Origin of the sequence: Aminobacter sp. NyZ550 (assembly GCF_025628925.2) — a bacterium.
Classification (GTDB): Bacteria; Pseudomonadota; Alphaproteobacteria; order Rhizobiales; family Rhizobiaceae; genus Aminobacter; species Aminobacter ciceronei.
Map to the genome: position 1 here is coordinate 905,356 of NZ_CP114190.1, position 53,909 is coordinate 959,264.

58 protein-coding genes and 1 pseudogene (2 of these 59 only partly in view) are annotated in these 53,909 nt (G+C 64.1%); 39 read left to right on the plus strand and 20 right to left on the minus strand.

The genetic code is table 11. The annotated features are described in order from the left end of the window. The 3 genes from N7E70_RS04420 to N7E70_RS04430 all read left to right on the plus strand — a co-directional run. Window positions 1-464: the final stretch of an ABC transporter permease gene (locus N7E70_RS04420; protein WP_263005637.1), read on the plus strand. Its footprint begins 2,080 nt before the window's first position; only the last 464 of its 2,544 coding nucleotides appear in the window; its start codon lies off the left edge, out of view; its stop codon occupies window positions 462-464. Between the two features lie 195 nt (window positions 465-659). After that, window positions 660-1,439, plus strand: a complete 780-nt coding sequence (locus N7E70_RS04425; RefSeq protein WP_154386301.1) for a Bax inhibitor-1/YccA family protein — start codon at window positions 660-662, stop codon at window positions 1,437-1,439. A 101-nt stretch (window positions 1,440-1,540) separates the two neighbouring features. Continuing rightward, window positions 1,541-2,116, plus strand: a complete 576-nt coding sequence (locus tag N7E70_RS04430) for a GNAT family N-acetyltransferase (RefSeq protein ID WP_263005638.1) — start codon at window positions 1,541-1,543, stop codon at window positions 2,114-2,116. A gap of 4 nt (window positions 2,117-2,120) precedes the next feature. On the opposite strand, the gene N7E70_RS04435 is transcribed toward N7E70_RS04430, so the two are convergent. Beyond that, window positions 2,121-2,759: a protein-L-isoaspartate(D-aspartate) O-methyltransferase gene (locus N7E70_RS04435; RefSeq protein ID WP_263005639.1), complete on the minus strand. Its 639-nt coding sequence runs from the start codon at window positions 2,757-2,759 to the stop codon at window positions 2,121-2,123. Between the two features lie 559 nt (window positions 2,760-3,318). On the opposite strand from N7E70_RS04435, the gene amaB reads away from it, so the two are divergent. After that, complete coding sequence (gene amaB / locus N7E70_RS04440; RefSeq protein ID WP_263005640.1) at window positions 3,319-4,833, plus strand: L-piperidine-6-carboxylate dehydrogenase; 1,515 nt, start codon at window positions 3,319-3,321, stop codon at window positions 4,831-4,833. Between the two features lie 100 nt (window positions 4,834-4,933). Here amaB and N7E70_RS04445 read toward each other — a convergent pair whose 3' ends face one another. Next, the gene (locus N7E70_RS04445) at window positions 4,934-5,878 is read right to left on the minus strand and encodes a thioesterase family protein (RefSeq protein ID WP_067956018.1); all 945 of its coding nucleotides are present in this window, start codon (window positions 5,876-5,878) and stop codon (window positions 4,934-4,936) included. Window positions 5,879-6,064: 186 nt separating this feature from the next. On the opposite strand from N7E70_RS04445, the gene N7E70_RS04450 reads away from it, so the two are divergent. The 7 genes from N7E70_RS04450 (at window position 6,065) to N7E70_RS04480 (ending at window position 11,069) form a co-directional block, all read left to right on the plus strand. Further along, window positions 6,065-6,445, plus strand: coding sequence for a hypothetical protein (locus N7E70_RS04450; RefSeq protein WP_154386766.1), 381 nt, complete (start codon window positions 6,065-6,067; stop codon window positions 6,443-6,445). A 93-nt stretch (window positions 6,446-6,538) separates the two neighbouring features. After that, window positions 6,539-7,069 (plus strand): copper chaperone PCu(A)C, encoded by a 531-nt coding sequence (locus tag N7E70_RS04455; RefSeq protein WP_263005641.1) that lies wholly within the window; start codon window positions 6,539-6,541, stop codon window positions 7,067-7,069. A gap of 4 nt (window positions 7,070-7,073) precedes the next feature. Beyond that, entirely contained in the window at window positions 7,074-7,859 is a 786-nt protein-coding gene (locus tag N7E70_RS04460; protein ID WP_263005642.1) for a copper resistance CopC family protein, read from the plus strand. 36 nt (window positions 7,860-7,895) lie between these two features. Beyond that, window positions 7,896-8,720, plus strand: coding sequence for a copper resistance D family protein (locus tag N7E70_RS04465; RefSeq protein ID WP_263005643.1), 825 nt, complete (start codon window positions 7,896-7,898; stop codon window positions 8,718-8,720). Between the two features lie 77 nt (window positions 8,721-8,797). After that, window positions 8,798-9,703 carry an NAD-dependent epimerase/dehydratase family protein gene (locus tag N7E70_RS04470; protein WP_263005644.1) on the plus strand — a complete coding sequence of 302 codons (906 nt, stop codon included), beginning with the start codon at window positions 8,798-8,800 and terminating at the stop codon, window positions 9,701-9,703. Window positions 9,704-9,724: 21 nt separating this feature from the next. Beyond that, window positions 9,725-10,168: a nuclear transport factor 2 family protein gene (locus N7E70_RS04475; RefSeq protein ID WP_192313092.1), complete on the plus strand. Its 444-nt coding sequence runs from the start codon at window positions 9,725-9,727 to the stop codon at window positions 10,166-10,168. 37 nt (window positions 10,169-10,205) lie between these two features. Further along, a complete protein-coding gene (locus tag N7E70_RS04480; protein ID WP_263005645.1) occupies window positions 10,206-11,069 on the plus strand; it encodes an SDR family NAD(P)-dependent oxidoreductase in 864 nt (287 codons plus the stop codon). Window positions 11,070-11,082: 13 nt separating this feature from the next. Here N7E70_RS04480 and N7E70_RS04485 read toward each other — a convergent pair whose 3' ends face one another. Then, window positions 11,083-13,149 carry a putative bifunctional diguanylate cyclase/phosphodiesterase gene (locus tag N7E70_RS04485; protein ID WP_154386763.1) on the minus strand — a complete coding sequence of 689 codons (2,067 nt, stop codon included), beginning with the start codon at window positions 13,147-13,149 and terminating at the stop codon, window positions 11,083-11,085. Window positions 13,150-13,386: 237 nt separating this feature from the next. On the opposite strand from N7E70_RS04485, the gene N7E70_RS04490 reads away from it, so the two are divergent. Continuing rightward, window positions 13,387-13,938 carry a DUF308 domain-containing protein gene (locus N7E70_RS04490; RefSeq protein WP_067965929.1) on the plus strand — a complete coding sequence of 184 codons (552 nt, stop codon included), beginning with the start codon at window positions 13,387-13,389 and terminating at the stop codon, window positions 13,936-13,938. On the opposite strand, the gene N7E70_RS04495 is transcribed toward N7E70_RS04490, so the two are convergent. From N7E70_RS04495 to N7E70_RS04510, 4 genes are all read right to left on the minus strand, one after another. Further along, entirely contained in the window at window positions 13,939-14,964 is a 1,026-nt protein-coding gene (locus N7E70_RS04495; protein ID WP_263005646.1) for a histone deacetylase family protein, read from the minus strand. Then, entirely contained in the window at window positions 14,961-15,479 is a 519-nt protein-coding gene (locus N7E70_RS04500; RefSeq protein WP_263005647.1) for a GNAT family N-acetyltransferase, read from the minus strand. The genes N7E70_RS04495 and N7E70_RS04500 overlap by 4 nt, the downstream gene beginning before the upstream one ends. 140 nt (window positions 15,480-15,619) lie before the next feature. Continuing rightward, window positions 15,620-16,006, minus strand: coding sequence for a DUF2794 domain-containing protein (locus N7E70_RS04505; protein WP_067956035.1), 387 nt, complete (start codon window positions 16,004-16,006; stop codon window positions 15,620-15,622). Window positions 16,007-16,379: 373 nt separating this feature from the next. Continuing rightward, on the minus strand, window positions 16,380-17,156 hold the full coding sequence (locus N7E70_RS04510; RefSeq protein WP_067956037.1) for a DUF1223 domain-containing protein: 777 nt from the start codon (window positions 17,154-17,156) through the stop codon (window positions 16,380-16,382). A gap of 201 nt (window positions 17,157-17,357) precedes the next feature. On the opposite strand from N7E70_RS04510, the gene N7E70_RS04515 reads away from it, so the two are divergent. Beyond that, window positions 17,358-18,083, plus strand: a complete 726-nt coding sequence (locus N7E70_RS04515; RefSeq protein WP_263005648.1) for a ceramidase — start codon at window positions 17,358-17,360, stop codon at window positions 18,081-18,083. On the opposite strand, the gene zapE is transcribed toward N7E70_RS04515, so the two are convergent. Further along, the gene (gene zapE / locus N7E70_RS04520; protein ID WP_263005649.1) at window positions 18,069-19,256 is read right to left on the minus strand and encodes a cell division protein ZapE; all 1,188 of its coding nucleotides are present in this window, start codon (window positions 19,254-19,256) and stop codon (window positions 18,069-18,071) included. The genes N7E70_RS04515 and zapE overlap by 15 nt on opposite strands. Before the next feature lie 23 nt (window positions 19,257-19,279). Then, the gene (locus tag N7E70_RS04525) at window positions 19,280-19,825 is read right to left on the minus strand and encodes a protease inhibitor Inh/omp19 family protein (protein WP_067956044.1); all 546 of its coding nucleotides are present in this window, start codon (window positions 19,823-19,825) and stop codon (window positions 19,280-19,282) included. Window positions 19,826-20,045: 220 nt separating this feature from the next. Here N7E70_RS04525 and dapF point away from each other — a divergent pair, with 220 nt between their 5' ends. The 7 genes from dapF (at window position 20,046) to N7E70_RS04560 (ending at window position 26,115) form a co-directional block, all read left to right on the plus strand. Then, on the plus strand, window positions 20,046-20,930 hold the full coding sequence (gene dapF / locus N7E70_RS04530) for a diaminopimelate epimerase (protein WP_067956046.1): 885 nt from the start codon (window positions 20,046-20,048) through the stop codon (window positions 20,928-20,930). Beyond that, window positions 20,930-22,213: a tRNA (N(6)-L-threonylcarbamoyladenosine(37)-C(2))-methylthiotransferase MtaB gene (mtaB, locus tag N7E70_RS04535; RefSeq protein ID WP_263005650.1), complete on the plus strand. Its 1,284-nt coding sequence runs from the start codon at window positions 20,930-20,932 to the stop codon at window positions 22,211-22,213. The genes dapF and mtaB overlap by 1 nt, the downstream gene beginning before the upstream one ends. Before the next feature lie 13 nt (window positions 22,214-22,226). Continuing rightward, window positions 22,227-23,966 carry a signal recognition particle-docking protein FtsY gene (ftsY, locus tag N7E70_RS04540; protein WP_263005651.1) on the plus strand — a complete coding sequence of 580 codons (1,740 nt, stop codon included), beginning with the start codon at window positions 22,227-22,229 and terminating at the stop codon, window positions 23,964-23,966. A 3-nt stretch (window positions 23,967-23,969) separates the two neighbouring features. Beyond that, window positions 23,970-24,617: a septation protein A gene (locus tag N7E70_RS04545; RefSeq protein WP_263005652.1), complete on the plus strand. Its 648-nt coding sequence runs from the start codon at window positions 23,970-23,972 to the stop codon at window positions 24,615-24,617. Between the two features lie 9 nt (window positions 24,618-24,626). Continuing rightward, entirely contained in the window at window positions 24,627-25,241 is a 615-nt protein-coding gene (locus tag N7E70_RS04550; protein ID WP_192313109.1) for a pyridoxamine 5'-phosphate oxidase family protein, read from the plus strand. 41 nt (window positions 25,242-25,282) lie between these two features. Next, entirely contained in the window at window positions 25,283-25,816 is a 534-nt protein-coding gene (locus N7E70_RS04555) for an NADPH-dependent FMN reductase (protein ID WP_263005653.1), read from the plus strand. 131 nt (window positions 25,817-25,947) lie between these two features. Beyond that, complete coding sequence (locus N7E70_RS04560; protein WP_154386754.1) at window positions 25,948-26,115, plus strand: hypothetical protein; 168 nt, start codon at window positions 25,948-25,950, stop codon at window positions 26,113-26,115. A 121-nt stretch (window positions 26,116-26,236) separates the two neighbouring features. Here the strand turns inward: N7E70_RS04560 and N7E70_RS04565 are convergent, their stop codons facing one another. The 5 genes from N7E70_RS04565 to ccmA form a co-directional block, all read right to left on the minus strand. Then, the gene (locus N7E70_RS04565; RefSeq protein ID WP_263005654.1) at window positions 26,237-27,127 is read right to left on the minus strand and encodes a bile acid:sodium symporter family protein; all 891 of its coding nucleotides are present in this window, start codon (window positions 27,125-27,127) and stop codon (window positions 26,237-26,239) included. 143 nt (window positions 27,128-27,270) lie between these two features. Next, window positions 27,271-27,849, minus strand: a complete 579-nt coding sequence (locus N7E70_RS04570) for a DsbE family thiol:disulfide interchange protein (RefSeq protein ID WP_263005655.1) — start codon at window positions 27,847-27,849, stop codon at window positions 27,271-27,273. Next, a complete protein-coding gene (gene ccmD / locus N7E70_RS04575; protein ID WP_263005656.1) occupies window positions 27,846-28,010 on the minus strand; it encodes a heme exporter protein CcmD in 165 nt (54 codons plus the stop codon). The genes N7E70_RS04570 and ccmD overlap by 4 nt, the downstream gene beginning before the upstream one ends. Window positions 28,011-28,130: 120 nt before the next feature. Then, window positions 28,131-28,796, minus strand: coding sequence for a heme exporter protein CcmB (ccmB, locus tag N7E70_RS04580; RefSeq protein WP_263005657.1), 666 nt, complete (start codon window positions 28,794-28,796; stop codon window positions 28,131-28,133). A 222-nt stretch (window positions 28,797-29,018) separates the two neighbouring features. Then, entirely contained in the window at window positions 29,019-29,630 is a 612-nt protein-coding gene (gene ccmA / locus N7E70_RS04585; protein ID WP_263005658.1) for a heme ABC exporter ATP-binding protein CcmA, read from the minus strand. 284 nt (window positions 29,631-29,914) lie between these two features. Between ccmA and acnA the strand changes: the two genes are divergently transcribed. After that, window positions 29,915-32,605, plus strand: coding sequence for an aconitate hydratase AcnA (gene acnA, locus N7E70_RS04590; protein ID WP_192313118.1), 2,691 nt, complete (start codon window positions 29,915-29,917; stop codon window positions 32,603-32,605). 562 nt (window positions 32,606-33,167) lie between these two features. Beyond that, window positions 33,168-33,839, plus strand: coding sequence for an outer membrane protein (locus N7E70_RS04595; protein WP_263005659.1), 672 nt, complete (start codon window positions 33,168-33,170; stop codon window positions 33,837-33,839). A gap of 421 nt (window positions 33,840-34,260) precedes the next feature. Here N7E70_RS04595 and N7E70_RS04600 read toward each other — a convergent pair whose 3' ends face one another. Beyond that, the gene (locus tag N7E70_RS04600; RefSeq protein WP_263005660.1) at window positions 34,261-34,707 is read right to left on the minus strand and encodes a GNAT family N-acetyltransferase; all 447 of its coding nucleotides are present in this window, start codon (window positions 34,705-34,707) and stop codon (window positions 34,261-34,263) included. A gap of 229 nt (window positions 34,708-34,936) precedes the next feature. Between N7E70_RS04600 and mdh the strand changes: the two genes are divergently transcribed. The 11 genes from mdh to lpdA all read left to right on the plus strand — a co-directional run bounded on the left by mdh (window position 34,937) and on the right by lpdA (window position 46,776). Then, on the plus strand, window positions 34,937-35,905 hold the full coding sequence (gene mdh, locus N7E70_RS04605) for a malate dehydrogenase (RefSeq protein WP_115730173.1): 969 nt from the start codon (window positions 34,937-34,939) through the stop codon (window positions 35,903-35,905). Between the two features lie 12 nt (window positions 35,906-35,917). Next, complete coding sequence (sucC, locus tag N7E70_RS04610; protein ID WP_263005661.1) at window positions 35,918-37,114, plus strand: ADP-forming succinate--CoA ligase subunit beta; 1,197 nt, start codon at window positions 35,918-35,920, stop codon at window positions 37,112-37,114. A 4-nt stretch (window positions 37,115-37,118) separates the two neighbouring features. Continuing rightward, window positions 37,119-38,015, plus strand: a complete 897-nt coding sequence (sucD, locus tag N7E70_RS04615; protein WP_115730175.1) for a succinate--CoA ligase subunit alpha — start codon at window positions 37,119-37,121, stop codon at window positions 38,013-38,015. A gap of 120 nt (window positions 38,016-38,135) precedes the next feature. After that, a complete protein-coding gene (locus tag N7E70_RS04620; RefSeq protein WP_067956080.1) occupies window positions 38,136-41,126 on the plus strand; it encodes a 2-oxoglutarate dehydrogenase E1 component in 2,991 nt (996 codons plus the stop codon). A gap of 23 nt (window positions 41,127-41,149) precedes the next feature. Continuing rightward, a complete protein-coding gene (odhB, locus tag N7E70_RS04625) occupies window positions 41,150-42,421 on the plus strand; it encodes a 2-oxoglutarate dehydrogenase complex dihydrolipoyllysine-residue succinyltransferase (RefSeq protein ID WP_263005662.1) in 1,272 nt (423 codons plus the stop codon). Between the two features lie 126 nt (window positions 42,422-42,547). Next, window positions 42,548-42,961: an MAPEG family protein gene (locus N7E70_RS04630; RefSeq protein WP_154386746.1), complete on the plus strand. Its 414-nt coding sequence runs from the start codon at window positions 42,548-42,550 to the stop codon at window positions 42,959-42,961. Window positions 42,962-42,997: 36 nt separating this feature from the next. Next, window positions 42,998-43,456 carry a VOC family protein gene (locus tag N7E70_RS04635; RefSeq protein ID WP_067956086.1) on the plus strand — a complete coding sequence of 153 codons (459 nt, stop codon included), beginning with the start codon at window positions 42,998-43,000 and terminating at the stop codon, window positions 43,454-43,456. Beyond that, window positions 43,453-44,097: a LysE family transporter gene (locus tag N7E70_RS04640; RefSeq protein ID WP_067956088.1), complete on the plus strand. Its 645-nt coding sequence runs from the start codon at window positions 43,453-43,455 to the stop codon at window positions 44,095-44,097. Before N7E70_RS04635 ends, N7E70_RS04640 begins: the two co-directional genes overlap by 4 nt. Further along, on the plus strand, window positions 44,097-44,591 hold the full coding sequence (locus tag N7E70_RS04645) for a hypothetical protein (RefSeq protein WP_067956089.1): 495 nt from the start codon (window positions 44,097-44,099) through the stop codon (window positions 44,589-44,591). The genes N7E70_RS04640 and N7E70_RS04645 overlap by 1 nt, the downstream gene beginning before the upstream one ends. After that, window positions 44,588-45,343 carry an SDR family oxidoreductase gene (locus N7E70_RS04650; RefSeq protein WP_154386745.1) on the plus strand — a complete coding sequence of 252 codons (756 nt, stop codon included), beginning with the start codon at window positions 44,588-44,590 and terminating at the stop codon, window positions 45,341-45,343. The genes N7E70_RS04645 and N7E70_RS04650 overlap by 4 nt, the downstream gene beginning before the upstream one ends. A gap of 26 nt (window positions 45,344-45,369) precedes the next feature. Beyond that, entirely contained in the window at window positions 45,370-46,776 is a 1,407-nt protein-coding gene (lpdA, locus tag N7E70_RS04655; protein WP_154386744.1) for a dihydrolipoyl dehydrogenase, read from the plus strand. A 92-nt stretch (window positions 46,777-46,868) separates the two neighbouring features. On the opposite strand, the gene N7E70_RS04660 is transcribed toward lpdA, so the two are convergent. Together N7E70_RS04660 and N7E70_RS04665 are read right to left on the minus strand one after the other, a co-directional pair. Further along, the gene (locus tag N7E70_RS04660; protein WP_083948376.1) at window positions 46,869-47,222 is read right to left on the minus strand and encodes a hypothetical protein; all 354 of its coding nucleotides are present in this window, start codon (window positions 47,220-47,222) and stop codon (window positions 46,869-46,871) included. 11 nt (window positions 47,223-47,233) lie between these two features. Continuing rightward, the gene (locus N7E70_RS04665; RefSeq protein WP_263005739.1) at window positions 47,234-47,542 is read right to left on the minus strand and encodes a hypothetical protein; all 309 of its coding nucleotides are present in this window, start codon (window positions 47,540-47,542) and stop codon (window positions 47,234-47,236) included. On the opposite strand from N7E70_RS04665, the gene N7E70_RS04670 reads away from it, so the two are divergent. Beyond that, the gene (locus N7E70_RS04670) at window positions 47,489-47,884 is read left to right on the plus strand and encodes a DUF2867 domain-containing protein (protein WP_331461933.1); all 396 of its coding nucleotides are present in this window, start codon (window positions 47,489-47,491) and stop codon (window positions 47,882-47,884) included. The genes N7E70_RS04665 and N7E70_RS04670 overlap by 54 nt on opposite strands. Before the next feature lie 9 nt (window positions 47,885-47,893). On the opposite strand, the gene N7E70_RS04675 is transcribed toward N7E70_RS04670, so the two are convergent. Together N7E70_RS04675 and N7E70_RS04680 are read right to left on the minus strand one after the other, a co-directional pair. Next, window positions 47,894-48,964: a TraB/GumN family protein gene (locus N7E70_RS04675; protein ID WP_263005663.1), complete on the minus strand. Its 1,071-nt coding sequence runs from the start codon at window positions 48,962-48,964 to the stop codon at window positions 47,894-47,896. A 122-nt stretch (window positions 48,965-49,086) separates the two neighbouring features. Beyond that, window positions 49,087-50,025 (minus strand): tyrosine recombinase XerC, encoded by a 939-nt coding sequence (locus N7E70_RS04680; protein WP_154386741.1) that lies wholly within the window; start codon window positions 50,023-50,025, stop codon window positions 49,087-49,089. A gap of 69 nt (window positions 50,026-50,094) precedes the next feature. Between N7E70_RS04680 and rimM the strand changes: the two genes are divergently transcribed. From rimM to N7E70_RS04695, 3 genes and pseudogenes are all read left to right on the plus strand, one after another. Continuing rightward, a complete protein-coding gene (rimM, locus tag N7E70_RS04685) occupies window positions 50,095-50,691 on the plus strand; it encodes a ribosome maturation factor RimM (RefSeq protein ID WP_263005664.1) in 597 nt (198 codons plus the stop codon). Continuing rightward, window positions 50,688-51,362, plus strand: a pseudogene (gene trmD, locus N7E70_RS04690) (tRNA (guanosine(37)-N1)-methyltransferase TrmD); the annotation flags it as partial. The gene rimM and the pseudogene trmD, both read left to right, overlap by 4 nt. A 6-nt stretch (window positions 51,363-51,368) precedes the next feature. After that, a complete protein-coding gene (locus tag N7E70_RS04695; protein WP_246670871.1) occupies window positions 51,369-51,797 on the plus strand; it encodes a DUF4279 domain-containing protein in 429 nt (142 codons plus the stop codon). Between the two features lie 10 nt (window positions 51,798-51,807). Here the strand turns inward: N7E70_RS04695 and N7E70_RS04700 are convergent, their stop codons facing one another. Continuing rightward, window positions 51,808-52,563: a sulfite exporter TauE/SafE family protein gene (locus N7E70_RS04700; RefSeq protein WP_185910256.1), complete on the minus strand. Its 756-nt coding sequence runs from the start codon at window positions 52,561-52,563 to the stop codon at window positions 51,808-51,810. A gap of 362 nt (window positions 52,564-52,925) precedes the next feature. Between N7E70_RS04700 and rplS the strand changes: the two genes are divergently transcribed. Together rplS and N7E70_RS04710 are read left to right on the plus strand one after the other, a co-directional pair. After that, window positions 52,926-53,474, plus strand: coding sequence for a 50S ribosomal protein L19 (gene rplS, locus N7E70_RS04705; RefSeq protein WP_067956097.1), 549 nt, complete (start codon window positions 52,926-52,928; stop codon window positions 53,472-53,474). A 64-nt stretch (window positions 53,475-53,538) separates the two neighbouring features. Continuing rightward, window positions 53,539-53,909: the 5' portion of a GNAT family N-acetyltransferase gene (locus N7E70_RS04710; RefSeq protein ID WP_185910257.1), read on the plus strand. 148 nt of this gene lie beyond the right edge of the window; the window shows 371 of its 519 coding nt (coding positions 1-371); the start codon lies at window positions 53,539-53,541; its stop codon lies off the right edge, out of view.

The window sequence follows — 53,909 nt, forward strand, 5'->3', positions numbered from 1 at the left end:
TGACGCGCAGCTATCCGGCAATCACCACCGTGCGGGTGAAGGACGCGCTCGACGTCGTCAACCGGCTGGTCGCCCAGCTCGGTACTGCGATCCGTGCCGCTGCCGGCGTGGCGCTGATCGCCTCGGTGCTGGTGCTGGCCGGCGCACTTGCCGCCGGCAACCGTGCCCGGGTCCATGACGCGGTCATCCTGAAGACGCTCGGTGCGACGCGGCGGACGTTGATATCGGCGTTTTCGCTGGAATACATGCTGATCGGCCTCGCCACCGCCATCTTCGCGCTCGCCGCCGGCGGGGTCGCGGCCTGGTTCGTCGTCGCGCGAATCATGACGCTGCCATCGTCCTTCCTGCCGGAGGTGGCGGTTGCGACGATCGTCTTTGCCCTGGTGCTGACCGTCGGCTTCGGTCTGGTCGGCACCTGGCGGGTGCTCGGCCACAAGGCGGCGCCGGTGCTGCGCAGCGAATGACGAAATGCCGTTGCGCGGGCTGGACTTCAACGACATTTGTATGAGATTGTGCGCTCACAGCCGGTTTCAAGGCGTTACAGGCCTTGTTTAGGTCTGAAAGAAACATCATATTTCGGCGGAGGCATGCTGGAGTCCCGCCAGCGGCGCCTGGGTCTCGGCCTGACACCCGACGGGGCAGAAGCAACAGAGGAAACCATGTCCGACTTTAGAAACTACCAGACGCGCATGGCGACGGCAGGCAGCCGCACCGACGCGTCGATCGACGAAGGCCTGCGCGCCTACATGCTCAAGGTTTACAACCTTATGGCGCTCGGCCTGGTCATCACCGGTCTTGCAGCGCTGGGCACCATGACGCTGGCGACCACCAACGATCCGGCCACCGCCGTCGCCACGATGGGCAACGGCAAGATGCTGACCAGCCTCGGCGTTGCGCTCTATGGTTCGCCGCTGAAGTGGGTCGTCATGCTGGCTCCGCTCGGCATGGTGTTCTTCCTGAGCGCCCGCATCCAGTCGATGAGCGTTTCCGGCGCGCAGACCGCGTTCTGGGTGTTCGCCGGCCTGATGGGCCTGTCGCTGTCGTCGATCTTCCTGGTCTACACCAGCGCCAGCATCGTCCAGACCTTCTTCATCACCGCGACCGCCTTCGGTGCGCTCTCGCTTGTCGGCTACACGACCAAGCGTGACCTGACCGCCATGGGCACGTTCCTGACCATGGGCGTGATCGGCCTGCTGATCGCGATGGTGGTCAACATCTTCCTGCAGTCGCCGGCCCTGCAGTTCGCCATCTCGGCGATCGGCGTGCTGGTGTTCGCTGGCCTGACCGCCTACGACACGCAGAAGATCAAGGAGATGTATTTCGACGGCGACGACGTGCTCGTCTCCGGCCGCAAGGCGATCATGGGCGCGCTCACGCTCTATCTCGACTTCATCAACCTGTTCTCGTTCCTGCTGTCGTTCCTGGGCAACCGCGAATAATCAGCTGGACCATCAGACTTTCGAAGGGCGGCCAATGGCCGCCCTTTTCATTTGTTCGGAGCTTTGCTCTAATGGAGGCAGAAGAATGGACTGCCTAAAAAATGAGCATGAAGATTCGGCACGCGCTGCCTGACGACCTCGACCGGATCACCGAAATCTATGCCGACGCGGTGCTCAACGGCACGGCGAGCTACGAGCTCGATCCGCCCTCGCGCGCCGAGATGGGTGAGCGCTACGACAGCCTGACGGATGCCGGTTATCCCTACCTCGTCGCCGAGCGCGACGCTGTCATCCTTGGTTATGCCTATGCCGGCCCGTTCCGTGCGCGCCCTGCCTATCGCTTCATCGTCGAGGATTCGATCTATGTTGCGCCGGAAGCCAAGGGCGCCGGCATCGGCAAGGCGCTGATGCAGGCGCTGATCGACGAATCAACTGTTCTCGGCTTTCGACAGATCATCGCCGTCATCGGCGATGGCCATGCCGACAGCGCTTCGGTGCGGCTGCATGAAAGGCTCGGTTTCCATCACACCGGCCGCATGGAAGGCTCCGGCTACAAGCATGGCCGCTGGCTCGACACCGTGTTCATGCAACTGGCGCTGAATGGCGGCGCGACGCTTCCGCCGGATCCGGGCTCGATGCCGGAACGGCGCTTCGTCGCCAAAGGCGGCAAGGGCTGAGCCGTCAGCCGGTGCCGCCGAGAAGCGGCACGAAACGCACGGCCACGAGCGTCTTCCGCGCATAGTCGTTCTCGCCGTTGCGCACGATCTTGACCAATTGCTGGTCGCCGAACGGGCCCAAGGGCATGATCAGCCGTCCGCCTATCGCAAGCTGTTCCTTCCACGCCGACGGCACGGTGCGTGAACCCGCTGCCGAGAGAATGGCGTCGAACGGCGCCTCGGCCTCGCAGCCGGCCGAGCCGTCTCCCGTGATGACTTGCACATTCGCATGGCCGAGCTTGTTCAGCCGAGCCCTGGCGCTGTCGGCCAGCGAAGCAATGCGCTCGATGGTGACGACGCGGCCGGCTAGCCTAGCCATGACGGCCGCCGCATAGCCCGAGCCGGTGCCGATCTCCAGAACCTTGTCGGCACGCTCGAGTTCCGCCGCCCAGGCCATCAGCGCGACGATGTAAGGTTGCGATATCGTCTGGTCGTGGGCGATGGGCAGGGCGGTATCGTCGTAGGCGCGGTCGCGCAGGGCCGTGGGTACGAATTTCTCGCGCGGCACCGCGGCCATGGCCTCCAGCACCGCCGGCTCGGTCAATCCACGCCGGGCGATCTGGTACTCCACCATGTTGAGGCGCGCTGCCCGATAGTCGACCATGGCCTTCCTGCCGTCGCCCCTTTAACCGTCGCGGTTGCGCAAGGTTCCCCTATCAGGGCTGCTTACGCAGCGTCCGCAAGATGGTGCAGCGCGGCGCCTCTTGCTGCATTGCACAAAACGCAAAGCTCCTATGCAATATCAACACTTTAAATCGATACGCAGCGGAGCTAGATATCAGTCATCGAATTTGTCGGGCCTACCTCCTCCCAGGTTTCCGACGAATAGGTCAGCGCCTACCTCCTCCCAGACGCTGGCCACAAATACGACACCCGCCGGACCTCCTCCCCCGGCGGGTGTTGTTTTTTTCAGCCTCCCTCACATCGATGTCAGCTTCGCCGCGCGTACCGCGTGGCGGTGGATCATGTCTGGCCAATTCGCCGGACAGCACGCTCACAGCGATCGCCGATGTGGCGCTGAGGTGGTCGATCAGGCTATAGCCATTGCCAAGCGTCTTGCGGCAAAGGCCGTCGAGAAACGAAGCGATAATGCCCCGCCCGACGACGCGAACACACGCGCAAACGGCCCCGGGGCGGGTGAGGAACGAGGAAAGGAATTCAGCATGAACATGACCAGCGAAACCGCCGCTCTTCTGGAGCGGCTTGGCGTTGCGGCAGCTGCCTTCACCGGCGGCGACCTGATCGTGCGCAGCCCGGTGACGGGCGACCAGATCGGCGCGCTCAAGTCGATCTCATCAGCCGAGGCGGAAGCCGTAATTGCCCGCGCCGATGCCGCCTTCAAAGCCTGGCGCAACGTGCCGGCGCCGAAACGCGGCGAGCTTGTCCGCCTGCTCGGCGAGGAGCTGCGCGCTTCAAAGGCCGATCTCGGCCGCCTGGTCTCGATCGAGGTCGGAAAGATCACCTCCGAGGGCCTCGGCGAAGTCCAGGAGATGATCGACATCTGCGACTTCGCCGTCGGCCTGTCGCGCCAGCTTTATGGCCTGACCATTGCCACCGAGCGTCCCGGCCATCGCATGATGGAAACCTGGCATCCGCTCGGCGTCACAGGCGTCATCTCGGCCTTCAACTTCCCCGTTGCGGTGTGGTCGTGGAATGCAGCCCTGGCCTTCGTCTGCGGCAATTCGGTGGTCTGGAAGCCGTCGGAAAAGACGCCGCTGACCGCCCTTGCCTGCCAGGCGATCTTCGAACGTGCGGCAAAGCGTTTTGGCGCTGATGCGCCCGCAGGCCTGTCGCAGCTTTTGATCGGCGACCGCGCCATCGGCGAGGTGCTTGTCGACCACCCCAAGGTGCCGCTGGTCTCGGCCACCGGCTCGACCCGCATGGGCCGCGACGTCGGCCCGCGTCTGGCCAAACGTTTCGCCCGCGCCATCCTCGAGCTCGGCGGCAACAATGCCGGCATCGTCTGCCCCTCGGCCAATCTCGACATGGCGCTGCGCGCCATCGCCTTCGGCGCCATGGGCACCGCCGGCCAGCGCTGCACCACCATGCGCCGCCTGTTCGTCCATGACAGCGTCTATGACCAGCTCGTGCCGCGGCTGAAGAAGGCCTATCAGAGCGTCTCGGTCGGCAGCCCGCTGGAAAGCTCGGCCCTCGTCGGCCCGCTGATCGACAAGGCCGCCTTCGACGGCATGCAGAAGGCGCTGAAGCACGCGGCCGAGGCCGGCGGCGAGATCACCGGCGGTGCGCGCGTCGACCAGGGCCATGACGGCGCCTATTACGTCAAGCCGGCACTGGTCGAGATGCCTGATCAGACAGGTCCGGTGCTGGAAGAGACCTTCGCACCGATCCTTTATGTGATGAAATATTCCGACTTCGATGCTGTGCTCGACCTGCACAATGCGGTCGGCGCCGGCCTGTCGTCGTCGATCTTCACGCTCGACCTGCAGGAAGCCGAGCGCTTCCTGTCGGTCGAGGGTTCGGACTGCGGCATCGCCAATGTCAACATCGGCACCTCGGGTGCGGAGATCGGCGGCGCGTTCGGCGGCGAGAAGGAGACCGGCGGCGGCCGCGAAAGCGGCTCGGACGCCTGGAAGGCCTATATGCGCCGCGCCACCAACACGGTGAACTACTCCAAGGCGCTGCCGCTGGCCCAGGGCGTCAGCTTCGACATCGACTGAGCAAGCCGACACCGGTTGCGGCGCTGGCATCGGCCACGCCACAGCCGCCGCATGACTTCAGGCGCCGTCCGCAGAAGCGGGCGGCGTCTCCGCTTGCGGTTCAGAGTGTGAGGTCGGGGATTGTCCATCCCGCCAACTCCGCTTGTGCTGCCGGCGCGATGGGCAGAAGCTTGCGCGTTTCCAGGTCGAAGCAGATGGCCACAACCTCCATCGAGCCGAACGGCCTTCCGGAGAACGGGTCGAGCATCCAGTTGACGATGTTCATGGTCCGCCCGTCGACGCGGGCGAGGCCGGAGCGCACCTCCCAGCAGTCGCCGCTTGCGGGCAGGCCGTCCACGCCGATCAGGAACTCGAGTGCTGCGGCACCGAAATGTGGTCCAGTCCTGTCGCTGTGGCGGGCGCAGGCCTCGCGCAGCGGCGTGATGATGTTGCGGACGCTGTCGGCCATGGCGCCGACGAAGGCGTAAGGCAGCATCCTGCCCCAGGGGTCACAGGCCTGATGCGGCACAGCGCCTTGGCCGAGCCGATGCAGGCCGAGTTGTTCGGCCCGCACGCCCGATGCGGATATCATCGTGGGAAGATCGCCTGTGCCACGCGGCATTGCCAGCCTCGGCGTCTCGGTGAGCTCGGTCGCAATATGATTGGCGAAGGTCTCAGGCCATGGCCGCCCGCTGCCGTCCGTCGATGCGACATGATGAAGGCGGATGCGAAAGGTCGCGGCGCAATCATTCGAGGCTGTGTCGAACATCATGGCAACGATGTCGGCCGTGCCGTTGCCTATAGCGGCGAACCCCGCCGAGATGTGCATCGAGCTTCCGGCCCGCGCCTCGCGCAGGAAGCGGATATGCATGGTCCTGACGGCCAATGTCGTCTCCGAGCCGACCGCCAACAGGCGGGGCAGGCCAGACCGGCCGAACAGCATGGTGATGGCCTCCATGCAGCGCGCCACGTAGAAGCGCGTGTTCATATGGCCCATTTCGTCGCATTCCCAGGTGGCGACGCCGCCGCGCCAGACGTCGCGCAACCCCGATATGCCAGCCTTCATGCGTATTCTCCCGCGCTCGACTGCAAGTCGTACCGGTGATGGCAATGAAGGCCATCGTCCGATGCGACGATGGCCGACGGGAGAGACGGGCGTTCGCTCGAACAAAGAATTTGTCGCAGCGTGGTCCATTTTCGCTTTCGTGCCATCGATGCTATCAGTGGCCCCGAAAAGAAAAGGTCGCGACGCTTGGTCGGATTTCGCCGCAAGGGATTTGGGTTCGGGGTCGCGCTTGTCGCGGCGCTGATGCTCGTCCTGCAGACGGTGGCGGGTGCCGTGGCGCTCGGCCAGGGCACGCCGCCGCTCGACATTTTCGGCAACCCGCTCTGCATCACCTCGGCAAGCGGCCACACCGCACCGGCCAAGAGCGAACATCCTGCCTTGACCGCGTGTTGCACGCTTGGCTGCAACATGGTCTCGCCGCTCGCGGTGATGCCGCCCGATGGCGCTGGTCTTCTGCTCGGGCGCCAGATCGAGACAAAGACCGTCTTTCTGGCGCTCAGACCCGATGCGGCGACAGCGCCGGAGCACGACCCCGGAAATCCGCGCGCGCCGCCACCACTGGTCTGAGACGGCTGCCGCATAGCTGCAGCCGGACGAATTCGCATATCTCGACAGACCCTGCGCCGCATGTGCCGGCGCCTTAGACATCCGGAGTTTTCCATGACCCGTTCCGCTCGCGCCTTTTCGCGCCCGCTTTTCCGCAGCTTCGAGGAGCGTATCGGCATCGCCGTCTTTGCGCTGCTGCTGCTCTTCGCTTCGACCCAGCAGATGCTCGCCCATGGCTTCAAGGCGGGCGATCTCGAGATCGGCCACCCCTGGTCGCGCGCTACGCCGGCCGGCGCCAAGGTCGCTGCCGGTTATTTGACCATCACGAACAACGGCAGCCAGGCCGACCGCCTGGTTTCGATCCAGTCCGACGTTTCCGAAAAGGCCGAGATTCACGAGATGGCGGTCGACGCCAAAGGCGTGATGAAGATGCGCCAGATTACCGACGGCCTCGAAATCCCGGCCGGCGGCGAGGTCGCGCTCAAGCCGGGCGCCTACCACATCATGTTCATCGGCCTGAAGGCGCCGGTCAAGGAAGGCGACAAGTTCTCCGGCACGTTGATCTTCGAAAAGGCCGGTACGGTGACCGTCGAGTTCCAGGCCGACAAGATCGGCGGCCAGAGCCAGGACCATTCGGGCCACTGACATCATGGGCGCGCGCTTTCCTTGCCTGACCGGGGGCGGCATTGTTGGCGACAGCGCGCGCCTGCTCGTTTTCCTGTGCGGCCTGATCATGGCCGCCAGTGCCTTTCTGGGCACGACGTCGGTCGCACGTGCTCATGCCTCGTTGCTGCGCTCGACGCCTGTCGAAGGTGCGGTGGTGCAGGCAGCCCCCGCCGAGCTCTTGCTCGGTTTCAGCGAGACTGTGGCGCCGCTGGTCACCGAGCTGATTGGCCCCGACGGCACCAAAACGCGCCTGACAGCCAAGGCAAATGGCGCCGACCTGGCGATTGCCTGGCCGGGCTGGAAGGCCGAAGGCACCTACCTTTTGTCCTGGCGCGTCGTCTCTTCCGACGGGCACCCTGTGGCGGGCGTGTTGTCCTTTTCGGTCGGCAATCCGAGTGTCACGCCTCCCGCTGCACCTGAGCTGAACGACACGTCGATGCGACTTGCCATCTGGAGCGCCAAGCTGGTGCTCTATCTCGGCCTGTTCCTTGGCGTCGGTGGCGCATTCGCGCTGGCCTGGCTCATGCCCGGCAAGCACTCCGGTGTCGGTGTCATCGGCGCGCTGCTCGTTGCGGGCCTTGTCGCAGCACCCGTCTCGTTCGGGCTGCAAGGGCTCGATGCGCTCGGCGCGCCGCTCGCATTGTTCGGTCAGGGCATGGGCTGGCGGGCGGCGGCTGCGACCAGCTATGCCGTCACCGCGGCTATCGCCTTCATCGCCCTGTCGCTGGCGCTGCTGGCACTCGCCAGCGATGCCAGCCTGGCCCGTTAGCTGTCGCTTGCCGGCCTCGTCGGCGTCGGCACCGCCTTGGCCGCGAGCGGCCATGCCAGTGCCGCAACCCCGCAATGGCTGACGCGTCCGATGGTGTTTGTCCATGGGACCGGCATCGCCTTCTGGGCCGGGGCGTTGCTGCCGCTGGCCTTTTGCTGGCGCGAAGGTGGAGAAAGCGCCGAGCTGGCGCTGCGACGGTTTTCGGTGGCCATTCCCTATGTGGTTGCGGCGTTGGTCGCCGCCGGTCTCGTGCTGACAGTCATCCAGGTCGAGGCAGTTCCCGCGCTCTGGCATACCGGATACGGGCTGCTGCTGTCGGCGAAGCTGGTGCTGGCTTTCGCCCTGCTTGCGCTCGCCGGTTTCAACCGTTGGCAGCTGACGAAACCGGCCTTGGCCGAGCAGCGTGGGGCACAGCGCCTGCTGGTGCGCAGCATCCTGGTCGAGACGCTGCTGATGGTCGCGATCCTCGGTCTCGTTGCCGGCTTCCGCTTCACGCCGCCACCGCGCGTTCTGGCCATCGAGGCGGCGGAGCCTGCAGCAATTCACATCCATACGCCGGTGGCCATGGCCGACTTTGCCCTCAGCCCCGGCCATGCCGGCGCCGTCAGCGCCTCGATCATGGTGGTGACTGGCGATTTCGGCCCGCTCGATGCGCGCGGCGTCGCGCTGCGGCTGAGCCAGTCCGGCTCGACCGAAATCAAGGCCGACGCCTACAAGCCCGGCGACGGCACCTGGCGAATCGACAGCCTCGACCTGCCGGCGCCGGGCATATGGGCCGTCGCCATCGACATCGACATGGCGGAAGAGCAGGTGGTCACTCTGGACGGCGAGGTCGCCATTCGTCCTGCTACCGGTTGGTAGTCGATACGGACGATGCCGCACCCGTGACGCTGCCTATCGTCCGGGCTTCTTTTTTGCAGATGCCCGGGAGCGCGCGCATGAAAATCCTCATCATTGGCGGAACGGGCATGATCGGCGGCCACACCGCCGCCTACCTCAAGGCTCAAGGCAATGAAGTGGTACTGGCGGCACGCAAGCCGGCACCCGAGACGACCCCGATGGCGGCCTATCCGACCATCTATGGCGACTACACCAAGGGTGATTTCTCGGCTGCCGACCTCGCGCCATTCGACGGCATCCTGTTTGCCGCCGGCAACGACATCCGCCACCTGCCCAAGGGCGTCGACGAGAACGAGTTCTGGACCAAGATGCAGATCGAGGGCGTGCCGACCTTCGTCGAGCTGGCGCGCAAGGCCGGCGTCCGTCGCGTCGTCCACATCGGCAGCTACTATCACCAGGTCATGCCGAACCTGGTGGAGACAAACGCCTATGTGCGTGGGCGCAGCCTTGCCGACGAAGGCGTGCGTGCGCTTGCGACCGCCGACTTCAACGTCTCGACGCTCAACCCGCCGTCGATCGTCGGCTATGTCCAGGGTCTGCCGACCAAGCGCTACGAGACGCTGATGGCTTATGCGCGCGGCGAGACGCAGATGCCGATCTTCGCGCCGCCCGGCGGCACCAACTACATGTCGGTGCAGTCGCTGGCGGAAGCCATCTGGGGAGCTTTCCAGCGCGCCGAGAGCGGCAAGGCCTATCTGGTCGGCGACGAGAACCTGACGTTCCAGCAATATTTCCAGTCGCTGTTCGACGCCGTCGGCAATCCGCACCGGGTCGAGGAGCGCAATGAGGAGCACCCGCTTTTGCCCGACATGTTCATCGTTCCGGGCCGTGGCAACATCCTCGCTTACGAGCCTGAGGCCGAGGAGACCAAGCTGCTCGGCTATCGCCGCAACGACGTGCAGCGGGCGCTGCGCGAGGTCTTCGCGCAGGTCTCGGGCCGGTAGCGCTTCTCCGGGGAGGACGTCATGGCCGACAATCAGGCGGATCTGCTGATGGAAGTGGCGCTGCGGCGGGTGTCGGAGCGCTATGCCTATGCCGTCGACACTGGCGATGGCGACCTGCTCGCCGCGCAGTTCACCGCTGATGGCGCGGTCATCGCGCCGCGTGGGACCTTCGAGGGTCTCGCCCAACTGCGCGGCATTCCAGCGATGGTCGCCGGCCGCTATCTCAAGACTTTCCATGCCGTGCTCAATCAGGCGGTCAGGCCGGTCGAGGGCGGTGCCGAAGGCGAGACATACTGCATCGCACGGCACTATTTCCGCGATCCGGCCGGCCGCTACCTCTGCTACGAGATGACCATCCGCTACCAGGATCGCTTCGTCCGCACCCCTGACGGATGGCGCCTTGCGCGCCGCGAGCTGGTGGTGGTCGGCACCCACACATATGAGGCGCAGGACGCGGCGAGCTGAGCCGCCTGTGCTTGAACCGTCGATTGCGGAGGACAAGATGACCGACGAAATCTCCATCCTTGGCCTCGCCGGCAAAGTCGCGCTGGTAACCGGCGGCGGCGCTGGCATCGGCCGCGCAACGGCCGAACTCTTTGCGCGCGCCGGCATGAAGGTTGCTGTCGCCGAGATCGACCCCGTTCGGGTGACATCGATGCGCGAGACGCTGGGCCACGATCACCTCGTCGTCGAAGCCGACGTACGCAAGGCGGATGACGTGGCGCGCCTTGTCGAAGCGGTGCGCGGCAGCTTCGGCCGGCTCGATGTGGTGGTCAACAATGTCGGCGACTATCTCGGCTTCAAGACGCCGTTCGAGCAGTCGACCGAGGCCGAATGGAACGCGCTCTACCACGTCAACTTGCTGCACATGTTCCATGTCAGCAAGGCGGCGATCCCGCTGATGCGGGCAAGTGGGCAAGGCGGCAGCATCATCAACGTTTCGACCATCGAGGCCTTCCGCGGCATCCCGATGACGGTTGTCTATTCGGCCTTCAAGGCAGCGGTCACCGGCTTCACCCAGAGCCTCGCCGTCGAGCTTGGCCAGCATGGCATCCGCGTCAACGCCATTGCGCCCGAGACCACCAATTCGGCGCAGATCGTGGCGACGCCGCGCGTGCCCAAGGAAAATCTCGAGCACCTCAAGCGCTGGTTCCCCATTGGCCGCTTTGGCGAGGGTTCGGACTCGGCGGGTGCCGCACTGTTCCTGGCGTCGGACACGCTGTCAGGCTGGGTGTCGGGCACGACGATCCTTGTCGATGGCGGCGCGCTTGCCGCCGGTGCCTGGATGCGCATGGCCAACGACGCCTGGACGCACCTGCCTGTCATCCAGTCCGACGGCTACACGCCACGGCCGGGAGCGCGCTGAGGCCTGACAGGCTTCAGGCAGCGCTCGACCGCTGGAGTTCCGAGCGCATGTTGCCGGGAGCTTCGTTGCGACCGACGAGGCTTGCAATCTCAGACAGCGGCAACGGCCGGCCGAACAGGAAGCCCTGCATCTCGGTGCAGCCTTCGGCGCGCAGGAACTCGAAGCTTTCCCGCTTTTCCACGCCTTCGGCCAGAACCGGGATGCGCAGGTCGTTGGCGAGCAGGATCGTTGCCCTCACGATCGCCGCGGCTGCGCTGTCATTGCTGACGTCCTCGACGAAGGAGCGGTCGATCTTGACCCTGTCGAAGGGGAAGATCTGCAGCGTCGACAGCGAGGAATAGCCGACGCCGTAATCATCCATGGCGATGGTCACGCCGAGCGCCTTGAGCTGGCGCACCACGTGCAGGGCGCGGTCGCGGTCCTCGATGATGCTGGCCTCGGTGATCTCGAGCTCCAGCCGCGAGGCCGCAAGGCCGGTCGAAAGCAGCGTCTCATGCACAACCTTGGTCAGGTCGGCCTGCACCAGCTGGGCGGCGGCGATGTTGACGGCGATCTTGTAGGGCTTGCGCCAGCCGGCAACCTCGGCGCAGGCGGTCTTCAGCACCCACTCGCCGATTGGGATGATCAACCCATTCTCCTCGGCGATGGGGATGAATTCTTCCGGCGCAACGATGCCGCGTTCGCGATGATGCCAGCGCAGCAGCGCCTCATAGGCGGTGACCTCGCCAGTCTTCATGTCGAGCTGCGGCTGGTAATAGAGTTCGAACTCGTCGCGCTCCAGTGCGTGCCGCAGTTCCATGGCGAGCGCGCTGCGCTCGCGCCGGCCCTCGTCCATCGAGCGGTCGTAGTAGCAGACCTTGTCTGTTACGGCGCGTTTGGCGCGGTACATGGCAAGGTCGGCCGCGCCGATCAGCTCGTCGGCGTCGCTGGCGTGGTGCGGGAACAGGCTGATGCCGATGCTGGCGCCGACGGACAACGTCTTGGACTTGTTCTGGATCGGGTCGAGCACACCGGAAATCAGCCTGATGACGAAGCGATCGACTTCTTCCTTGCTCGAAATGTCCTGCTTGACGGCGATGAACTCGTCGCCGCCGACGCGCGCCACCAGTTCACCGGGGCCGGTCAGGATCTTCAGCCGGTTGGCCACCGTCTGCAACAGCAGGTCGCCGGCGTGGTGGCCGTGGACGTCGTTGATCTCCTTGAAGCGGTCGAGGTCGACCACGATGACAGCGGCTTCCTTGCCGGCGGCAGCACTGCGCTTGAGCATGCCGGGCAGGTTGTCGGACAGGAAGGCGCGATTGGGCAGGCCGGTCAGCGGGTCGTGCTGGGCGGCATGGCGGAAGCTGTCGACCAGTTCGCGCTGCGACTTGGCGTCCATCACGTAAAGCGTCAGCCCAGCGATGATCGCCATGGTGGCGAGCACCAGAACGGCGAGGAATTCGCTCGACAACACCTTTGTCGGCACCGGAACCGACGGATCGGGCACAATGGTGGCAGCGCCCATGGCAGTGAAATGCATGGCGCAGATGGCAAGCACGAGAGCCAGCACCGAGAGCGGCTTGGCGTAGCGAATGCGCTGCCGCGCCGCCAGATGCATGGCGAGTGCGCCGAAGGCTACGGCAAACAGGATCGAGGCCTCGACGAGACCGGCATCCCACTCGATGCGGCCGGCGATCTCGAAGCCGCGCATGCCGGTGAAATGCATGGCAACCACACCCGCGCCGATCACCGCGCCGCCCGTCTCGACCGGCAGTCCATTGGGCGGGCTCGCTGAAAGATGCAGTCCGGCGGCGGTGAAGGCGATGGCGATGAGCAGCGAGGCGATGGTCAGAAGCGGGTCGAAGGCTGCCTCGAACGGCAGTTGGAAGCCAAGCATGGCAACGAAATGTGTGGTCCAGATCGCGGCACCGCAGGCGATGCCGGAAAGCATGATCCAAGAGGAGCGGGCACTGGCCGAGAGACGAGAGGCACGCTCGAAAAGCCGAATAGTCATGGCCGCGCCGGCAATACAGACGATCGCGGCGACCACGACGAACGAATAGTCATGCTCGTAAGCAAGACAGGAAATGACCTTGAACATTGCCACGCCCCCATGCCCGCCAAGACTGTCTGGTCAGGCCGTGGCTAAGTCTCCTCCCGAAAGATGAAAGAAATTCCTAATCTAAGCAGGCTTTTATTCACGCGGTACGCGCATCTGGTCGCGGTGTACGCGCTGCCCGCGAGCTGTCCGCCGCGGGAAGGCTATCACAGCATCACGGTTGCGAACCGCGCGCATTTCTTCGACAAATGGTTGTCTCAGTCTAAGCAGGAGCAGGGCATGGCCGACGGCAAGACCAAGCGGTTCGACGCGACGCTGACGGCGTTGCGGGGAGTTCTGATCGCGGCGGCGGCATTGGTCGCCTTCTTCTATCCGTCCCAGGCGGTGCAATTGCTGGTGCTGGTCGGCGGCGGGCTGTTGCTCGTCGACGGCATTTTGGGCCTGGTGACGCTCGACCGCTCGCCGCCACGCACGACCGGCCAGACGCTCGGGCTGGTCCGCAACCTGTTGTCGATCGCCGCGGGCGCGATCGTCGTCGCCAGCGGCCTGTTGACCAGCGTGTTCACCTTGTCGGCGCTGACATGGATCGTCGGCCTGCTGGCGCTGCTCGTCGGCCTGATCGAGATGGCGTCGAGCTTTCTCGATAGCGAGCGGCAGACGCGGCTGTGGCCGACACTTGTCGGCGGCGCGGTCTATGCCGCCTTTGGCCTGGCGCTGATGTTCGTGCCGCTTTCAAGCGCTGAAACGCTGCTGCGCATCGCCATGATCCTGATGCTCGCCTATGCGCTGCTGTTGTTCTACCGCGCCTGGAGCATTCGCGCGGCGCGCTAACTAGTTCGCGCCGGAAAAACCGGTGAGGAAGGCGGTCAGGTTGTCGCCGAGCGCGTCACAGAGATAGCCGCCCTCCTGGACGATGACAGTCGGCAACCTTAGCTGGGCAATCGCCTCGGCAATGCGCGCAAAGCCCGATGTCGTCACCGACAGGCCGCCGAACGGGTCGCCTTCGAAGGCATCGAGCCCGAGTGCCACGACAAGCGCGTCGGGCGCAAAGGCCCGGATGCGGCTGACGGCGTGGCTGAGCGCCTCCAGGAACTCGGTATCGCCCGACTTGCGCGCCAAGGGCAGGTTGAGGTTGTAGCCGAGACCGGTAGCCTCGCCGCGCTCGTCGGCATGGCCCCAGAAGAACGGGTAGAAGCGGCTCGGATCGGCGTGCAGCGACACTGTCAGCACGTCCGGTCTCGCGTAAAAGATGCCTTGCGTGCCGTTGCCGTGATGAAGGTCGACATCGAGGATGGCGACGCGCGAGGCGGTCGCCCGCAGCCGCTGCGCGGCGATGGCCGAATTGTTGATCAAGCAGAAGCCGCCGGCGACGTCGGCAAAGGCATGATGGCCGGGCGGGCGGCACAGCGAGTAGGCCGCCGGTTCACCCGACATCACAGCCTCTGTGGCGGCGACGGCACTCCATGCGCTCCAGCAGGCGCTGTCGAAGGTCTCTGCCGAGATCGGGCAGGCGGTGTCGGCCATGTGGTAACCGGCCTGGCCGGCCGCACCCACTGGGTAGCTGCCGTTGCGGGCAAAAGGATGGACGTTGGGAATGACCTCGGCGGAAGCGCCCTCCATGCGCTGCCAGCGCTCGAAGATGTGGGTGAGGAACTCGATGTATTCGGGCGTGTGGACCGCAGCGATCGGGGTGAGGCCGTAGCTGGCCGGGCGATGGATCGTCGAGCCGGCCGCCCGGGAGCCCGCCAGCAGGCGCTCGACGCGTTCGGGCTGTTCCGGATTGGGCTTTTGCATTCCCATCGACAGGAACGCCTTGGGGTCGTGCCGCTTCTGCTCCTCGGCATAGAAGGTTTTCATTCCGGCTCCCCCGTCGTTTGGCTCAGCGCCTGGAATGTCGGTCCGCCGGCAATGTAGGACCTCTGGTCCTTCGTCCAGGCAAGGCCGAGCCTGGTGTAGAAGGGATGCGCCCGCGCATTGTCCTCATCGACCGCGAGCCTGATGTAGACGCCGCCTCTGTCCCGGCAAAGCCGGGCGACATGGCGCAATAGCCGCTCGCCGATGCCGAAGCTGCGGAATTGCTGGTCGACGAACAGGTCCTGCACGAAGACGCCCGGACGACCATACCAGGTCGAGAAGATCGGAAAGAACAGGCACATGCCGGCGAAAGCGCCGTCGATCTCGGCGATGACCGCTTCAAAGGCCGGCTTTTCGCCAAAGCCGAAACGCCGGATGTCGTCTTCCGTGCAGGCGATGCCGTCAGCCTCACCGACATGCGCGGCAAGGCCGATGATCGCCTTCATCAGCAACGGCGAATCGTCAGTGGTTGCCGGCCGGATGAGAATGGCGGCCGGTTCTGTCTTCTTGGCGCCCATTGGCTTGTTCCGCATTCAGTCGCGGAATTGATAGCATCGAGGAAAGGGCTGGGGAGCGGGATTCGGTCTCTGGCGCAAGCATCGCGGCATCATGGCCCGATGCGCTCCAACTCGCGCTTGGCGCACCGGTCGAGACGACTTTAGGCTTCCACCACCTTCAGGCGCTTGTCGAAGACGCCGAGCACACGGGCCAATTCGTGGCCGCGCTTGAGGATCAGGCCGCCGGCGGCGATGACCGAGAAGGCGCCCTGCTTGCGGGCGAGCCTGGGATCCTTGACGATCTGGAATAGCGGCGTTTCGCTGGTGCGGCGAAATACCGAAAAGACGGCGCGGTCGCTGAGATGGTCGATGGCGTAGTCGCGCCACTCATTGGCGGCAACCATGCGCCCATAGAGCCTGAGAATCTGGTCGAGTTCCCGTCTCTCGAATGCCACCGGGAGTTCTTGTCGCTCCCGACGGGCCTCATGGAGCGGGATCAAAACCGCGGATGGCTCGCCATCCTCCGCCCCAGCGCCGCGATCAGTCATCAATCGTTCCCTTGCAGAACATGACCTCGGCTAAAGAATCGCGCATTCGCACCCGAAATGCAACAAGTAACACCTGTATGAAGAGTGTAAGGTAGCTTGCCGCAGCGGTAACGTTTGCGAAACAGACTGTCGGAATTGGTGATGACTCGCCACATTCCTGCCGTTTTTTATCCGCGCTGACGCCCCATTGTCCGACGAATTTACCCGTGTTGCCTGAGACGGTTCGGTCCGGCACCGGCTCGTAAACCCCAAGCCCCCCGCCCACGGGCTAGAGTCGGATCGAACCAACCTCGGCTCCTTTTCAGGACGAGGGCGACGATCCCAAAATCTGAAGCCGACGTCTGGCCACAAGCCTGCGTCGGCTTTTTTGCGTCTACAGCGCCATCTTCGACGGCTTGCGCACGACAGCCGCGCCGAGAATCGGGCCCGGTACGCCATCCTTGCCGACAGCCTGCAACAGCACGGCGCAGCCGCCCTTCTTTTCCACTTCGCTCTTCGGCAGCTCGAACCGTTGCGTCTGACCGTGCCACATGCCAGCGGTGTGCAGGTCGGTGACGGCATTCCAGTAGGTGACGCTGCGGCCCTTGTTTTCGCCCTTCTGGAGGTCGACGACCTGCGGCGGCTGATAATGCACGATCACCACATGGGCCGGGCTGGCCGGGCCGGTGGCGGCGCCGACCTCGATGGTGAAGGTGTCGCCATTGTCGGTCACCTTCAGGTCGACATTCATGCCCTGGCCGGTCTCGGCCAGGTTGGCGAGTGCGCCGTTCACATCGTCGCTCTTGGCGCCATTTACATGGGTGCGGCCATTGATGACGGCCTGGGGTGTGTAGACCGAGCGCGCGCCGAAGGCACGCATATAGGCATATTGGCGTTCGGTGTTGTCCTTGCTGCCGAGTTCGTCCTGCCAGCCGAGGTAATCCCAGTAGGTGACGTGATAGGCGAGCGCGACCATGTCGTCCTGGGCGGCGAATTTGGCAAACAGTTCGTCGGCCGGCGGGCAGGAGTTGCAGCCCTGGCTGGTGAAGAGTTCGATGACGCCGAGCGGGCGCACGGGTGCCTTGGTTGTCGAGTCGGCATGCGTTGCGCCGGTAAACCCGGCAAAGACCAGCGCCACGGCCGCCAGCCGAAAATATCTGCGAAACTCCATGACCGATCCAGATCCTCAGCCAGCGAAACCGGCCTTTCTTGTAGTTGCTGAAATATGTGGCAGAAGCGCCATTCAACGGGAAGTCACGTTGCGGTGAAATTTCCAACAAGTGAAGTTTCCGCTGCGTCAGGCTGTCGGGACAAATTACCGTTATGAAAATTGGCTGGCGGCGGTAGAATTGGGCTGTGGTGAGGCAAGGTGATGCTGGAACAGTTCAGCCAACATCTCGATCTCTATTGCGAACGGACTGACATCGGTCTGTGGGCCGAGCCGTTCAATGCCGCAAGCAATCTCGCCTTTTTCCTCGCCGGCCTGTGGGGCGTCTACGAGGCACGGCGGCGCGATGCCGGCACTTTCGCCGAGGTGCTGGGCTGGTGGGTGGTGGCGATCGGCATCGGCTCGACGCTGTTCCATACGTTTGCCAACGAGGCGACCAAATGGGGCGACATCGTCCCGATCGCCGGTTTCACGCTGGTCTATTCGCTGTTCAACCTGCGCCGCTTCGCCGGCATGGGATGGCCCAAAGCGCTGGTGATCTTCTTTGCTTTCTATGTCGCTGTCGGGTTCGTCACCTACATGGTGCCGGACTGGCTGCGTACAGCTTCAAACGGCACTACCGGCTACCTGCCGCCGTTCCTGGCGCTGATCTTCTTCGGTTTGGTGGTCATCGCCAGCGGCAGCCGTGCTGGCTGGTACAACATCGCCGCCGCCGTCATCTTCCTCGGCGCCGTCACCTGCCGGGTCATGGACCCGCTGGTCTGCGACGCCATGCCGATCGGCACGCATTTCATGTGGCATATGCTGGACGGGCTGATGCTCGGCGTGCTGCTTGCCGCGACGACACGCTACGGCAGGCGACGTACAGCGCGGGCAGTTCATGAAAATCCAGCACGTTTGACGGCGGACGGTGCCTTACCCGGCCAGTGAAGCTGCAGGCTCGGCGTGCCGTTCGGCCCAGCCGTCGAGCCATTCGGCGCCTTGCATCTCGATAAGCCGCGACGACGTCCGGTCGAACTCAAAGGCCTCGTGTCCACGTTTTCCGACATAAAGCTTGTCGGGCGTGGCGGCGGCGCTGATCACCAGCCTGATCTGCTGGTCATAGAGCGTGTCGACCAAGAGGATGAAGCGCTTGGCCTCGTTGCGATTGGCTTCTGCCAGAACCGGCACATGGTCGACGAAAATGGTCTTGTAGTGTGCGGTGATCGCCAGATAGTCGCGCGCCGCAAGCGGCTTTTCGCAGAGATCGGCGAAGCCGAAGCGCGCACAGCCGGGAACGGCCGCCGGCACGGCGACCTTGCGGCCCTTGACCGCGACGGTGGCCGCCTCAGTTGCGGCACCATGGGTCATCTTGGCCCAGGCCTTGTCCATCGCCTTGTCGGCAGCCTCGCCGAGCGGGCTGATATAGACAGGCACGCGATCGAGCTTCTCCAGCCGGTAATCGGTGTCGGCATCGAGGTTGAGCACGTTGGTGTTCTGCTCGAGCATACCGATGAAGGGCAGGAACAGTTGGCGATTGAGCCCGTCGCGATAAAGATCGCGCGGCGCGACGTTGGAGGTGGCGACCAGCACCACGCCTTGGGCAAACAGCGCCGAAAACAGCCTCGACAGGATCATCGCGTCGGCGATGTCGGTGACCGAGAACTCGTCGAAGCACAGCACCCAGGCCTCCTCGGCCAGTGCCGCCGCCACCGGGGGGATCGGGTCGTCATCGCGCGAGGTGCCGTTCTTGCGCGCCGCCCGCTGCCTCTGGATGCGGTCGTGCACGTCGGCCATGAAGTCGTTGAAATGGACGCGACGCTTGTGTTTGACCGGCACCAGCTCGAAGAACATGTCCATCAGCATGGTCTTGCCGCGGCCGACGCCGCCATGGACGTAGAGGCCCTTGACGTGTTCGTGCTGCGGCTTGCGCCGGGCAAACAGCCAACCCAGGGCGCTCGACTTGCGCGCCAGCCTCTTCTCGGAAATCTCGTCGATCAGCCGGTCCAGTGCGGCCACGATCGAAAGCTGGGCCTGGTCGCTGCGGATGCTGCCGCTCTCGACCAGGTGGTCATAACGCTGCCTGACGGTCACATGAGTCTGCAGGCCGTCACGAACGTGCATGATGTACTCTGGCTGCCGAGATGTCAGCGGTTCAGCGAAATCGGCAGGCCGTTCGAGGTCTGGCCGTCGAAGCGGCCTTCGCCCGATTGATAGAGCCTGGCCAGCGGCGAGCCGCTTTCATCGAACAGCGTCAGCTGCTTGCCAGCGACGTTCCACGACTTGACGCCGTCGATCGGAGCCGGGCAGCGCAGCGGGCCGGCGCGGAAGCCCTGGCCGAACTTGGTCTGCGGCGTCGCCACCTTGCAGCTCTGGCCGGAAACCGACGCGCTCCACACCCCAGCCACGCTGGTTGCGGTGATGTCGGGTGCGTTGGCGGCGGCAGCGCCACCGTCGGCGGGCAGGGCCGCGACCTGGGTCTGTGCCGGCGCGGCCGGAAATTGCGAAGCACCTGCGGCGGCGCCTGGTGCCGAGGGCGGCGGCAGCTGGCCGCTGGTGACAGTGCCGGCGGGCGCCGCGGGCAGCGGGGCCGGCTGGGTGTCCATCGAGGAAAGGCGCGTGCTGTTGCAGCCAGCTGCAGCCAGAAGCGCCACCAGCGATGCGGCCAGCAGGCCGGTTTTCGAAAAAGCCATTGCATTCCCTCCGTGGGGCAGTTCTGGGGGCGCCCCCGCGCGATCGACAATTCGCCTCTAAAGCGGCGAAGTTGGCAGAATTTCAACCTGATATGGTTAAAATAGGGTTTGCGTATGAAATTGTTGCAAAATTGTCTCAATAGGCCAACGTGCCGCGAGACTGGTAATTCGGTGATGTTTCCGCCATATAGGCCCCAAACAGCCGCGAGACTTACCTACCATGGCCATTGAGGCCCCTTTCGCCAAGATGAACGGGCTCGGCAACGACATTATCGTTGCCGACATGCGCGGTCGCGCGGACCGCGTTACGCCTGCCGCGGCGATTGCGCTTGCCGCCGATCCGGCGACCAAGTTCGACCAGATCATGGCGATCCACGACCCGCGCACCCCGGGCACCGTGAACTACATCGAGATCATCAACTCCGACGGCACCCATGCCCAGGCCTGCGGCAATGGCACGCGCTGCGTCGTCCAGGCGCTGGCCGCCGAGACCGGACAGAAGGTGTTCACCTTCGAGACTGTTGCCGGCATCCTCAATGCCGAAGAGCATGAGGACGGCTCGATCTCGGTCGACATGGGCATTCCCCGCTTCGGCTGGCAGGACATCCCGCTGGCGGAAGAATTCCGCGACACCCGCGCCATCGAGTTGCAGATCGGGCCGATTGACCAGCCTGTGCTGCATTCGCCCTCGGTCGCCTCGATGGGCAACCCGCACGCCATTTTCTGGGTCGACAACGACGTCTGGTCCTACGATCTCGACCGTTTCGGCCCGCTGCTCGAAAACCATCCGATCTTTCCCGAGCGTGCCAACATCTCGATCGCCCAGGTGACCTCGCCCGGGACGCTCAACCTGCGCACCTGGGAGCGTGGCGCCGGCCTGACCTTGGCTTGCGGTTCGGCCACCTGTGCTGCTGCCGTCTCAGCCGCGCGCACCGGCCGTACCGGCCGTAGCGTGACCGTCACCGTGCCGAGCGGCGGTACGCTTCAGATCGACTGGCGCAACGACGACCATGTCGTCATGACCGGTCCCGCCGAGTGGGAATTCTCCGGCAGCTTCAATCCGGCGACCGGCGCCTGGCGTCGCGATCAGCAGGACGTCGCCTGATGGCGGTCGACGTCGTAACTTTCGGCTGCCGCCTCAACACCTACGAATCCGAGGTGATGAAGCGCGAGGCCAAGGCCGCAGGCCTTGAAGAACTCAAGGGCGGCGCGGTCATATTCAACACCTGCGCAGTGACGAGCGAAGCGGTGCGCCAGGCCAAGCAGTCGATCCGCAAGGCGCGCCGCGAGAAACCTGACGCGCGGATCATCGTCACCGGCTGTGCCGCCCAGACCGACCCGGCGGCTTTTGCCGACATGGCCGAGGTCGACCTCGTGCTTGGCAACGAGGAAAAGCTCAAGGCGCACAATTACCGGGCGCTGCCGGACTTCGGCGTCAACGATTTCGAGAAGGCCCGCGTCAACGACATCTTTTCCGTGCGCGAGACGGCTGGCCACATGGTCGATGCCATCGAAGGCCGCGCACGCGCCTTCGTCCAGGTGCAGAACGGCTGCGACCATCGCTGCACCTTCTGCATCATTCCCTATGGCCGCGGCAATTCGCGCTCGGTGCCGATGGGCGCGGTGGTCGAGCAGATCAAGCGCCTGGCCGGCAACGGTTATGCCGAGGTGGTGCTGTCGGGCGTCGACATGACCAGCTATGGCGCCGACCTGCCGGGCGCGCCGCGACTGGGCAAGCTGGTCAAGACCATTCTGCGCCAGGTTCCCGACGTTTGCCGCCTGCGTCTCTCCTCGATCGATTCGATCGAGGCCGACGAGGACCTGCTCGAAGCGGTCGCTACCGAGAGCCGGCTGATGCCGCATCTGCATCTGTCGCTGCAGTCGGGCGACGACATGATCCTGAAGCGCATGAAGCGCCGCCACTTGCGCGACCAGTCGATCCAGTTCTGCGCCGATGTGCGCAAGCTTCGCCCCGACATTGTCTTCGGCGCCGACATCATTGCCGGTTTTCCGACCGAGACCGACGAGATGTTCGAGAATTCGATCCGCATCGTCGAGGAGTGTGGGTTGACCCATCTCCACGTTTTCCCGTTCAGCCCGCGCGAGGGCACGCCCGCCGCGCGCATGCCGCAGGTTCGTCGCGACGTCGTCAAGCAGCGCGCTGCCCGCCTGCGCGCTGCCGGAGACGTCGCCTATACGAACCATCTCGAAAGCCTCAAGGGCTCGCGCCAGAAGGTGCTAGTCGAGCGCGAGGGGCTCGGCCGGACGGAAGGTTTTACGCTCGTTGCGATCGACAGGGGCACGGCGGGTGAAATCATGGAAGTCGACATCGCCGGACATGACGGCGAGCGGCTGACAGCGGCACCGGCCGCCGCGCGCGCGGCCTGACGAAAGCGACCGCATGGCATTCGGGTTCATCAAGAAAGTTTTCTCCTTCGGCAAGAAGGAGACGGTCGAGCAGCCGGCCGAGAACGAGGTTCTGCCGCCGCTGAATTTTGACGCTCTGGAAGCGTTGAAGCCGGCGGAAGAGGTGCCGGCCGCAGCGGAAACGCCTGTTGCCGGGGAGACACCGGCCGTTCCGATCGAAGAACCGACGCCGGAGCCGGCTCCAGAAACGCCGCCGCCGCCAGTGGTGCCGGAGCCAAAGCCGGCCGAACAGCCGGTACCGGTCGAGCCCGGGCCGCAGCCCGTTCCGCAGGAAGAACCTGCCGTCGAGCCGGAAAAGCCAGCCGAGCCGCCCGTGCCTGCGCCGAGCCCGGTCGAGCCGGAGCCAACGCCGGCGGAGGTTCCGCTGCCGCCGGTTGAGCCGTCCGCGCCGGAGTTGCCCGAAGAAGTTCCGGCCCAGCCGGTGCCCTCTGCGCCCGAGACGACAATGCGTGCCCCTGAAACGGAGCCGGTTGTCGAAGAGCCCGTCATCGAGGCGCCTGCTCCTGTACCGCCGGAACCTGTGGCTGAACCACGTCCCGTCGAGCCAGTCGACGAGGAGCCTGCGCCGATCGCAGCCGAAGCGCCTGTGCCTGTGGCGATGGCGGCCGAGGAAGCGCAGCCGGTAGCCGCGCTGCGCGATGCCGTTTCCAAGCCTGCACCTGTTGTCGTTCCCGCTCCCGCTGAACCGGTACAGGCTTCCTCTGCGCCTGAGCCGAAACCCTCGGCCGGCAAGGTCACCGTCCAGAAGAAGGTCGAGCAGAAGGCCGAAATCGTCGAAGTGGCGGCGCCCGCGCCGCGCCAGAGCTGGTTCCAGCGCCTGCGCCAGGGCCTGTCGCGCTCATCCAAGGAACTGTCGGGCAACATTGCCGGCATCTTCACCAAGCGCAAGCTGGACGAAGACACGCTGCAGGACCTCGAAGACGTGCTGATCCGCGCCGATCTCGGCGTCGAGACCGCGCTTCGGGTCACCGACGCGCTGGCGGCGAGCCGCTATGGCAAGGACGTTTCCGACCACGAGGTCCGCTCGATCATGGCGGTCGAGGTCGAGAAGGTGCTGAAGCCGGTGGCGCTTCCGCTGGAGCTCGACCTGTCGCACAAGCCGCATGTCATCCTGGTCGTCGGCGTCAACGGCACCGGCAAGACCACCACCATCGGCAAGCTGGCCGCCAAGCTCACCGAAGGCGGGCTGTCTGTCATGCTCGCCGCCGGCGACACGTTCCGTGCCGCGGCCATCGAGCAGCTGAAGATCTGGGGTGAACGCACCAAGTCGCCCGTCATCGCCACCAAGCTCGGCGCTGATGCCGCCGGTCTCGCCTACGATGCCTTCGAGCAGGCCAAGGCCGCCGGATCCGACGTGCTGATCATCGATACCGCCGGCCGCCTGCAGAACAAGGCCGAGCTGATGGCCGAGCTCGAAAAGATCGTGCGTGTTCTCGGCAAGCTCGATCCCGAAGCCCCGCACACGGTGCTGCAGACTGTCGATGCCACCACCGGCCAGAACGCGCTCAATCAGGTCGAGATCTTCCGCAATGTCGCAGGTGTGAACGGGCTGGTGATGACAAAGCTCGACGGTACGGCGCGCGGCGGTATTTTGGTCGCAATCGCCGCCAAACATAAGCTGCCGGTCTATTTCATCGGCGTCGGCGAGCAGGTCGACGATCTCGAACCCTTTTCGGCAAGCGATTTCGCCAAGGCGATCGCAGGAGTCGCCTGATCCATGAATGCACCTATCCTCGAACGCGATCCGTCGGACCCGAAAACCAAGAAGGAAGAAGTCAGCCCGCTGCTCAAGCTGGCGCTGGAGCTCGGGCCGCTGGTCGTGTTCTTCTTCGCCAACGCGCGCGGCGAGTGGCTGGCGTCGCACTTCCCGATACTGGCAGAGCTTGGCAAGCCGATCTTCGTCGCCACAGGCCTCTTCATGGTTGCCACGGCGGTTGCGCTGGCGGCTTCCTGGCTGCTGACCCGCTCGCTGCCGATCATGCCACTGGTCTCGGGCGTCGTTGTCTTCATATTCGGCGCGCTGACGCTCTATCTGCAGAACGACATCTTCATCAAGATGAAGCCAACGATCATCAATTCGCTTTTCGGTGTCGTGCTACTGGGTGGCCTTGTCTTCGGCAAGTCGTTGCTTGGCTATGTCTTTGCATCGGCCTTTCGCCTCGATGCCGAAGGCTGGCGCAAGCTGACCTTCCGCTGGGGCCTGTTCTTCCTGTTTCTTGCTCTGGTCAACGAGGTTGTTTGGCGGTCCTTTACGACCGACACCTGGGTGGCTTTCAAGGTCTGGGGCATCATGCCGATAACCTTGCTCTTCACTTTCAGCCAGATGCCGCTCATCATGCGCCATTCGTTGGAAGACCATAAGTAAGAGGGCATCATGGAGTTCATCACCGACCGCGAGGCGTTGCGTCAACATTATCGCGCGCCGGGTGATGGCGCCGTGCGCAAGGAGCTCCGCCGCCTCGACCATCACGCCAAGGGCTTCCTGGCGCGCAGCCCGTTCGTGCTGATCGGTTCGTCCGACGACAAGGGCAACGCCGACGTCACGCCCAAGGGCGACAAGCCGGGTTTCGTCGCCATCCTCGACGATGCCACCATCGCCATTCCCGACCGGCCCGGCAACAACAGGCTCGACACGCTGGAAAACGTCATCGTCAATCCCGCTGTCGGCCTGCTGTTCCTGATACCGGGCATGAACGAGACACTGCGTATCAATGGCGATGCGCGCCTGACCGCCGATCCGGCGTTGTGCGAACGGCTCGCCGCCGAAGGCAAGCTGCCGGTCACCGTCATGGTGGTTGCGATCAAGGCTGTCTACATGCATTGCGCCAAGGCGTTCATGCGTTCCGAGCTGTGGGTATCAGGCACATGGCCCGACCGCACCAGCCTGCCTACGCTCGGCCAGATCCTCCGCGACCAGCTGGTGCTCGCCGACAATGCCGAGACGCTCGACCGCTCGCTGGACGAGTCCTATCGCAAGAGCATGTGGTAGCTTTCGCCGGACACGAATCGTCCGACGCTGGCGGCCTTGCCTTGATCAATATTCTCGCCCTTTCCGGCAGCCAGCGGGCTGCCTCTACCAACACTGCGCTTGTTGTCGCCCTGGCGCGCAATGCGCCACCGGGATGCCATGTCAGCGTCTATGACGGGCTTGGCCACCTGCCGATTTTCAATCCCGATGACGAGGGTGAACGCACACCGCAGGAGGTGACGGCGCTCATCGCTGCCGTTACGCGAGCCGACGGAGTGATCGTCTCTTGTCCTGAATACGCCCATGGGGTGCCGGGCGGACTGAAGAATGCGCTGGACTGGCTGGTTTCACGTGACGCCGTCGTCGGCAAGCCGGCGATGCAGGTTCATGCCTCGCCGCGGTCGCAATTTGCCCGCGCTGCCCTTGCCGAGATCATGAAAACAATGTCCTTCGACTTTTTTGACGGGCAAGACCTGACCATTACGCTGCTCGGCAAGAGACCGCAGGAGATGGACGAGATCCTTGCTGACGCGACTAGCATTGCATTGATGCGGGACAGGTTGGCGGCGTTTTCCAGTTTTGTTTGCACTCGTTAACTCGTTATGCGCGCCGTGCATTGCTGCGTTGCAGCATCTTATTTTGCAGCGCAACGGTTCCTATGTCATGTTCGGATCGATCAGGGAGGTCGGTTCAAGCCGCATCGGGCGGCAGACGAAAGGAACGCAAGATGTTGTTCGACAACCTTCTGACCCGCGCGCGCCAGAGCGCCGCCAAGCGCAAGCAGTACAAGCGCCTCGTTGCCGAAATCGACGGCTTCTCGAGCCGCGACCTGGCCGATATGCGCGCCGACCGCAGCGAGATGCTGTTCCAGGCCTACAAGCAGGTCTACGGCTGATTCCTAGCCAGAAATGTCCGGCCGGCTTTTGACCGGCCGTTGCGACAAGGCGCCAGGGGCTCCCTCAAGGGATGCCGCAAGCGCCTTTTTCGTTTCCAGCATCGTGGGCCCCGCGGTGGCCTCAGTGCACCGGCATCGTCGCAGTCGCGCGGCCATGCGACCGCTTCAGCCAGTAGCCGAAGATCGCTGCGGTGATGAAGGCGATCAGCCCGTAGATCGCTGCCGGAACCGCCATTGTCGCGTTGTTGAGCAGCAGCGGGCTCAGCGCGATGGCGATTGCCAGCGTGCCGTTGTGGATGCCGATCTCCATGCCGATCGCGGTGGCCTGCCGTTTTTCGACGCCGGCGGCGCGGGGCACGAAATAGCCGACGCCAAGGCTGACGAGGTTGAAGGCAAGGGCCGCCAGGCCGACGATCGGTCCCCAGGCCTTGAGTGTTTCCCATTCCTGCACGAGCGCCACGGCAACCACGGCGAACAGGAACAGCATCGAGAAGATCTTCACCGGCCGCGCCATGCGTTCGGCGAAATCAGGGAAGCGGCTGCGCAGCCACATGCCGATCAGCACGGGGCCGAGCACGATGACGAACACCTGCATCACCTTGGCGAATTGCAGCGGGATGGCCTGGTCGCCCGACATGAAATGCATCAGCGACCAGTTGACGATCAGCGGCAGCGTCACGATCGACAGCGCCGAATTGATCGCCGTCAGCGTGATGTTGAGCGCCACGTCGCCGTCGGCCAGGTGGCTGTAGAGATTGGCAGATGTGCCGCCTGGGCTTGCCGCCAGGAGCATCATGCCGACAGCCAGCGCCGGTTCGAGGCCGAAGACGTAGACCAGCCCGAGACATGCCAGCGGCAGGATCACGGTCTGGCAGAGCAGCGCCACGATCACCGCCTTGGGCTTTTGCAGGACGTTTCGGAAGTCTTCGACCGTTAGCGACAGGCCGAGGCCGAGCATGATGACGCCGAGCGCCAGCGGCAGAAAAATGATGAGCGCGGAACTGTCTTGCATTGACGTCTCCCACAACAGCCGCCTGTCGCGCCGTCACGACGCGCCTCTCCCCAGCGGTTGTATGAAAACGTAGTGCAAAACCAGATGATTCGCACGTGGTGCGCGAAGCTGCCCCTGTCAGGCCTAGTGCTGACCTGTCGAGCCTATTGCGCCGCCAGCGCTTTCTCGATCTCGGGCATCAGCGTCGCATTCACCGCCTCCGGCGACAGCGGTCCGACATGCTTGAATGCAACCTTGCCGTCCTTGCCCAGAAGGAAGGTCTCCGGCACGCCATAGACACCCCAGTCGATCGCCGTGCGGCCGTTCTGGTCGACGCCGATCGCCTTGTAGGGGCTGCCGAGGTCGCCGAGAAAACGACGGGCATTCTCGGGCTTGTCCTTGTAGTTCAAGCCGGCGATGGAAAAGCGCTGGTCCTTCGACAGTTCGAGCAGCACCGGGTGTTCCTCGCGGCATGGCGCGCACCACGACGCCCAGACATTGACCAGCGTGACCTTGCCGGCGAAGTCGGCTGAGTTCAGCCCGGGAACCTGCATGCCTTCGAGCGGCGGCAGGTCTGTCTCTGGCGCCATCTGGCCGATCAGCGCCGAGGGCACCGCGGTGAGGTCGCGGCCGGACAGCAGCTGCGCCAGAAACAGGCCGGCGAGGCCCATGAAAATCAGCAGCGGCAGCAGAACCATAAGCCTGCGAGGCCGCGCCGTCGGCTTCTGGCTGTCGGTGCTCATGCCTTGGCCTTGTCCGAGCGACGGCGATGGCCGGCGGCCTCAAGTTCGGCCATCTCGCGCTTGCGCGCGCGCTGGTCGGCAAGAATCCACAGCACCAGTCCGGCGATGGCAATCGCCGAAACGGCATATGCCGCGGTGACATAGAGGGCATGCGCGCTCATCGGGCACCCTGGCAAGACGTGGTCATGTCGCTGTTTCCGAGCATGTCATTCACTTAGCGGCGAGGCTGCCGCTGCGCAATCGGACGCCGCGCCGCACCGTTGCGGTTGAAGGAAACGTGATCAGTCGGTGCCCGAGCGAAGCGCAACCGCCGCCGCCAGCGGACCGATGACCGCCAGAAACAAGGTGAGCGCGCAGAGAATCAGGAATGGCGGCCTGAACGGGTCGGGGTCGTTGACCGCACCATAACTTGCTGTCACGCCGAAGATCAGCACCGGGATGACCAGCGGCAGCACCAGCACCGAGATCAGCAGCCCGCCCCGCGGCAGGGCGACGGTGACGGCGGCACCCGTCGCGCCGATGAAGACGATGGCCGGCGTGCCGACGAGCAAGGTGAGTGCCGCGGCCCCGATGCCGATGAGCTCCATGTTCATGAACAGGCCAAGCAGGGGGGCTGCGATGACCAGAGGCAACACGCTTGCCGTCCAGTGCGCCAGGCATTTGACCAGCACCGTCAGCGCCAGCATGTGGCGGTCGGCATTGAGCACCAGAAGATCGAGCGAGCCGTCCTCGCGGTCGGCCTGGAACAGCCGGTCGAGGCCGAGCAGGCTGGCCAGCAGCGCGCCGATCCAGAGAATTGCCGGGCCGATGCGGGCAAGCAGGTTGAGATCGGGCCCGACGCCGAAGGGGATGGTGACGATGACGGCGAGGAAAAACAGCACGCCCGTCAAGGCGCCACCGCCGGCGCGGACGCCCATGCGTAGGTCGCGAAGGTAGAGGGCTAGCATGGGAGCTGCCTTCCGTCGATCACCTCGGAGAGGTGGCGTTCTTTGCCACCCCCCTCTGTCCTGCCGGACATCTCCCCCGCAAGGGGGGAGATCACGCAGTGGGCTGGCCATTGCCAATCGCCGATGTTGCAGAAGGGGCGTCGGGGTCGAAGCCGCCAATCTCCCCCCTTGCGGGGGGGATGGCCGGCAGGCCAGAGGAGGGTGGGAAGAAGAGCAGCGTTTTCAGACATGCACCCGCCCCATCTCCAGCGCCTTCACCCCCTCCAGCCCAAGCGGCAGATGGGTCGCGGCGACGACGATTCCGCCCGCCGCGCAATGATCCCGCATCAGCCCTGCCAAGCGCGCGTCGGACGCCTTGTCGAGACCTGCAGTCGGCTCGTCGAGCAGCCAAACCGGGCGGTGGCTAATGAGCAGCTTGGCGATCGCGGCACGGCGCTTCTGGCCGGTGGAGAGGTAACCGAAGGGCAGGTGGCCGAGGCCGCCGAGGCCGACATCGTCCAGGGCGTCAGCAATGCCCAGCTTTCCACCGCCCGCAAAGCTCTGCCAGAATTCGAGATTCTCGCGAACCGTCAATGCGGCCTTCATTGCGTTCTGATGACCGAGATAGTGGCAGGCTGCGGCAACGGTCGGAAACTCCTCGCCGCCGCCCTCGATGCCGATTCGTCCCGATGCATGCGGCAAAAGCCCGGCGATGACGCGCAGCAGGGTCGACTTGCCCGAACCGTTGGGGCCGGTGACGATCAGCGCCTCGCCGTTCTCCAGCGTGAAGCCGATGTCTTCGAAAACCGGCTCGCCACCCCGTTCACCGCTGAGATTTTCGGCGATCAGCCGCATTCTTCCCCCGTCGCCGAAACCATCTCGCTGCCGCTTTGCGTCGCAGCAAAATAGGCGAATCTCCGTCTAGAACTATTCCAATAAATTCTCTATATGCCACTCGACCATGCCAGCGGTCGGCATGGAAACAGAATTTGCGCCGAACCAGCGCACGCGCCGCCTTGAACGGCTCGGGTTGCTTGGGACCGGACAGCGGAAATGGCCGTACCCGCACCTTTGCGCGTGATTGCATGCCCATCGGAGTCCGTTCCCTTTCAGGCTGAACAGACAAGGATGGATCGCACGTGTCCAAATCACTCGACAGTTTCAATTGCCGCCGCACGCTCACTGCTGCAGGCACGGACTATGTCTATTACAGCCTCATCGAGGCCGAAAAGAACGGCCTGACCGGCATCTCGCAGCTGCCCTATTCGATGAAGGTGCTGCTGGAAAACCTGCTGCGCAACGAAGACGGCCGCACCGTCACCAAGGACGCCATCCAGGCGGTTGCCGGCTGGCTTGTCGACAAGGGCACCGCCGGCGTCGAGATCGCCTACCGCCCGGCCCGCGTGCTGATGCAGGACTTCACCGGCGTTCCGGCCGTCGTCGACCTTGCCGCCATGCGTGACGGTATCAAGACCCTGGGCGGCGACCCTGAGAAGATCAACCCGCTGGTTCCGGTCGACCTCGTCATCGACCACTCGGTCATCGTCGACGAATTCGGCACCCCGCTGGCCTTTGCCCGCAATGTCGAGCTCGAATATGAGCGCAATGAAGAGCGCTACAAGTTCCTGAAGTGGGGCCAGCAGGCGTTCCGCAACTTCCGCGTCGTGCCGCCCGGCACCGGCATCTGCCACCAGGTCAACCTCGAATATCTCGCCCAGACGGTCTGGACCAACACCGAGGATGGCGTGACAACCGCCTATCCCGACACCTGCGTCGGCACCGATTCGCACACCACCATGGTCAACGGCCTGGGCGTGCTGGGCTGGGGCGTCGGCGGCATCGAGGCTGAGGCCGCGATGCTCGGCCAGCCGGTCTCGATGCTTCTGCCCGAGGTCATCGGCTTCCGCCTGACCGGCAAGCTCAAGGAAGGCGTCACCGCCACCGACCTGGTGCTGACCGTCACCCAGATGCTGCGCAAGAAGGGCGTCGTCGGCAAGTTCGTGGAGTTCTTCGGCCCCGGTCTCAGCAACATGACGCTGGCCGACCGTGCCACCATCGGCAACATGGCGCCGGAATATGGCGCGACCTGCGGCTTCTTCCCGGTCGATTCCGAGACCATTCGCTATCTCAACATGTCGGGCCGCGCCGAAAACCGCATTGCGCTGGTCGAGGAGTTCTCCAAGGCGCAGGGCATGTGGCGCGACGCTTCGTCGGCCGATCCTGTCTTCACCGACCTGCTCGAGCTCGACATGGCGTCAGTCGTTCCATCGATGGCCGGCCCGAAGCGTCCCGAAGGCCGCATCCCGCTCGAAGGCATCGCCTCGGGCTTCGCGACCGCGCTCGAAGCCGAGTACAAGAAGACCGTCGACACCGCCAAGCGTTATGCGGTCGAGGGTGAAAAGTTCGACCTCGGCCATGGCGACGTGGTGATCGCTGCGATCACCTCCTGCACCAACACCTCGAACCCGAGCGTGCTGATCGGCGCCGGCCTTCTGGCCCGCAATGCCAACCGCATCGGCCTCAAGCAGAAGCCGTGGGTGAAGACCTCGCTGGCTCCCGGTTCGCAGGTGGTTGCCGAGTATCTCGAGAAGTCGGGCCTGCAGAAGGAGCTCGACCAGATCGGCTTCAACCTCGTCGGCTTCGGCTGCACGACCTGCATCGGCAACTCCGGCCCGCTGCCGGCGCCGATCTCCAAGACCATCAACGACAAGGGCCTGATCGGTGCGGCCGTGCTCTCGGGCAACCGCAACTTCGAAGGCCGCGTGTCGCCCGACGTGCAGGCCAACTATCTGGCCTCGCCGCCGTTGGTGGTCGCTTACGCGCTCGCCGGCACTGTGACCCTGGACCTGACCTCCGAGCCGATCGGCGAGGACCGTGACGGTAAGCCGGTGTTCCTGAAGGACATCTGGCCGACCAATGTCGAGATCGAGCAGTTCATCGCCGAGAACGTCACCCGCGAGCTGTTTGCCCGCAAATATGCCGACGTCTTCAAGGGCGACGAGAACTGGCAGAACGTCAAGGCGCCGGAAGGCCAGACCTACGCCTGGGACGACAAGTCGACTTATGTGCAGAACCCGCCCTACTTCGTCGGCATGGGGTCGAAGCCCGGTCAGATCGGCAAGATCGAGGGCGCACGTGTGCTCGGCCTGTTCGGTGACAAGATCACCACCGACCACATCTCGCCGGCCGGTTCGATCAAGGCGGCTTCGCCCGCCGGCAAGTACCTGACCGACAACGGCGTCGGCGTTGCCGACTTCAACCAGTACGGCACGCGTCGTGGCAACCACGAAGTGATGATGCGCGGCACGTTTGCCAACATCCGCATCCGCAACCACATGCTGGGCGAGAACGGTCGCGAGGGTGGCTACACCTTCCACTATCCGTCCAAAGAAGAGATGCCGATCTACGATGCCGCCATGCAGTATCGTAGCGAAGGTACGCCGCTGGTGATTTTCGCCGGCGTCGAGTACGGCAACGGCTCATCGCGTGACTGGGCTGCCAAGGGCACCAACCTGCTCGGCGTTCGCGCCGTCATCGCCCAGTCGTTCGAGCGTATCCACCGCTCGAACCTAGTCGGCATGGGCGTGATCCCGTTCACCTTCGAGGAAGGCACATCGTGGAAGACACTTGGCCTCAAGGGTGACGAGCAGGTGACGATCGACGGCCTCGAGACGATCAAGCCGCGCCAGAAGATGGTGGCCAAGATCACCTTCGCCGACGGTTCGGTGAAGGACGTTCCGATCCTCTGCCGCATCGATACCCTTGATGAACTCGACTACTTCAAGAACGGCGGCATCCTGCAGTACGTTCTGCGCGACCTCGCCGCGTAAGTTTTCGCAGCGATTCATGTGAAACACACCGCCGGGGCGAAAGCTCCGGCGGTTTTGTTTTGGGCGGCGATAGCTTGTCCCTTACGGGAAAAGGGGCGCGCGTTTGTCATCCCGGCTCTTGCGATCGTACTTTGGGAAGCCAACCTTGAGTGTCGTGATCCGTCGCCCCCCCCCTGGCCTGCCGGCCATCTCCCCCACAAGGAGGGAGATCACGCCTTCATCGGCGCCTCGCCCAAACGGTCGACATAGCAAGGCTTACTCTTGCTACGTTGCAGGGTGAGCGCCGCCGGTGACGAGACCAACCTCCCTCCTTGCGGGGGAGATGGCCGGCAGGCCAGAGGGGGGTGCGAAGGAATGAGACGCTGGGGGGAAGCGCCAACAAGCGGCCACAGTGACGCGCTATCGATGCGTCAGTCCTTATCCATTTTTCATGACGTTGATCACCCCGACCCCCGCCGAAATACGCCATCTGCCGTATTGTCCCGACTGCTGCCGCCGGGGCATCTCCTTGGCCTGAAGGACCGCGCCAGCCGGGGTCCGCGATTGCAGGGGAGCAGGTTTGATGAGGTTGACGATGCTTGGGGCGGCCTGGCTGCTTGCCTTGTATAGCGGTGCGGCGGTGGCCGCGGATGCGTCGGCGCAGCCTGCCGGCGGCTTTGTCTGGACTGGCGGTTATGTCGGCGTGCAGGCCGGTCATCTCTGGGGCACCGGGCGGACGACGTCTGAATCCGGCTGGAGTTCCGAGCCCGATATCGATGGCTGGCTCGGCGGCATCTATGCCGGCTACAATCATCAGCTGGCGAACCAGATCGTCATCGGTGTCGAAGCCGACCTCGCCGTCAGCAAGGCCGATGGTTTCGGGGATGCCTATCTCTGGGGCGTCCCGTTTCCGCCGCCCGCGATCGGCGACGTGTATGAGCTCAACTGGTCTGGCGCGGCGCGCTTGAAGGTCGGTTATGCGATTGACCGGTTGCTGCCTTATGTTGCAGGCGGCGTCGCCTTCGCGGATGTCAAAGTCCATGCCACCGACGACGGCTTCCGGATCAGCCCGATCGTTGGCGACAGGATGGTCGGCTGGACTGTCGGTGCCGGCGTCGAATACGCCTTCACCGACGATCTCATCGGTCGCGTGGAGTATCGCTATACGGACTTCGGCAGTTTCGAGCTGTCGCCGATCGCGACGGCCGAAGTTAAGACGCACGATGTGCGGATCGGTGTCGCTTACAAGTTCTGACGCGGTTGTATATCCAAGCCCCGGTTGCGCGCCGGGGCTTTTTTGTTTGCGGATTGATTGGAATGCCGCGCCGTTGAGAAGTTCTTCACGCCAGGAAGCAGGCGTCGCGCGTGTTGACGGGCTTTGTTGCAACTTTCGGATCTCGCGATCCTTCGCACCCCCCTCTGGCCTGCCGGCCATCTCCCCCGAGATCACGCCGTCATTTGCCCCGCAGCCAGTCGCCAAAGTCGCAAGCACGATCCTTGCTACACCACAGGACTAGGGCCGCGGGCGGAGCGACTAATCTCCCTCCTTGTGGGGGAGATGGCCGGCAGGCCAGAGGGGGCTGGGAAGAAATGAGACGATGCCGAAAGTGGGAATAACCCGCAAAACGAGCCGGAATGGTGAGATTGCTGCGCCTGAGCTGTATCGACGATCCAGCCTACCTTGGACCCTCCCCAAGATCGTAGAGATACATGACAAAGTTCTCCACCGGCTCGGCCGGTTCCTTGCGCCCATCGTAGAGGGCGCGGGCGGGGAGGTTGTCGGGCTCGGTGCCGAGCCAGGCTTCGGCGCAGCCCGCCTCGCGACCGGCGGCGAAGAGGGCGTCCATCAAAAGGTTGGCAATGCCGCGGCGTTGCCAGGCCGGCGAGACGCCGACTTCGTCGACATAGAGTTCCGACGGCTTGTCGACGTGGTGGTGGATCATGCCGGCTGCCTGCGCCACAACCTGGCCATCATCGAGGGCGACGAAGAGCAGATGGCCGGGGGAGGCGAGACAGGCCTTCAGGCGGAGCGGGTCGACCGGCTCGTCGAAGACGTCTGCGGCGACGGTGTCGAGCAGGCGTTCGTCGCCGGGACCCAGTCTGCGGATCTCGATGGGAGGCATCGTTCTCTTCACCATTTCTTCGTAAAGTCGTCACAAAACTTTGACGTTTACGTAAATCCCGTTGTTTCTAACCGATTGAAAAAGTTGAGGTCAAAATAATCGGTTGAATTTTTTTGGCCATGGAGCTATTGCGAGCCGCTATTTCTGGCTGCATTTCCGCGGCCTCTCTGGCCCAAACCTACTCCACCCCGCCGCCACGGCGTCGTTACAGGCAAAGGGAAATTCCTTCATGGCACGCAACAAGATAGCCCTCATCGGCTCCGGCATGATTGGCGGCACGCTCGCCCATATGGTTGGCCTCAAGGACCTCGGCGACGTGGTCATGTTCGATATTGCCGAAGGCATCCCGCAGGGTAAAGGTCTCGATATCGCGCAATCCTCGACGGTCGACGGCTTCGACTCGCGCTACACCGGCGTCAACGACTATGCCGGCATCGAGGGTGCCGACGTCTGCATCGTCACCGCCGGCGTGCCGCGCAAGCCCGGCATGAGCCGCGACGACCTGCTCGGCATCAACCTCAAGGTCATGGAACAGGTCGGCGCCGGCATCAAGAAGTATGCCCCGAAGGCCTTCGTCATCTGCATCACCAACCCGCTCGACGCCATGGTGTGGGCGTTGCAGAAGTTCTCGGGCCTGCCGAAGAGCCATGTCGTCGGCATGGCCGGCGTGCTCGACTCGGCGCGTTTCCGCTACTTCCTGTCGGAAGAGTTCAAGGTTTCGGTCGAAGACGTCTCGGCGATGACGCTGGGCGGCCACGGCGACGACATGGTGCCGATGGTGCGCTATTCGACCGTTGCCGGCATTCCGCTGCCGGACCTGGTCAAGATGGGCTGGACCAGCCAGGACAAGCTCGACGCCATCGTCGAGCGCACCCGCAAGGGCGGCGGCGAGATCGTCGGCCTGCTCAAGACCGGCTCGGCCTATTATGCGCCGGCCTCGTCGGCGATCCAGATGGCCGAAGCCTATCTCAAGGACAAGAAGCGCGTGCTGCCCTGCGCGACGCACCTGTCGGGCCAGTATGGCGTCAAGGACATGTATGTCGGCGTTCCCGTGGTGATCGGCGCCGGTGGCGTCGAGCGCATCATCGAGCTCGACTTCAACAAGGCCGAGCAGAAGATGTTCGAGAAGTCGGTCGAAGCGGTGAAGGGTCTGTGCGAGGCCTGCGTCGCCATCGCGCCGAACCTCGCCAAGAAGTAAGGGACAACGGGCATGAACATCCACGAGTATCAGGGCAAGCAATTGCTCAAGGGTTTCGGTGCTCCCGTCGCTGACGGCGTGCCGGTGTTCAAGATCGAGGAAGCCGAAGCTGCCGCCAAGGCGCTGCCGGGCCCGCTCTATGTGGTGAAGAGCCAGATCCACGCCGGCGGCCGCGGCAAGGGCAAGTTCAAGGAACTGCCGGCTGATGCCAAGGGCGGCGTGCGCCTCGCCAAGTCGGTCGAGGAAGTCGTCGCGTTTGCCAAGGAAATGCTCGGCAACACGCTGGTGACCAAGCAGACCGGCCCGGCCGGCAAGCAGGTCAACCGCCTCTACATCGAGGACGGCGCCGACATCGACCGCGAGTTGTATCTGTCGATCCTCGTCGACCGTTCGGTCGGCCGCATCGCCTTCGTCGTTTCGACCGAGGGCGGCATGGACATCGAGGCCGTCGCCCATGACACGCCGGAGAAGATCATCACCGTTGCGATCGACCCGGAAAAGGGCGTGACCGCTGACGACCTCAAGGCGCTGAATTCGGCGCTGAAGCTTTCGGGCGAGGCCGCCAAGGACGGCGAGAGCCTGTTCCCGATCCTCTACAAGGCGTTTGTCGAGAAGGACATGAGCCTGCTCGAGGTCAATCCGCTGATCGTCATGAAGAACGGCCGCCTGCGCGTGCTCGACGCCAAGGTGTCGTTCGACAACAATGCGCTGTTCCGCCATGCCGACGTGCTCGAGCTCCGCGACACCACCGAAGAGGACGCCAAGGAGATCGAGGCGTCGAAATACGACCTCGCTTATGTCGCGCTCGACGGCAACATCGGCTGCATGGTCAACGGCGCCGGCCTGGCCATGGCGACGATGGACATCATCAAGCTCTATGGCGCGGAGCCCGCCAACTTCCTCGACGTCGGCGGCGGCGCCTCCAAGGAGAAGGTGACGGCGGCGTTCAAGATCATCACCGCCGACCCGGCTGTCGAAGGCATCCTGGTCAACATCTTCGGCGGCATCATGAAGTGCGACGTCATTGCCGAGGGCGTCATCGCCGCGGTCAAGGAAGTCGGCCTCAAGGTTCCGCTGGTGGTGCGCCTCGAAGGCACCAATGTCGATCTGGGCAAGAAGATCATCAACGAGAGCGGGCTGAACGTCATCTCGGCCGACGACCTCGACGACGCGGCGAAGAAGATCGTCGCTGCGGTGAAGGGAAACTGAGCCAATGTCCATTCTCATCGACAAGAACACCAAGATCCTGGTGCAGGGCCTGACCGGCAACACCGGTTCGTTCCACACCGAGCAGGCGCTGGCCTATCATGGCACCAAGATGGTCGGCGGCATCCACCCCAAGAAGGGCGGCGAGAAGTGGGACGGCTCCGTGCCGCTGCCGATCTTCTCGACGGTTGCCGAAGGCAAGGAAAAGACCGGCGCCAATGCGTCCGTGGTCTATGTCCCGCCGGCAGGTGCTGCGGCTGCGATCATCGAGGCGATCGACGCCGAGATCCCGCTGATCGTCTGCATCACCGAAGGCATCCCGGTTACCGACATGATCAAGGTCAAGGCGCGCCTCGACCGCTCCAAGTCGCGCCTGATCGGCCCGAACTGCCCCGGCATCGTGACGCCGGACGAATGCAAGATCGGCATCATGCCGGGCAACATCTTCCGCAAGGGTTCGGTCGGCGTTGTCTCGCGCTCGGGAACGCTTACCTATGAAGCTGTGTTCCAGACCACCAATGCCGGTCTCGGCCAGTCGACGGCAGTCGGCATCGGCGGCGACCCGGTCAAGGGCACGGAATTCATCGACATGCTCGAGATGTTCCTGGCCGATGACGAGACCAAGTCGATCATCATGATCGGCGAAATCGGCGGCTCGGCCGAAGAGGACGCAGCGCAGTTCCTCATCGATGAAGCCAAGCGCGGCCGCAAGAAGCCGATGGCCGGCTTCATCGCCGGACGCACCGCACCGGAAGGCCGCACCATGGGCCATGCGGGTGCTGTGATCTCCGGCGGCAAGGGCGGCGCGGAAGACAAGATCGCGGCAATGGAGGCAGCGGGCATCCGCGTGTCGCCGTCGCCGGCACGTCTCGGCACCACACTGGTCGAGGCGATCAAGGGCTAAGGCCAAGTGAATAGGGGAGTAGGGCAGTAAGGCAGTAGGGAATTCCAGATCATTGACCTACTGCCTACTGCCCTACTCCCTTCAAAACAGGAGAGGAGCCAGAGGCTCCGCAGGACAAAGATGGCACGATCCGATCAGGCCAACGACCAATTTTCCCTCACTTCGTTCCTCTATGGCGGCAATGCCGATTACATCGAGGCGCTGCACGCCGCCTATCTCGACGACCCTGAAGCGGTCGACCAGGAGTGGCGCGACTTCTTCGGCGCGCTGAAGGACGACGCCGGCGACATCCGCAAGAACGCCAAGGGCGCTTCGTGGTCGACGCCGAGCTGGCCGCTGCAGGCCAATGGCGAACTGGTGTCCGCGCTCGACGGCAATTGGGGCATGGTCGAGAAGCTGATCGAGAAGAAGGTCAAGGACAAGGCGGTCGCTACAACCGGCGCCGAGCCGTCCAAGGCCGACGTGCTGCAGGCGACGCGCGATTCCGTCCGCGCCATCATGATGATCCGCGCCTACCGCATGCGCGGCCATTTGCATGCCAATCTCGACCCGCTCGGCATCGCCAAGCCGCTTGAGGACTACAACGAGCTGTCGCCTGAGGCCTATGGCTTCACCGCCGCCGACTACGACCGGCCGATCTTCATCGACCATGTGCTGGGCCTCGAATACGCGACCATCCGCGAGATGCTCGAGATCCTGAAGCGCACCTATTGCTCGACGCTCGGCGTCGAGTTCATGCATATCTCCGACCCCGAGGAAAAGGCCTGGATCCAGGCCCGTATCGAAGGTCCGGACAAGGCGATCGAGTTCACGCCCGAGGGCAAGAAGGCGATCCTGTCGAAGCTGATCGAGGCCGAGGGCTTCGAGCAGTTCATCGACGTCAAGTACAAGGGCACCAAGCGCTTCGGCCTCGACGGCGGCGAGTCGCTGATCCCGGCGCTGGAGCAGATCGTCAAGCGCGGCGGTTCGCTCGGCCTGAAGGAAGTCGTGCTCGGCATGGCCCATCGCGGACGCCTCAACGTTCTGACCAACGTCATGGCCAAGCCGCATCGCGCGGTGTTCCACGAGTTCAAGGGCGGCTCCTACGCGCCTGACGACGTCGAGGGTTCGGGCGACGTGAAGTACCACCTTGGTGCCTCGTCGGACCGCGAGTTCGACGGCAACAAGGTCCACCTGTCCTTGACCGCCAACCCCTCGCATCTCGAGATCGTCGATCCGGTCGTGATGGGCAAGGCACGCGCCAAGCAGGACCAGCTTTTTGGCCGCGCCCGCGGCGAGATCGTGCCGCAGGAAGAGCGCGCCAAGGTGATGCCGCTCTTGCTGCACGGCGATGCTGCGTTCGCCGGCCAGGGCGTGATCGCCGAAATCCTCGGCCTGTCGGGCCTGCGCGGCCATCGCGTTGCCGGCACGCTGCATTTCATCATCAACAACCAGATCGGCTTCACGACGAACCCGCGCTTCTCGCGCTCGTCGCCCTATCCGTCCGACGTTGCCAAGATGATCGAAGCGCCGATCTTCCACGTCAATGGCGACGATCCGGAAGCGGTGGTGTTCGCGGCCAAGGTCGCGACCGAATTCCGCATGAAGTTCCACAAGCCGGTCGTCGTGGACATGTTCTGCTACCGCCGCTTCGGCCACAACGAAGGCGACGAGCCTGCCTTCACGCAGCCGATCATGTACCGCAACATTCGCACCCATAAGACCACGGTGCAGACCTATGCCGACAAGCTGATGGCCGAAGGCCTGATGAACCAGGCCGAGGTCGACAAGATGCGCGCCGACTGGCGCGGCTTCCTCGAAGCCGAGTTCGAGGCGGGCCAGGCCTACAAGCCGAACAAGGCCGACTGGCTTGATGGCGCGTGGTCGGGCATGCGCACGGCCGACAACCAGGACGAACAGCGCCGCGGCAAGACCGCGGTGCCGGTCAAGACGCTGAAGGAAATCGGCAAGAAGCTGACCGAGGTGCCGAAGGACTTCGAAGTCCACCGCACCATCGGCCGCTTCCTCGAAAACCGCCGCCAGGCGATCGAATCGGGCGAAGGCATCGACTGGGCAACGGCGGAATCGCTGGCGTTCGGCTCGATCCTGCTCGACGGCAATCCGATCCGCCTGTCGGGCCAGGATTCCGAGCGCGGCACGTTCTCGCAGCGCCACACCGTGCTCTACGATCAGCGTGACGAAAACCGCTACATCCCGCTCAACAATTTGTCGGCGGCGCAGGCCGGTTACGAGGTCATCAACTCGATGCTCTCGGAAGAAGCCGTGCTTGGCTTCGAATATGGCTACTCGCTCGCCGAGCCCAAGGCGCTGACGCTGTGGGAAGCACAGTTCGGCGACTTCGCCAACGGCGCCCAGGTGGTGTTCGACCAGTTCATCTCGTCTGGCGAACGCAAGTGGCTGCGCATGTCGGGTCTCGTCTGCCTCTTGCCGCACGGCTATGAAGGCCAGGGCCCCGAGCACTCGTCGGCGCGCCTCGAGCGCTTCCTGCAGCTCTGCGCCGAAGACAACATGCAGGTGGCCAATGTCACCACGCCGGCCAACTACTTCCACATCCTGCGCCGGCAGCTGAAGCGCGACTTCCGCAAGCCGCTGATCCTGATGACGCCGAAGTCGCTGCTGCGCCACAAGCGTGCCGTGTCGTCGCTGTCGGAGATCTCGGGCGAGAGCTCGTTCCACCGTCTCTTGTGGGACGACGCCCAGTATCTCGGCGATCAGCCGATCAAGCTGGTCAAGGACTCGAAGATCCGCCGCGTCGTGCTGTGCACCGGCAAGGTCTATTACGACCTCTACGAGGAGCGCGAGAAGCGCGGCATCGACGACATCTATTTGTTGCGCGTCGAGCAGCTCTATCCGTTCCCGGCCAAGGCGCTGATCACCGAGCTCAGCCGCTTCCGCAACGCCGAAATGGTGTGGTGCCAGGAAGAGCCCAAGAACATGGGCGCGTGGTCGTTCATCGACCCGTATCTGGAATGGGTGCTCGCCCATATCGACGCCAAGCACCAGCGCGTGCGCTACACCGGCCGTCCGGCTGCCGCCTCCCCGGCGACGGGCCTGATGTCCAAGCACCTGGCGCAGCTCCAGGCATTCCTCGACGACGCCCTCGGCGAATAAACAAAGAACGGACAGGCAAAAAAATGGCTACCGAAATCCGTGTCCCTACCCTCGGTGAATCCGTTTCCGAGGCAACCATCGGCAAGTGGTTCAAGAAGGCCGGCGACGTGATCGCCGCCGATGAGCCTTTGGTCGAGCTCGAGACCGACAAGGTCACCATCGAAGTGCCGGCGCCGGCCGCCGGCGTGCTGGTCGAGCTGACCGTCAAGGAAGGCGAAACCGTCGGCGTCGGCGCGCTGCTCGGCACCATCGGTGCCGGCGATGGCGCCGTGGCAGCAGCCAAGCCCGCAGCTGTCGCCCAGGCGTCGGCGCCGAACGCGGCATCGACTGTCAAGGAAGCCGTCGCGCAGACCGCATCGGTTGCCGGCTCGCCGCCGATCGAAGAGCGCAAGATGCCGCCGGCACCGGCTGCTGCCAAGATTCTGGCCGAGACCAACCTGTCGGTCGACCAGGTCGCCGGCTCCGGCAAGCGCGGCCAGGTGCTGAAGGGTGACGTGCTTGAAGCCATTGCCAAGGGCGTTTCGGCGCCCGCCGCGGCACCGGCCGCTGCCGCCGCACCGGTTGCGGCACGCGTTCCCTCGTCAACCGAAGACGCTCCGCGCGAAGAGCGCGTGCGCATGACCAAGCTGCGCCAGACGATCGCGCGCCGCCTCAAGGAAGCGCAGTCGACGGCTGCCATGCTGACCACCTTCAACGAGGTCGACATGAGCGCGGTGATGGCGCTGCGCACCAAGTACAAGGACATCTTCGAGAAGAAGCATGGCGTGAAGCTCGGCTTCATGGGCTTCTTCACCAAGGCGGTGACCCATGCGCTGAAGGAAATCCCGGCCGTCAACGCCGAGATCGACGGCACCGATATCATTTACAAGAACTTCGCCCATGTCGGCGTTGCCGTCGGCACCGAAAAGGGCCTGGTGGTTCCGGTGGTGCGCGATGCCGACCAGATGTCGATCGCCGAGATCGAGAAGGAAATCGGTCGCCTCGGTCTCGCCGCGCGCGATGGCAAGCTGTCGGTCGCCGACATGCAGGGCGGCACCTTCACCATCTCCAACGGCGGCGTCTACGGCTCGCTGATGTCGACGCCGATCCTGAACGCACCGCAGTCGGGCATCCTCGGCATGCACAAGATCCAGGACCGTCCGGTCGTTGTCGGCGGCCAGATCGTCATCCGCCCGATGATGTATCTTGCACTGTCCTACGATCACCGCATCGTCGACGGCAAGGAAGCCGTGACCTTCCTGGTCCGCGTCAAGGACAGTCTGGAAGATCCGGAGCGTCTGGTTCTCGACCTCTGATCGAAAAAGGCTTCAAGGGGCTCGGCTGACCGGGCCCCTTTGCTTTCCTGAGCTAATGCCGGACTTGCCAGCGGCCGGAGACGCCGTACTGATCAGCTATCTTGCGCTTCGAGGGCGGTAGTGGTGATGGAAGCCGCAGCAGCATCGACTGAAATCTGGGTTCTGGGCTGGAGTGTCGTGCTGCTGATCGCGCACATACTGGTGCAGGCGCTTTCGCTCGACCTGTCGGGCGATTTCAGCATCAAGTATCTGCTCAGTTCGCGTGACGACGGCCGCGCGCCGAAGAGCATCGTTTCGGGGCGTCTGATCCGGTCGCTCAACAACATGCTGGAGACCTATCCCGCCTTCATCGCGCTGGCGTTGGCGCTGGCGGTGACAGGCAAGACGGGCGAATTGGGTGCCGTCGGCGCCGTGATGTGGATCGTCGCCCGCCTTGTCTATGCCTTGCTGTACGTGGGCGGAATTCCGGTGCTGCGTACGCTCGTCTGGTTCGTTTCGATCGCCGGGCTGGTCCTGATGGTCGTGCGCCTGATGACGTAACATTGCCGCCTGAAGAAACCGAAACGAGACGGTCGCATGGCTTTCGAACCAGACATTCCCGCAATCCAGGTGCATCTGTGCGTCAAGGACGGCAAGGAGGCGATCGCCTTCTACGAAAAGGCGTTCGATGCCGTCGAGACCTTCGAGCAGATGGCCGATGACGGCGTGCGCGTACTGCATGCCAACCTCGCCATGTTCGGCAGCGAGGTGATGCTGCATGACGAGTTTCCCGAATTCGGCGGCGATGTGTTGTCGCCGCTCTCCCGCGGCGGCGCCAGCATGACCGTCAACATCAATTTGAAGCTGCCCGGCCAGGTCGACCAGGCGGTCGAGCGGGCGGTGGCGGCTGGTGCGAAGACTGTGATGGAGCCAGACGACATGTTCTGGGGCGCACGCTACGCCAAGATCCAGGATCCGTTCGGTCATGTCTGGGCGTTCAATGCGCCCTTGGGCAATGCATCACTGGGCGCGCAGTCGGGGAGTGACAAGGCATGACGCAATATGCGTTCGAATTTGCCGGCCTGCTGGCCGTGTTCTCGGTGCTGATGGTGGTGCCGGGTGCCGATTTCGTCATGGTGGTGCGCCAGAGTATCGTGCATGGCCGCCGCGCCGCCATCATCACCAGCTTCGGCATCGGCGTGTCGCTGCTGTTTCATGTCAGCTACACCATCCTCGGCATCGGGCTGATCGTGTCGAAGTCATTGCTGCTGTTTTCGCTGATCAAGTGGGCCGGTGCCGCATACCTGCTCTATCTCGGCATCAAGGCGCTGCGTGCCGGGCCGATGGAGATGGCGTCGGTCGAGGTGCAGGCGGGCGCAAGTGAGACCCGGGAGATTTCTGCTGTGCGCTGCTTCCTGACGGGCTTCGTCACCAATGCGCTCAACCCCAAGGCGGTGCTGTTCTTCCTGCCGCTGTTCACGGCGATGGTCAGCCACGAGACGCCCGCCGCGGTGAAGGGCGTCTACGGGCTGCTGATGGCCGTGGTGCTGATTACATGGTTTGTTGGCGTGTCGATGTTCTTCACCATGGCCTCGGTGCGCGAGCGCTTCGTCGCCTGGGGCCGCTGGTTCAACAAGGTGACCGGCATGATCTTCATCGGGCTTGGCGTGAAGCTCGCGACCGTGCAGGCCGGCTGATGCGGCTTCAGGCACTGATCACGGCTGTTGCAGTGCTGTCGGCGACGGTGGCGCAAGCGGCATGCCCGATCGAGCTTGCCGTCTATGGCGACCGCGACGGTGCCGCCGAGATCGACTTCCGGCCGACGCTGGAATCGGCAACCGTGACCAACAGCTTCAAGATGGTGATGGACAATTCCATCGTGCTCGACGGCGTGGTGATGTGGTCGCAGGACGTGGCGCGGCCGAACGGCATGCTGATGCATCAGTGCCCGGAAGGCGACGTGACCGGCGAGGAGATCGAAGCCTGCACGGTGTGGCAGGGCGTGATCTACAGCGTCGACGAGCAGGGCAATGTCGGGCTTCTGCCGCGCGAGCGCATCGCGGCGGCCGCGCCGAAGAAACTTATCTTCTCCGACCTGGGCCACGGGCTCAGGACATCTGCAGCCTATGGTCCCCAAGGCTTTTCCAAAGTGCCGTGGGACGTGTTCGAGCTGAAGGGATGCCAGGAATGAGCGCTCAGGGAAAAGTCCTGCTGGTCACAGGCGGCAGCCGCGGTATCGGGGCCGCCATCTGCAGGCTGGCGGCCAAGGCCGGCTATCGCGTGGCGTTCAGCTACGTGTCCAACGCTGCCGCGGCCACAGCACTGGTGGCCGAGCTGAAGTCGGCAGGCGGCGATGCCATCGCCATCAAGGGCGATGTCGGTAACGAGGCCGACGTGCTCGCCATGTTCGCCGAGGTTGACCGCGCCTATGGCCGGCTCGACGCCTTCGTCAACAATGCCGGCGTGGTCGACATGAAGGCGCGCGTCGACGAGATGAGCGCCTTCAGACTCGAGCGCATGATGCGCATCAACGTCGTCGGCTCGATCCTGTGCGCCCGCGAGGCGGTGAAGCGCATGTCGAGCCTGCATGGTGGCGCGGGTGGCGCCATCGTCAACATCTCGTCGGCGGCCGCCTCGCTCGGCTCGCCCGGCGAATATGTCGACTATGCCGCCTCCAAGGGCGCGATCGACACCTTGACCATCGGGCTTGCCAAGGAAGTGGCGACCGAGGGCGTGCGCGTCAACGCGGTGCGTCCCGGCATCATCGACACTGAAATCCACGCGTCGGGCGGTCAGCCCGACCGGATCGCCGCCATTCGCGGGCTCGTGCCGATGAAACGCGAAGGCAAGGCGGAAGAAGTTGCCCGTGCCGTCATCTGGCTTTTGTCGGATGAGGCATCATATACGACGGGCTCGATTTTGAATGTGAGCGGCGGTCGCTGACCGCCCCAGGCAAGAAGGAAAGAACAATGGCATATGACGTCGTCGTAATCGGCTCGGGCCCAGGCGGCTATGTGTGCGCCATCAAGGCGGCGCAGCTCGGATTGAAGGTCGCCGTGGTCGAGAAGAACGCGACCTTCGGCGGCACCTGCCTCAACATCGGCTGCATTCCCTCCAAGGCGCTGTTGCATGCGTCGGAAATGCTGGCCGAGGCGCAGCATTCCTTCGACGCGCTCGGCGTCGAGGTCGGCACGCCGAAGATGAACCTGAAGAAGATGATGGCGCACAAGGATGCGACCGTCGCTGCCAACGTCAACGGCGTGTCGTTCCTGTTCAAGAAGAACAAGATCGAAAGCTTCCAGGGCATCGGCAAGGTGTTGGGCGCCGGCAAGGTCGGCGTGACCGGGGCCGACGGCAAGACCCAGGAACTGGAGACCAAGAACATCGTCATCGCCACCGGCTCCGACGTCGCCGGCATTCCGGGCGTCAATGTCGAGTTCGACGAGAAGGTGATCATCTCGTCCACCGGCGGCCTGTCGCTGGAGAAGGTGCCTGCTCATCTGGTGGTTGTCGGCGGCGGCGTCATCGGCCTCGAGCTCGGCTCGGTCTGGGCGCGCCTCGGTGCCAAGGTGACTGTTGTCGAGTATCTCGACACCATCCTGGGCGGCATGGACGGCGACGTCGCCAAGCAGTTCCAGCGCATGCTGGCCAAGCAGGGCTTCGAGTTCAAACTCGGCTCCAAGGTGACGGGTGTCGCCAAGGCCAAGAAGGGCGCGACGGTGACCTTCGAGCCGGTAAAGGGAGGAGACACTGAGACCATCGAGGCCGATGTCGTGCTCGTTGCCACCGGCCGTCGGCCCTACACTGACGGTCTGGGGCTCAAGGAAGCCGGCGTCGAGATGGACGAGCGTGGTCGGGTCAAGACCGACGGCCATCTGCGCACCAACGTTGCCGGCATCTATGCCATCGGCGACGTCGTCGTCGGCCCGATGCTGGCACACAAGGCCGAGGACGAGGGCGTGGCGGTTGCCGAGATCATCGCCGGCCAGGCCGGCCATGTGAACTACGACGTCATCCCCGGTGTGGTCTACACCAGCCCCGAAGTGGCTTCGGTCGGCAAGACCGAAGACGAGCTCAAGAAGGCCGGCGTTGCCTACAAGGTCGGCAAGTTCCCGTTTACCGCCAACGGCCGGGCGCGCGCCATGCTGCACACCGACGGCTTCGTGAAGGTGCTGGCCGACAAGGACAGCGACAGGGTGCTGGGCGTGCACATCGTCGGCTTCGGCGCCGGCGAGATGATCCACGAAGCGGCGGTGCTGATGGAATTCGGCGGCTCGTCGGAAGATCTCGGCCGCACTTGCCATGCGCACCCGACGATGTCGGAAGCGGTGAAGGAAGCGGCACTCGCCACCTTCTTCAAGCCGATCCACATGTAAGAACCGCTGGATCGCTTCGGTCCGCAGTTCGTTTCGAACCAAATTGAAACGGCCCGCTCGATGAGCGGGCCGTTTGCATTTGAGCTGGTGCCTTAGCCGCCGGAAGGTGCCGGGGCCGGAGCCGTTGTGCCGCCGCCCGAAGGCGCTGGCTCGGCCGGAGCCGGAGTGGCCGGTGCGGGTGCAGGTTCGGCAGGTGCCGGCGCGGGGGCCGGTTCAGCAGGCGCGGGCGCCATCGTGCCCGACGGTGCCGGAGCAGCAGGTTCGGCCGGAGCTGGTGCCGGGGCCGTCGCTGCCGGTGGCTCGGCGGGTGCCGGAGCTTCGGCGGTCTTGGGACCGAAGATGTAATAGGCCACCGCGGCGAGCAGCACGACGATGATGGCTATCAGCCACGTGCTGCCCATGCTCGACTGGCCGGCCGGGCGTCCTGGATCTGGATTGTTCACCATTGAGATCTCCCTCAGCTGCGCTCCGCAATCGTTGCGTGAACATCGCAATCAACGCGCGAAGGCCGTTTCGGTTTCACTTTGACGTGAAAATTTCGAAACGAACGTTCCGGCGGCGTCGTTTCGCCACGCTCCAAGGCGATCAAACAGGAATAGGCTCGGTCAGGTTGCAATGAGCAGAGGCCAAGAACATGCCAGTGGTGCCTGTCTTTCCCGATGCCGCGCAAATATTGCCCGGCGCGAGTTTCGCCGACAAATTTACCGTTGTGGTGCATGGCCAGCGTCTTGACGTCGGGACTGCGGCCGAGCGGGTGTTCCGCCATCGGCCGAGTTGGATCGGGGCACTGATGACGCTGCGCAACGTGATGGTCAGGCCGTTCGGCTTGAAGACTCGCGACGAAGACCTTGCGCCGGAGCTGGAACGGAAGGGGATGTTCCCTGTGCTGAGCCAGTCCGGGCAGCGGATGGTGCTTGGCTTGGACGACCACCATCTCGATTTCAGGCTGGTTGTCGAATTGACAGAGCTTGGTGGGGGCCGGCAGGAGGTCAGCGCAACAACGTTGGTCAAGCCGCACAACTGGCTCGGCCGAACCTATCTCACCATTGTCCTGCCGTTCCACAGGATCATCGTTCCGGCCATGCTGGCGCGGGCTGCCAAGCCTTAGAAGCAGTTGTCAGCGGTCGGCCACCGTCACGGTGTAACCGGCCTTGCGGAACAACTCGACCAGCCCGTCCGGGCCGGGCAGGTGCAGCGCGCCGACGGCCATGAAGGCGTCGCCCGGACCGACGAGGGGCCCGGCGCGCTCGACCATGGTTTTGTTGCGCGTCGTCACCATCGCTTCCTCGAAGGCGGCATAGCTGGTCTCGTCGCCGGCTGAGCTCGGCAGCGCATTGCGGAACAGCGGCCAGAACATGCCGGTGTCGCCGCGCTGGTAGAGCACGACCATCGTTTCGATGACATCGTTCATGCGGTTGCCGAGCTTGAGGGTTTCGACGAGGCCCTTGATATGGAATTCGATCGGCAGCGACGCCATCGCCGAGAGCTGGTCGGCCGCACTTTCGAGGCCATTGACCTGTTTGCCGGCCGCCTTGGCCTGCTGGGCCAAGAGGATGTCGAGCACCGGCGCGCCGCCGGACTTGCGGGCGAGCTCGCAGGCTGGAAGGGCGACCATCGCCGACAGCATCCACGGCTTCATCTTGGTCACGCTTGCCGGCGGGATGCCGCGCGCTTCCAGCGCCGTATTGACGATCTTTGCTTCCTCTGCCGACAGCAACGACGGCAATGTCGTCGCATCGGTGAACATCATCAATTCGGGCTGTTTCATCAGGCCGGCGACCATCGCCTGCTGGTCGAGCACATCGGTGGTTTCGATGACCAGCGTGTGCGATCCGTCGAAGGCCTTTTGCGCCGCCGGCTCAAGCACGGTGACGCGCGGATCGGTGACATGCATGGTGCCGTAGAGCCAGGACGGCTTCTGGCCGGGCTTTTCCAGCTTCCACAACAGGCCCTGGCCGTTGAGCGTGTCCCTGGCCTCGGTTTCGATCCTGGCGAGCGCTGCCGGGTCGCTCTTCTGCAACTCGGTCAGCATGTCGGAGCCAGTGCAAACAGGCGCCTCGGCATGTGCCTTGCCGGCGAGCAGGAAGGCGATGGCGAAGAACAGGATGAAGAACAGCATGTTGAGTGCTGCAAGCAGCTTCAACGACAACAGCGAGGTGCGATCGGCAATGGCAGCGAGACGTGTCATGCTGCTGGTGTAACGGTCAAAAACGGCAAAACGGTTAATGCGGTGGTGACAATTGTCGAGCCGCAAGAGCTGTTGCAGGCGAAATATGCTCCGGAAATCGGGGGCGACTTTCGGACGAGGCGTCAGGCACGCGGGTGGGCGGCTTCGTAGATTTCCAGCAGCCGCGCCGTGTCGACGCCGGTGTAAATCTGGGTCGTCGACAGGCTGGCGTGGCCGAGCAGTTCCTGGATGGTGCGCAAGTCGCCGCCTCGGCCGAGCAGGTGGGTGGCAAAGGAATGGCGCAAAGCATGCGGGGTTGCCGTATCGGGCAGGTTGAGTGCTGCGCGCATCTTGCGCATCTCGCGCTGGATGATTGCCGGATCGAGCTGGCCGCCGCGCGCGCCGCGAAACAGGGCGCCGCCAGCGCAGAGATGGTAGGGGCAGAGCTTGCGGTATTCGGCGACGGCCTGGAGTGCAACTGATAGAACCGGCACGAGACGGGTCTTGCCGCCCTTGCCCGAAACGCGCAGCACGGTGTCGGCAGGCGAGGCCAGTTCCGCGCCGGACAGGTTGAGTGCTTCGGAAATACGCAGGCCTGAGCCATAGAGCAGGGTCAGCACGGCGGCATTGCGCGCGGCGATCCATGGTTCTTCGGCGAGCTGTTCGCCCACCGAGACGACACGCCTGGCATCGACCGCGGTCAGCGGTTTGGGCAGCGATTTCGGTTGCTTCGGCGCCCTGAGGGCCGACGAACCGGCTGCATTGACCAGGCCCTGGCGTTCGAGGAAGCGCAGCAGCGAGCGAACGCCGGCAAGGCCGCGCCCGAGCGTGCGGGCACCGGCGCCGTCGGCGCGGCGCGAGGCAAGGAAGCCGCGCAGGTCGGCCGGGCGCAGGTCGCTGATGTCGGAAATGCCGGGTGGGCCGCCATTATGGCCGGTCAGGAACTGCAGGAACTGGCGTGTGTCGCGCTCATAGGCATCGACCGTTGCTGCCGAGAGGCGACGTTCGCCGGCAAGCGCCTTCAGCCAGCCTTCGCGGGCTGATTGCAGGTCGGGTTTTGCGGCGATGAGGAATTCCTGCATTGGCAGCGGGCGTCCGATTGGAATATGGCAGTGTTGAACGCGTGAAGTTGACAAGCAGTGAAGCAGGCGATGGCCAAACCCCAAAATCCTATCCAGATGGCCGTGATCGGCGCCGCCCATGGCATCAAGGGCGAGTTGCGGGTCAAGACCTTCACCGGCGACCCGCTGGCTTTGGCCAACTACGGCCCGCTCTATGCCAAGGACGGGCGCGCTTTCGAGATCGCTGCGATCCGGCCTGCCAACGAGGTGGTGGTGGTGCGTTTCAAGGGCGTGGCCGACCGCAACGCGGCCGAGGCGCTGACGGGCACGGAGCTGTTCGTCGACCGTTCGGCGCTGCCCGACGATGGTGACGAGGGCGAGTTCTATCACGCCGACCTGGTCGGCCTTCAGGTTCGCGATGAAACCGGCGCACCGGTGGGCAAGGTGTTTGCCGTGCAGAATTATGGCGGCGGCGACATTTTGGAAATCCAGTACCAGGGCCGCAAGGGCGTGCTGATCCCGTTCACCCAGGCCGCGGTGCCGGTCGTCGATGTATCAGGCGGCTTCGTGGCCATCGACACTGTGGCGGCCGGACTTGTCGATGACGAGGACGACGAAGACGCACCCTCCGATGGCGAGTTCGACAAACGGCCGCGCGGCCCGAAGGACGCCGGGGGCAATCGCTGATGTTCCGAGCAACCGTGCTCACGCTTTATCCGGAAATGTTTCCGGGCGCGCTGGGGCTGTCCCTGGCCGGGAGGGCGATGGAGCGCGGCGACTGGGCGCTGGAGGCGGTGCAGATCCGCGACTTCGCCACCGACAAGCACCGGACCGTGGACGATTCTCCGGCCGGTGGCGGCGCCGGCATGGTGCTGCGTGCCGACATCATCGCCAAGGCCATCGACGACGCTTCGCCCGAGGGTGACGAACGTCCGCGCATCCTGATGAGCCCGCGCGGCAAGCCGCTGACGCAGGAGCGGGTGCGTGAACTGGCCGCGGGGCCGGGTGCAGTGATCCTGTGCGGGCGCTTCGAAGGCGTCGACCAGCGCGTGATCGACGCACGCGAGCTGGAAGAGATTTCAGTCGGCGACTTCATTCTCTCGGGTGGCGAGCCGGCGGCACTGGTGTTGCTCGACGCGGTCGTGCGGCTCCTGCCCGGCGTGATGGGCAACGACGTGTCGGGCGAGGAAGAGAGTTTCGAGGGCGGGCTGCTGGAGCATCCGCACTATACGAGGCCGCAGGAATTCGAGGGCCGAGCCATTCCGGAGGTGTTGACCTCGGGCAACCACGGCAAGATCGCCAAATGGCGCCGCGCCGAGGCAGAGAAGCTGACCAAAGAGCGGCGGCCGGATCTGCTGCGTAGCATGGGCACTAAGGAAAGCTACGTCGGTGAAATCCGCTCTCAGGTTAGTTTGAACCTGACAGGCGAAGGCCTTGATCCCAATGAAATAACCGCCCTGTTGGGGTGCGAGCCGAGAACTTCCTGGAAGAAGGGGGACCTCGTCAAGATTTCGGAGAAGGCAAAGCCGACCAAAAAAAGGGTTGGCTATTGGAAAATCTCCGAGGCGGGATCGGACGATATCGACGGGGCGATAGCGTCGCTTTTTGACAAACTGCTTCCCAACGTTGATTGGTCAGCGCTCGCTGACAGGTTCGCTGTCGAAGTCTCGTGCTGCCTTTGGCTGTCTGGTTACAACCAAGGTTTCAATCTCGATAAAGAAACGCTGAACTTTCTGTCCCAGCGCAGGATTTCAATCGACTTCGATATCTATCACGACGAGCTGCTAAGATAGTCAGCCTGATTTAGCCTTTGCTAAAGTAATAAAACGCAAGGAACAGCCCGACCGCGACGACGAAGGTGCGTACGAGCGCTTGGGGGACGCGGCGGGCGGTCCAGACGCCGGCGTAGCCGCCGAGCGCGACGCCCGGCACCATGATCGCGGCATGGGTCCAGGCGACGACACCGCCCGAGGCGAAGATGATGATGGCAACCGCGGCGATGACGATTGAGAGCATGTTCTTCAGCGCGTTGAGGCGGTGGTAGTCGCCGCCTTCAGTGAGGCCGAGGGTGGCCAGCATCATCACGCCCATGCCGGCGCCGAAGAAGCCGCCATAGATCGAGGTGAAGAACTGAACGATGCGGCCGGCGAGCGAGGCCGGTGCATCAGCGGCGCGCGCGGCGAGCTTCTTCGGGCGCAGCCACGGGCCGGCGGCAAAGAGGGCGGTGGCGGCGAGCAGAAGCCACGGCACGAGCGCACCGAAGGCGACATTGTCGAGCGAGAGCAGGATGAGCGCTCCGGCCAGCGCGCCAACGGCCGAAATGATGGCAAAGGCGACGGCGCCGCGCCACATCTGCCTGATGTCGGCCATGTAGGCCCAGGTCGACGTGATGTAGCCGGGGAACTGGGCGATCGACGAGGTGGCGTTGGCCGAGATCGGCGGGACGCCGAGCATGGTCATGGCGCCGAAAGTGAGGAAGGTGCCGCCGCCGGCGATGGCATTGACGACTCCCGATAGGAAGCCGGCGAGGAAGAGGATGCCAATTGTGACGAGGGACACGGGCTGCCTGAGAGGTGGTTTGCGTTCGTTGCTCTCTAGGAAGCTGACGCAGGGAAGGCAAGGCACGTTGTCCAGTGCCTCGGTGAAACTGGCTTTGTGGCCGCCGGCCGCCATCCTTCGCTGGACCGCTGCACGCAAGGCGCGTAAAAAAGAAGCGGCAAAGGCGTGACAAATGGCCGAAATAGCGCTATGTGCCCGCCCGAACCGGACGAATAATCGACCGGACCCGTCAACAGTGACGGTGTAGTCGCCCCTGCCAGAAGGCCCGCAAGGGAAGAAGGCATACCCAAGCGGTCATTTGGAACTGCAAGGCGAGCGTTGGGCGCTCTGGCTGTCGGAAGAACAAGAAGTGGATTTTTGAGATGGATATCATCCGCCAGCTCGAGGCCGAACAGGCCGCCAAGATCGAAGCCAAGCGCACCTTGCCGGAATTCCAGCCGGGCGACACCGTGCGCGTCCAGGTGCGCGTCACCGAAGGCTCGCGTACCCGCGTCCAGGCCTATGAAGGCGTCGTCATCGCTCGCGCCGGCTCGGGCTTCCAGGAAAACTTCACCGTCCGCAAGATCTCCTATGGCGAAGGCGTGGAACGCGTGTTCCCGGTCTATTCGCCGATGATCGAGGGCGTCGAGATCGTCCGTCGCGGCAAGGTGCGTCGCGCCAAGCTTTACTACCTGCGCGATCGTCGCGGTAAGTCGGCTCGTATCACCGAGAACACCGGCGTCCGCGCCCGCAAGCTGAACGACGCCGAGCGTGCCGCACTGGTCGCCGAGAAGGCCCGTATCGAAGCCGAGAAGGTTGCCGCAGCCCAGGCGCTGGCCGCCGAGAAGGCCGCTCAGGAAGCCGCCGAGAAGAAGGCAGCAGCCGAGGCCGCCAAGGCAGCTGAAGCCGCCGCCGAGACCGCAGCCGAGTAATTTCCGGACTTGATTTCGAAAGGGCGGCTTCGGCCGCCCTTTTGCGTTTGAGGAGGATTTGTTGGTGGTGAGTTCGCGGGATTTCGTCGTGCGTCGGCTTATACCGGGCGAGGGCGCTGCCTATCGCAAGCTGCGGTTTGCTGCGCTTGAAAACGCGCCGCTGGCTTTCAGCTCGAGCCCGGAAGACGAGGCGCACCTGACCGACGCCGATTTCGAGGCGCGGATCAGCCTTGCCGAACCCGATGCGGTGTATGGCGTGTTTGGCGATGGCGAGCTCGTCGGCGTCGCGACCTTCATCGGCGACAAGCGGCGCAAGACACGGCACAAGGGCGCGATGTTCGGCGTTTATGTCGATCCGGTCTGGCGCGGCACGGGTTCCGCCCGGGCGCTGGTGCGGCAGGTGATCGACCATGCGACCGAACGCGGCCTTGCACT

What these genes read in the sequence shown, in the direction of transcription:
- N7E70_RS04630 (WP_154386746.1), top strand. Translation starts at nt 42,548, where the DNA reads ATGGAAGCCGCAGCAGCATCGACTGAAATCTGGGTTCTGGGCTGGAGT.
- sucD (WP_115730175.1), top strand. Translation starts at nt 37,119, where the DNA reads ATGTCCATTCTCATCGACAAGAACACCAAGATCCTGGTGCAGGGCCTG.
- N7E70_RS04650 (WP_154386745.1), top strand. Translation starts at nt 44,588, where the DNA reads ATGAGCGCTCAGGGAAAAGTCCTGCTGGTCACAGGCGGCAGCCGCGGT.
- ccmB (WP_263005657.1), bottom strand. Translation starts at nt 28,796, where the DNA reads ATGCTAGCCCTCTACCTTCGCGACCTACGCATGGGCGTCCGCGCCGGC.
- N7E70_RS04560 (WP_154386754.1), top strand. Translation starts at nt 25,948, where the DNA reads ATGTTGTTCGACAACCTTCTGACCCGCGCGCGCCAGAGCGCCGCCAAG.
- N7E70_RS04460 (WP_263005642.1), top strand. Translation starts at nt 7,074, where the DNA reads ATGGGCGCGCGCTTTCCTTGCCTGACCGGGGGCGGCATTGTTGGCGAC.
- N7E70_RS04570 (WP_263005655.1), bottom strand. Translation starts at nt 27,849, where the DNA reads ATGAGCACCGACAGCCAGAAGCCGACGGCGCGGCCTCGCAGGCTTATG.
- N7E70_RS04545 (WP_263005652.1), top strand. Translation starts at nt 23,970, where the DNA reads ATGAATGCACCTATCCTCGAACGCGATCCGTCGGACCCGAAAACCAAG.
- N7E70_RS04550 (WP_192313109.1), top strand. Translation starts at nt 24,627, where the DNA reads ATGGAGTTCATCACCGACCGCGAGGCGTTGCGTCAACATTATCGCGCG.
- N7E70_RS04455 (WP_263005641.1), top strand. Translation starts at nt 6,539, where the DNA reads ATGACCCGTTCCGCTCGCGCCTTTTCGCGCCCGCTTTTCCGCAGCTTC.
- N7E70_RS04695 (WP_246670871.1), top strand. Translation starts at nt 51,369, where the DNA reads ATGGGCACTAAGGAAAGCTACGTCGGTGAAATCCGCTCTCAGGTTAGT.
- N7E70_RS04640 (WP_067956088.1), top strand. Translation starts at nt 43,453, where the DNA reads ATGACGCAATATGCGTTCGAATTTGCCGGCCTGCTGGCCGTGTTCTCG.
- rplS (WP_067956097.1), top strand. Translation starts at nt 52,926, where the DNA reads ATGGATATCATCCGCCAGCTCGAGGCCGAACAGGCCGCCAAGATCGAA.
- rimM (WP_263005664.1), top strand. Translation starts at nt 50,095, where the DNA reads ATGGCCAAACCCCAAAATCCTATCCAGATGGCCGTGATCGGCGCCGCC.
- N7E70_RS04470 (WP_263005644.1), top strand. Translation starts at nt 8,798, where the DNA reads ATGAAAATCCTCATCATTGGCGGAACGGGCATGATCGGCGGCCACACC.
- N7E70_RS04595 (WP_263005659.1), top strand. Translation starts at nt 33,168, where the DNA reads ATGAGGTTGACGATGCTTGGGGCGGCCTGGCTGCTTGCCTTGTATAGC.
- N7E70_RS04675 (WP_263005663.1), bottom strand. Translation starts at nt 48,964, where the DNA reads ATGACACGTCTCGCTGCCATTGCCGATCGCACCTCGCTGTTGTCGTTG.
- sucC (WP_263005661.1), top strand. Translation starts at nt 35,918, where the DNA reads ATGAACATCCACGAGTATCAGGGCAAGCAATTGCTCAAGGGTTTCGGT.
- N7E70_RS04500 (WP_263005647.1), bottom strand. Translation starts at nt 15,479, where the DNA reads ATGGGCGCCAAGAAGACAGAACCGGCCGCCATTCTCATCCGGCCGGCA.
- N7E70_RS04425 (WP_154386301.1), top strand. Translation starts at nt 660, where the DNA reads ATGTCCGACTTTAGAAACTACCAGACGCGCATGGCGACGGCAGGCAGC.
- amaB (WP_263005640.1), top strand. Translation starts at nt 3,319, where the DNA reads ATGAACATGACCAGCGAAACCGCCGCTCTTCTGGAGCGGCTTGGCGTT.
- ccmA (WP_263005658.1), bottom strand. Translation starts at nt 29,630, where the DNA reads ATGCGGCTGATCGCCGAAAATCTCAGCGGTGAACGGGGTGGCGAGCCG.
- zapE (WP_263005649.1), bottom strand. Translation starts at nt 19,256, where the DNA reads ATGCACGTTCGTGACGGCCTGCAGACTCATGTGACCGTCAGGCAGCGT.
- N7E70_RS04635 (WP_067956086.1), top strand. Translation starts at nt 42,998, where the DNA reads ATGGCTTTCGAACCAGACATTCCCGCAATCCAGGTGCATCTGTGCGTC.
- N7E70_RS04505 (WP_067956035.1), bottom strand. Translation starts at nt 16,006, where the DNA reads ATGACTGATCGCGGCGCTGGGGCGGAGGATGGCGAGCCATCCGCGGTT.
- N7E70_RS04665 (WP_263005739.1), bottom strand. Translation starts at nt 47,542, where the DNA reads ATGGCGGAACACCCGCTCGGCCGCAGTCCCGACGTCAAGACGCTGGCC.
- mtaB (WP_263005650.1), top strand. Translation starts at nt 20,930, where the DNA reads ATGGCGGTCGACGTCGTAACTTTCGGCTGCCGCCTCAACACCTACGAA.
- N7E70_RS04645 (WP_067956089.1), top strand. Translation starts at nt 44,097, where the DNA reads ATGCGGCTTCAGGCACTGATCACGGCTGTTGCAGTGCTGTCGGCGACG.
- N7E70_RS04565 (WP_263005654.1), bottom strand. Translation starts at nt 27,127, where the DNA reads ATGCAAGACAGTTCCGCGCTCATCATTTTTCTGCCGCTGGCGCTCGGC.
- N7E70_RS04480 (WP_263005645.1), top strand. Translation starts at nt 10,206, where the DNA reads ATGACCGACGAAATCTCCATCCTTGGCCTCGCCGGCAAAGTCGCGCTG.
- N7E70_RS04680 (WP_154386741.1), bottom strand. Translation starts at nt 50,025, where the DNA reads ATGCAGGAATTCCTCATCGCCGCAAAACCCGACCTGCAATCAGCCCGC.
- N7E70_RS04445 (WP_067956018.1), bottom strand. Translation starts at nt 5,878, where the DNA reads ATGAAGGCTGGCATATCGGGGTTGCGCGACGTCTGGCGCGGCGGCGTC.
- N7E70_RS04495 (WP_263005646.1), bottom strand. Translation starts at nt 14,964, where the DNA reads ATGAAAACCTTCTATGCCGAGGAGCAGAAGCGGCACGACCCCAAGGCG.
- N7E70_RS04600 (WP_263005660.1), bottom strand. Translation starts at nt 34,707, where the DNA reads ATGCCTCCCATCGAGATCCGCAGACTGGGTCCCGGCGACGAACGCCTG.
- dapF (WP_067956046.1), top strand. Translation starts at nt 20,046, where the DNA reads ATGGCCATTGAGGCCCCTTTCGCCAAGATGAACGGGCTCGGCAACGAC.
- N7E70_RS04515 (WP_263005648.1), top strand. Translation starts at nt 17,358, where the DNA reads ATGCTGGAACAGTTCAGCCAACATCTCGATCTCTATTGCGAACGGACT.
- N7E70_RS04475 (WP_192313092.1), top strand. Translation starts at nt 9,725, where the DNA reads ATGGCCGACAATCAGGCGGATCTGCTGATGGAAGTGGCGCTGCGGCGG.
- N7E70_RS04660 (WP_083948376.1), bottom strand. Translation starts at nt 47,222, where the DNA reads ATGGTGAACAATCCAGATCCAGGACGCCCGGCCGGCCAGTCGAGCATG.
- N7E70_RS04525 (WP_067956044.1), bottom strand. Translation starts at nt 19,825, where the DNA reads ATGGCTTTTTCGAAAACCGGCCTGCTGGCCGCATCGCTGGTGGCGCTT.
- mdh (WP_115730173.1), top strand. Translation starts at nt 34,937, where the DNA reads ATGGCACGCAACAAGATAGCCCTCATCGGCTCCGGCATGATTGGCGGC.
- N7E70_RS04435 (WP_263005639.1), bottom strand. Translation starts at nt 2,759, where the DNA reads ATGGTCGACTATCGGGCAGCGCGCCTCAACATGGTGGAGTACCAGATC.
- ftsY (WP_263005651.1), top strand. Translation starts at nt 22,227, where the DNA reads ATGGCATTCGGGTTCATCAAGAAAGTTTTCTCCTTCGGCAAGAAGGAG.
- N7E70_RS04620 (WP_067956080.1), top strand. Translation starts at nt 38,136, where the DNA reads ATGGCACGATCCGATCAGGCCAACGACCAATTTTCCCTCACTTCGTTC.
- N7E70_RS04490 (WP_067965929.1), top strand. Translation starts at nt 13,387, where the DNA reads ATGGCCGACGGCAAGACCAAGCGGTTCGACGCGACGCTGACGGCGTTG.
- odhB (WP_263005662.1), top strand. Translation starts at nt 41,150, where the DNA reads ATGGCTACCGAAATCCGTGTCCCTACCCTCGGTGAATCCGTTTCCGAG.
- ccmD (WP_263005656.1), bottom strand. Translation starts at nt 28,010, where the DNA reads ATGAGCGCGCATGCCCTCTATGTCACCGCGGCATATGCCGTTTCGGCG.
- N7E70_RS04510 (WP_067956037.1), bottom strand. Translation starts at nt 17,156, where the DNA reads ATGGAGTTTCGCAGATATTTTCGGCTGGCGGCCGTGGCGCTGGTCTTT.
- N7E70_RS04430 (WP_263005638.1), top strand. Translation starts at nt 1,541, where the DNA reads ATGAGCATGAAGATTCGGCACGCGCTGCCTGACGACCTCGACCGGATC.
- lpdA (WP_154386744.1), top strand. Translation starts at nt 45,370, where the DNA reads ATGGCATATGACGTCGTCGTAATCGGCTCGGGCCCAGGCGGCTATGTG.
- N7E70_RS04485 (WP_154386763.1), bottom strand. Translation starts at nt 13,149, where the DNA reads ATGTTCAAGGTCATTTCCTGTCTTGCTTACGAGCATGACTATTCGTTC.